The 55461-nt window shown below is 68.3% G+C and carries 56 protein-coding genes and 1 pseudogene (2 of these 57 only partly in view); 21 read left to right on the top strand and 36 right to left on the bottom strand.

Annotated features, from left to right (window positions below):
- Positions 1–266 carry the end of a TetR/AcrR family transcriptional regulator gene (locus ACYVN4_RS30375; RefSeq protein ID WP_460725429.1) on the top strand. Its footprint begins 379 nt before the window's first position, so 266 of the gene's 645 nt are visible here — the last part of the coding sequence; its start codon lies off the left edge, out of view; the stop codon is at positions 264–266.
- 2 nt (positions 267–268) lie between these two features.
- Here ACYVN4_RS30375 and ACYVN4_RS30370 read toward each other — a convergent pair whose 3' ends face one another.
- The gene (locus tag ACYVN4_RS30370; protein ID WP_460726866.1) at positions 269–433 is read right to left on the bottom strand and encodes a hypothetical protein; all 165 of its coding nucleotides are present in this window, start codon (positions 431–433) and stop codon (positions 269–271) included.
- A 140-nt stretch (positions 434–573) separates the two neighbouring features.
- Positions 574–1020, bottom strand: a pseudogene (locus ACYVN4_RS30365) (LLM class flavin-dependent oxidoreductase); the annotation flags it as partial.
- Positions 1021–1231: 211 nt separating this feature from the next.
- On the opposite strand from ACYVN4_RS30365, the gene ACYVN4_RS30360 reads away from it, so the two are divergent.
- Together ACYVN4_RS30360 and ACYVN4_RS30355 are read left to right on the top strand one after the other, a co-directional pair.
- Complete coding sequence (locus tag ACYVN4_RS30360) at positions 1232–1642, top strand: thiol-disulfide oxidoreductase DCC family protein (RefSeq protein ID WP_460725428.1); 411 nt, start codon at positions 1232–1234, stop codon at positions 1640–1642.
- Between the two features lie 46 nt (positions 1643–1688).
- The gene (locus ACYVN4_RS30355) at positions 1689–2468 is read left to right on the top strand and encodes a phosphotransferase (RefSeq protein WP_460725427.1); all 780 of its coding nucleotides are present in this window, start codon (positions 1689–1691) and stop codon (positions 2466–2468) included.
- A 9-nt stretch (positions 2469–2477) separates the two neighbouring features.
- Here ACYVN4_RS30355 and ACYVN4_RS30350 read toward each other — a convergent pair whose 3' ends face one another.
- From ACYVN4_RS30350 to moaA, 3 genes are read right to left on the bottom strand one after another with little or no spacing between them, the layout of a single operon-like run.
- On the bottom strand, positions 2478–2882 hold the full coding sequence (locus ACYVN4_RS30350; RefSeq protein WP_460725426.1) for a DUF1003 domain-containing protein: 405 nt from the start codon (positions 2880–2882) through the stop codon (positions 2478–2480).
- 35 nt (positions 2883–2917) lie between these two features.
- Positions 2918–3160: a MoaD/ThiS family protein gene (locus ACYVN4_RS30345; RefSeq protein ID WP_460725425.1), complete on the bottom strand. Its 243-nt coding sequence runs from the start codon at positions 3158–3160 to the stop codon at positions 2918–2920.
- The gene (gene moaA, locus ACYVN4_RS30340; protein ID WP_460725424.1) at positions 3153–4211 is read right to left on the bottom strand and encodes a GTP 3',8-cyclase MoaA; all 1059 of its coding nucleotides are present in this window, start codon (positions 4209–4211) and stop codon (positions 3153–3155) included. The genes ACYVN4_RS30345 and moaA overlap by 8 nt, the downstream gene beginning before the upstream one ends.
- 107 nt (positions 4212–4318) lie before the next feature.
- Between moaA and ACYVN4_RS30335 the strand changes: the two genes are divergently transcribed.
- The 3 genes from ACYVN4_RS30335 to ACYVN4_RS30325 are packed head-to-tail and all read left to right on the top strand — an operon-like array spanning position 4319 to position 7001.
- Positions 4319–5524 (top strand): molybdopterin molybdotransferase MoeA, encoded by a 1206-nt coding sequence (locus ACYVN4_RS30335; protein ID WP_460725423.1) that lies wholly within the window; start codon positions 4319–4321, stop codon positions 5522–5524.
- 45 nt (positions 5525–5569) lie between these two features.
- The gene (gene moaCB / locus ACYVN4_RS30330) at positions 5570–6589 is read left to right on the top strand and encodes a bifunctional molybdenum cofactor biosynthesis protein MoaC/MoaB (RefSeq protein WP_460725422.1); all 1020 of its coding nucleotides are present in this window, start codon (positions 5570–5572) and stop codon (positions 6587–6589) included.
- Positions 6582–7001, top strand: coding sequence for a molybdenum cofactor biosynthesis protein MoaE (locus ACYVN4_RS30325; RefSeq protein WP_460725421.1), 420 nt, complete (start codon positions 6582–6584; stop codon positions 6999–7001). Before moaCB ends, ACYVN4_RS30325 begins: the two co-directional genes overlap by 8 nt.
- A gap of 35 nt (positions 7002–7036) precedes the next feature.
- Here the strand turns inward: ACYVN4_RS30325 and ACYVN4_RS30320 are convergent, their stop codons facing one another.
- The gene (locus tag ACYVN4_RS30320; RefSeq protein ID WP_460725420.1) at positions 7037–8167 is read right to left on the bottom strand and encodes an FAD-dependent oxidoreductase; all 1131 of its coding nucleotides are present in this window, start codon (positions 8165–8167) and stop codon (positions 7037–7039) included.
- Between the two features lie 87 nt (positions 8168–8254).
- Here ACYVN4_RS30320 and ACYVN4_RS30315 point away from each other — a divergent pair, with 87 nt between their 5' ends.
- Entirely contained in the window at positions 8255–8926 is a 672-nt protein-coding gene (locus ACYVN4_RS30315; RefSeq protein WP_460725419.1) for a TetR family transcriptional regulator, read from the top strand.
- Positions 8927–8992: 66 nt separating this feature from the next.
- On the opposite strand, the gene ACYVN4_RS30310 is transcribed toward ACYVN4_RS30315, so the two are convergent.
- On the bottom strand, positions 8993–10360 hold the full coding sequence (locus ACYVN4_RS30310; RefSeq protein ID WP_460725418.1) for a uracil-xanthine permease family protein: 1368 nt from the start codon (positions 10358–10360) through the stop codon (positions 8993–8995).
- Between the two features lie 129 nt (positions 10361–10489).
- Between ACYVN4_RS30310 and pucL the strand changes: the two genes are divergently transcribed.
- A complete protein-coding gene (gene pucL, locus ACYVN4_RS30305; RefSeq protein ID WP_460725417.1) occupies positions 10490–11410 on the top strand; it encodes a factor-independent urate hydroxylase in 921 nt (306 codons plus the stop codon).
- Here pucL and ACYVN4_RS30300 read toward each other — a convergent pair.
- Complete coding sequence (locus ACYVN4_RS30300; RefSeq protein WP_460725416.1) at positions 11392–13047, bottom strand: helix-turn-helix domain-containing protein; 1656 nt, start codon at positions 13045–13047, stop codon at positions 11392–11394. The two genes, pucL and ACYVN4_RS30300, sit on opposite strands and share 19 nt — an antisense overlap.
- Before the next feature lie 92 nt (positions 13048–13139).
- Between ACYVN4_RS30300 and ACYVN4_RS30295 the strand changes: the two genes are divergently transcribed.
- Both ACYVN4_RS30295 and ACYVN4_RS30290 read left to right on the top strand, forming a co-directional pair.
- Positions 13140–14228 carry a CobW family GTP-binding protein gene (locus ACYVN4_RS30295; RefSeq protein WP_460725415.1) on the top strand — a complete coding sequence of 363 codons (1089 nt, stop codon included), beginning with the start codon at positions 13140–13142 and terminating at the stop codon, positions 14226–14228.
- A 223-nt stretch (positions 14229–14451) separates the two neighbouring features.
- Complete coding sequence (locus tag ACYVN4_RS30290; protein WP_460725414.1) at positions 14452–14772, top strand: hypothetical protein; 321 nt, start codon at positions 14452–14454, stop codon at positions 14770–14772.
- 91 nt (positions 14773–14863) lie between these two features.
- Here the strand turns inward: ACYVN4_RS30290 and ACYVN4_RS30285 are convergent, their stop codons facing one another.
- Positions 14864–15088, bottom strand: a complete 225-nt coding sequence (locus ACYVN4_RS30285) for a hypothetical protein (RefSeq protein WP_460725413.1) — start codon at positions 15086–15088, stop codon at positions 14864–14866.
- Positions 15085–15405: an Rpn family recombination-promoting nuclease/putative transposase gene (locus ACYVN4_RS30280; protein ID WP_460725412.1), complete on the bottom strand. Its 321-nt coding sequence runs from the start codon at positions 15403–15405 to the stop codon at positions 15085–15087. The genes ACYVN4_RS30285 and ACYVN4_RS30280 overlap by 4 nt, the downstream gene beginning before the upstream one ends.
- A gap of 153 nt (positions 15406–15558) precedes the next feature.
- On the opposite strand from ACYVN4_RS30280, the gene ACYVN4_RS30275 reads away from it, so the two are divergent.
- Complete coding sequence (locus ACYVN4_RS30275; protein WP_460725411.1) at positions 15559–18738, top strand: acetyl-CoA carboxylase family protein; 3180 nt, start codon at positions 15559–15561, stop codon at positions 18736–18738.
- Positions 18739–18855: 117 nt separating this feature from the next.
- On the opposite strand, the gene ACYVN4_RS30270 is transcribed toward ACYVN4_RS30275, so the two are convergent.
- The 6 genes from ACYVN4_RS30270 to ACYVN4_RS30245 all read right to left on the bottom strand — a co-directional run bounded on the left by ACYVN4_RS30270 (position 18856) and on the right by ACYVN4_RS30245 (position 24636).
- Positions 18856–20418 carry a flavin-containing monooxygenase gene (locus ACYVN4_RS30270; protein WP_460725410.1) on the bottom strand — a complete coding sequence of 521 codons (1563 nt, stop codon included), beginning with the start codon at positions 20416–20418 and terminating at the stop codon, positions 18856–18858.
- Between the two features lie 168 nt (positions 20419–20586).
- On the bottom strand, positions 20587–21582 hold the full coding sequence (locus tag ACYVN4_RS30265; RefSeq protein ID WP_460725409.1) for a sulfate/molybdate ABC transporter ATP-binding protein: 996 nt from the start codon (positions 21580–21582) through the stop codon (positions 20587–20589).
- Positions 21579–22388: a sulfate ABC transporter permease subunit CysW gene (cysW, locus tag ACYVN4_RS30260; protein ID WP_460725408.1), complete on the bottom strand. Its 810-nt coding sequence runs from the start codon at positions 22386–22388 to the stop codon at positions 21579–21581. The genes ACYVN4_RS30265 and cysW overlap by 4 nt, the downstream gene beginning before the upstream one ends.
- Positions 22389–23288 carry a sulfate ABC transporter permease subunit CysT gene (gene cysT, locus ACYVN4_RS30255; protein ID WP_460725407.1) on the bottom strand — a complete coding sequence of 300 codons (900 nt, stop codon included), beginning with the start codon at positions 23286–23288 and terminating at the stop codon, positions 22389–22391. It lies immediately after the preceding gene.
- A gap of 35 nt (positions 23289–23323) precedes the next feature.
- Positions 23324–24361: a sulfate ABC transporter substrate-binding protein gene (locus ACYVN4_RS30250; RefSeq protein ID WP_460725406.1), complete on the bottom strand. Its 1038-nt coding sequence runs from the start codon at positions 24359–24361 to the stop codon at positions 23324–23326.
- 185 nt (positions 24362–24546) lie between these two features.
- Entirely contained in the window at positions 24547–24636 is a 90-nt protein-coding gene (locus ACYVN4_RS30245) for an Ms4533A family Cys-rich leader peptide (protein ID WP_328601465.1), read from the bottom strand.
- Positions 24637–24798: 162 nt separating this feature from the next.
- Here ACYVN4_RS30245 and ACYVN4_RS30240 point away from each other — a divergent pair, with 162 nt between their 5' ends.
- Complete coding sequence (locus tag ACYVN4_RS30240; protein WP_460725405.1) at positions 24799–25839, top strand: M48 family metallopeptidase; 1041 nt, start codon at positions 24799–24801, stop codon at positions 25837–25839.
- On the opposite strand, the gene ACYVN4_RS30235 is transcribed toward ACYVN4_RS30240, so the two are convergent.
- Positions 25836–26087 carry a hypothetical protein gene (locus ACYVN4_RS30235; protein ID WP_460725404.1) on the bottom strand — a complete coding sequence of 84 codons (252 nt, stop codon included), beginning with the start codon at positions 26085–26087 and terminating at the stop codon, positions 25836–25838. The two genes, ACYVN4_RS30240 and ACYVN4_RS30235, sit on opposite strands and share 4 nt — an antisense overlap.
- Before the next feature lie 128 nt (positions 26088–26215).
- Positions 26216–26446 carry a hypothetical protein gene (locus ACYVN4_RS30230; protein WP_460726748.1) on the bottom strand — a complete coding sequence of 77 codons (231 nt, stop codon included), beginning with the start codon at positions 26444–26446 and terminating at the stop codon, positions 26216–26218.
- Between the two features lie 246 nt (positions 26447–26692).
- Here ACYVN4_RS30230 and ACYVN4_RS30225 point away from each other — a divergent pair, with 246 nt between their 5' ends.
- Positions 26693–28591 (top strand): glycoside hydrolase family 15 protein, encoded by a 1899-nt coding sequence (locus ACYVN4_RS30225; RefSeq protein WP_460726746.1) that lies wholly within the window; start codon positions 26693–26695, stop codon positions 28589–28591.
- A gap of 93 nt (positions 28592–28684) precedes the next feature.
- Here the strand turns inward: ACYVN4_RS30225 and ACYVN4_RS30220 are convergent, their stop codons facing one another.
- The 3 genes from ACYVN4_RS30220 to lepA form a co-directional block, all read right to left on the bottom strand.
- The gene (locus ACYVN4_RS30220; protein ID WP_460725403.1) at positions 28685–30499 is read right to left on the bottom strand and encodes a dynamin family protein; all 1815 of its coding nucleotides are present in this window, start codon (positions 30497–30499) and stop codon (positions 28685–28687) included.
- A complete protein-coding gene (locus ACYVN4_RS30215) occupies positions 30496–32625 on the bottom strand; it encodes a hypothetical protein (protein WP_460725402.1) in 2130 nt (709 codons plus the stop codon). Before ACYVN4_RS30215 ends, ACYVN4_RS30220 begins: the two co-directional genes overlap by 4 nt.
- A gap of 275 nt (positions 32626–32900) precedes the next feature.
- Positions 32901–34751: a translation elongation factor 4 gene (gene lepA / locus ACYVN4_RS30210; protein WP_460725401.1), complete on the bottom strand. Its 1851-nt coding sequence runs from the start codon at positions 34749–34751 to the stop codon at positions 32901–32903.
- 156 nt (positions 34752–34907) lie between these two features.
- Between lepA and ACYVN4_RS30205 the strand changes: the two genes are divergently transcribed.
- The gene (locus ACYVN4_RS30205; protein WP_460725400.1) at positions 34908–35489 is read left to right on the top strand and encodes a type II toxin-antitoxin system PemK/MazF family toxin; all 582 of its coding nucleotides are present in this window, start codon (positions 34908–34910) and stop codon (positions 35487–35489) included.
- Between the two features lie 6 nt (positions 35490–35495).
- Here the strand turns inward: ACYVN4_RS30205 and ACYVN4_RS30200 are convergent, their stop codons facing one another.
- From ACYVN4_RS30200 to ACYVN4_RS30185, 4 genes are all read right to left on the bottom strand, one after another.
- Entirely contained in the window at positions 35496–36275 is a 780-nt protein-coding gene (locus tag ACYVN4_RS30200; protein ID WP_460725399.1) for an aquaporin, read from the bottom strand.
- A 43-nt stretch (positions 36276–36318) separates the two neighbouring features.
- Entirely contained in the window at positions 36319–37161 is an 843-nt protein-coding gene (locus ACYVN4_RS30195; RefSeq protein WP_460725398.1) for a transglutaminase family protein, read from the bottom strand.
- Complete coding sequence (locus ACYVN4_RS30190) at positions 37158–38129, bottom strand: alpha-E domain-containing protein (protein ID WP_460725397.1); 972 nt, start codon at positions 38127–38129, stop codon at positions 37158–37160. The genes ACYVN4_RS30195 and ACYVN4_RS30190 overlap by 4 nt, the downstream gene beginning before the upstream one ends.
- A 79-nt stretch (positions 38130–38208) precedes the next feature.
- Positions 38209–39876, bottom strand: a complete 1668-nt coding sequence (locus ACYVN4_RS30185) for a circularly permuted type 2 ATP-grasp protein (protein WP_460725396.1) — start codon at positions 39874–39876, stop codon at positions 38209–38211.
- A gap of 210 nt (positions 39877–40086) precedes the next feature.
- Between ACYVN4_RS30185 and rpsT the strand changes: the two genes are divergently transcribed.
- Both rpsT and ACYVN4_RS30175 read left to right on the top strand, forming a co-directional pair.
- Positions 40087–40350: a 30S ribosomal protein S20 gene (rpsT, locus tag ACYVN4_RS30180; RefSeq protein WP_379356956.1), complete on the top strand. Its 264-nt coding sequence runs from the start codon at positions 40087–40089 to the stop codon at positions 40348–40350.
- 208 nt (positions 40351–40558) lie between these two features.
- On the top strand, positions 40559–41281 hold the full coding sequence (locus tag ACYVN4_RS30175) for an LGFP repeat-containing protein (RefSeq protein WP_460725395.1): 723 nt from the start codon (positions 40559–40561) through the stop codon (positions 41279–41281).
- An 18-nt stretch (positions 41282–41299) separates the two neighbouring features.
- Here the strand turns inward: ACYVN4_RS30175 and holA are convergent, their stop codons facing one another.
- From holA to ACYVN4_RS30155, 4 genes are read right to left on the bottom strand one after another with little or no spacing between them, the layout of a single operon-like run.
- Complete coding sequence (gene holA / locus ACYVN4_RS30170; protein WP_460725394.1) at positions 41300–42274, bottom strand: DNA polymerase III subunit delta; 975 nt, start codon at positions 42272–42274, stop codon at positions 41300–41302.
- Positions 42275–42283: 9 nt separating this feature from the next.
- The gene (locus tag ACYVN4_RS30165; protein ID WP_460725393.1) at positions 42284–43906 is read right to left on the bottom strand and encodes a ComEC/Rec2 family competence protein; all 1623 of its coding nucleotides are present in this window, start codon (positions 43904–43906) and stop codon (positions 42284–42286) included.
- Positions 43903–44166, bottom strand: a complete 264-nt coding sequence (locus tag ACYVN4_RS30160; protein WP_460725392.1) for a hypothetical protein — start codon at positions 44164–44166, stop codon at positions 43903–43905. The genes ACYVN4_RS30165 and ACYVN4_RS30160 overlap by 4 nt, the downstream gene beginning before the upstream one ends.
- The gene (locus tag ACYVN4_RS30155; RefSeq protein ID WP_460725391.1) at positions 44163–45245 is read right to left on the bottom strand and encodes a ComEA family DNA-binding protein; all 1083 of its coding nucleotides are present in this window, start codon (positions 45243–45245) and stop codon (positions 44163–44165) included. Before ACYVN4_RS30155 ends, ACYVN4_RS30160 begins: the two co-directional genes overlap by 4 nt.
- Positions 45246–45433: 188 nt before the next feature.
- Between ACYVN4_RS30155 and ACYVN4_RS30150 the strand changes: the two genes are divergently transcribed.
- Positions 45434–47092, top strand: coding sequence for a hypothetical protein (locus tag ACYVN4_RS30150; RefSeq protein WP_460725390.1), 1659 nt, complete (start codon positions 45434–45436; stop codon positions 47090–47092).
- Between the two features lie 19 nt (positions 47093–47111).
- Here ACYVN4_RS30150 and ACYVN4_RS30145 read toward each other — a convergent pair whose 3' ends face one another.
- The 5 genes from ACYVN4_RS30145 to nadD are packed head-to-tail and all read right to left on the bottom strand — an operon-like array spanning position 47112 to position 50474.
- Complete coding sequence (locus ACYVN4_RS30145) at positions 47112–47954, bottom strand: DegV family protein (RefSeq protein ID WP_460725389.1); 843 nt, start codon at positions 47952–47954, stop codon at positions 47112–47114.
- The gene (gene octT, locus ACYVN4_RS30140; protein ID WP_460725388.1) at positions 47951–48745 is read right to left on the bottom strand and encodes a diglucosylglycerate octanoyltransferase; all 795 of its coding nucleotides are present in this window, start codon (positions 48743–48745) and stop codon (positions 47951–47953) included. Before octT ends, ACYVN4_RS30145 begins: the two co-directional genes overlap by 4 nt.
- Positions 48735–49385: a histidine phosphatase family protein gene (locus tag ACYVN4_RS30135; protein WP_460726744.1), complete on the bottom strand. Its 651-nt coding sequence runs from the start codon at positions 49383–49385 to the stop codon at positions 48735–48737. The genes octT and ACYVN4_RS30135 overlap by 11 nt, the downstream gene beginning before the upstream one ends.
- Before the next feature lie 5 nt (positions 49386–49390).
- Complete coding sequence (gene rsfS / locus ACYVN4_RS30130; protein ID WP_460725387.1) at positions 49391–49816, bottom strand: ribosome silencing factor; 426 nt, start codon at positions 49814–49816, stop codon at positions 49391–49393.
- Between the two features lie 25 nt (positions 49817–49841).
- A complete protein-coding gene (gene nadD / locus ACYVN4_RS30125) occupies positions 49842–50474 on the bottom strand; it encodes a nicotinate-nucleotide adenylyltransferase (RefSeq protein ID WP_460725386.1) in 633 nt (210 codons plus the stop codon).
- A 179-nt stretch (positions 50475–50653) separates the two neighbouring features.
- Here nadD and ACYVN4_RS30120 point away from each other — a divergent pair, with 179 nt between their 5' ends.
- The 4 genes from ACYVN4_RS30120 to ACYVN4_RS30105 all read left to right on the top strand — a co-directional run bounded on the left by ACYVN4_RS30120 (position 50654) and on the right by ACYVN4_RS30105 (position 54629).
- The gene (locus ACYVN4_RS30120) at positions 50654–51658 is read left to right on the top strand and encodes a hypothetical protein (protein ID WP_460725385.1); all 1005 of its coding nucleotides are present in this window, start codon (positions 50654–50656) and stop codon (positions 51656–51658) included.
- On the top strand, positions 51655–52692 hold the full coding sequence (locus ACYVN4_RS30115; protein ID WP_460725384.1) for a hypothetical protein: 1038 nt from the start codon (positions 51655–51657) through the stop codon (positions 52690–52692). The genes ACYVN4_RS30120 and ACYVN4_RS30115 overlap by 4 nt, the downstream gene beginning before the upstream one ends.
- Positions 52689–53591, top strand: coding sequence for a hypothetical protein (locus tag ACYVN4_RS30110; RefSeq protein WP_460725383.1), 903 nt, complete (start codon positions 52689–52691; stop codon positions 53589–53591). The genes ACYVN4_RS30115 and ACYVN4_RS30110 overlap by 4 nt, the downstream gene beginning before the upstream one ends.
- Before the next feature lie 93 nt (positions 53592–53684).
- Positions 53685–54629: a hypothetical protein gene (locus tag ACYVN4_RS30105; protein ID WP_460725382.1), complete on the top strand. Its 945-nt coding sequence runs from the start codon at positions 53685–53687 to the stop codon at positions 54627–54629.
- Here ACYVN4_RS30105 and ACYVN4_RS30100 read toward each other — a convergent pair whose 3' ends face one another.
- The gene (locus ACYVN4_RS30100; RefSeq protein ID WP_460725381.1) at positions 54630–54965 is read right to left on the bottom strand and encodes an MmcQ/YjbR family DNA-binding protein; all 336 of its coding nucleotides are present in this window, start codon (positions 54963–54965) and stop codon (positions 54630–54632) included. It abuts the gene before it with no gap.
- Positions 54966–54973: 8 nt separating this feature from the next.
- Positions 54974–55461 carry the 3' portion of a vWA domain-containing protein gene (locus ACYVN4_RS30095; RefSeq protein ID WP_460726742.1) on the bottom strand. 976 nt of this gene lie beyond the right edge of the window, so the window shows 488 of its 1464 coding nt (coding positions 977–1464); its start codon lies off the right edge, out of view; its stop codon occupies positions 54974–54976.

The raw sequence follows: 55461 nt of genomic DNA, 5'->3' as shown, positions 1-55461 counted from the left end.
CCGCGCGATCTCGCCCGGAGTTGGCGCCGCTGGCCGCCCAGCCCTTGGCGGGCGTGCGGACACTGGTGCACCGCGTGCTGTCCGCGATGGTCACGGCGGGCGCGTTGCACGCGGTCGACCTCGACCTGGAAGCCGACCGGCTGGCCGCCGTCCTGGACGGCCTGACCCTCGCCGCGCTGGTGGATCCGGCCCGTCGTGATCCGACGGCCATGCGCGCGGTCCTGCACTGCCACCTGGCAAGTCTGTGTGCCGAGAGCGGCGAGTAGCCCTATCGCAGGACCGGGAGGATCTCGGCCAGTGCGTCGAGTTGCCGGTCCGCGTCGAGTGAGCCGATCCGCAGGATCAGATGTTCGGCGCCCGCGTCGACATAGCGGCCGAGCCAGTCGACGCACTGCTCGGCGGAGCCGCCACAGAATGCTTGCACCGTGGACATCTCGGTGAGGGAGCGCCGATAGTACTGGCGGACATAGCCATCGATCTCCGTGCGCGCCTTCGTCGCATCCGGGTCGATATTGATAGTCGCCGGGGAGTATCACTGCCCGCCAACCAAACCGGCGGCCCCACCGGACTCGCCGCCGGCAAGGTCCCCGACAGATCCTCGAAATTCCAGTACCGCCCCTCGAATCGCCCACCCCCGGCCCAACTCTGCCGCCAAATCGCCACCGTCTCATCCAACCGCCCCACCCGCTCCTCGAACGAAACCCCGAGCGCCGCGAACTCCTCCCGACTCTCCGGAATAGGAAACCCCGCACCAACACCCAGCACCAACCGCCCCGCACTGAGCGCATCCACGGTCGCCGCAGTATGAGCACCCAGCAGCGGCTGCCGCAGCGTCGCAGTAAACGCCGCCGTCCCCACCCGAATTCGCGACGTCGTCGCCGCAACAGCCGCCAACAACGGCAACGGATCCACCCGAGTCCGCGCCAACGGCGAATCCCCAACCCACACCGAATCGAATCCGGCGCTCTCCGCCGTGCTCGCGAACCGCACCAGCCCCGCCGCGTCATGGCTGCCGGTCATCGCGATTTCCCGGCTGGGCAGCATTACTCCGACTCGAGTCATACCAAGATCCTCGCCGCCCAGAAACCGACCGGCAATTACCTCGCAGGTAATTGAACGTGGCTCCCCCGCGGATCCGGGCAGGTGACTTCGCTCTCGGTGGGCCGTCACGGGATTCCTTGTGCGCCACGGGAAATCTACGATCGAGGGAGAGATCGAGGGAAGGTCAACGATGACTGGATCGGTAGCTTTCACGGGAGCGGCGGGGCGGCCTTTGGTGGTGTTCGATGGTGACTGTGCGTTCTGCACGGCCAGTGTCGATCGCATTCGGGAGCGGATTCGGCCTGATGTGGATTTCGTTGCCTGGCAACGGCTCGACCTGGCCGCGCTGGGGCTGACGGAACAACAGGTCGAGAGCGCCGTGCAATGGATCGACGGGGACGACGGGCGAGCGGCGGGGGCGCGAGCGGGCGCGCTGTTGTTGCGACGGGCCACACTGCCTTGGCGGGTGCTCGGCACGATCATGTTGATTCCGCCGGTCAGCTGGCTTGCCGCCGGGGTTTACCGCCTGATCGCGAAGAACCGGCATCGGCTGCCCGGTGGGACGGCCGCCTGCGCCTTCCCGGGTCCGCAGCAGGGTTGATCGAAATCGGTTTGCGGGAAGTGCGCGAGGTTCCTACGGTCGGGGCGTGAAATTCGACGGCGAGAACGGGTGGGACAGTTCGGCCACGTTGGTCGATGAGCGGTGGGTGGAGCGGCGGCCGCGGCGGGTGGAGGTGGAGGCGCAGTTGGTGCGGGAGACTCGGTTGTTGCCGTGGCTGGCACCGAGATTGCCGCTGCCCGTGCCGATTCCCACGGTAGTCAGCGAATCGCCGCTGGTTGTTCGGCATCCGTTGATTCCTGGGGAGCCGATCGAGGACTACACGCCGGACAACGGCGGAGCGATCGGGCGCTTTCTGCGCGCACTGCACGACACTCCGGTGGCAGGGGCTTTGGAGCTCGGGCTGCCCAGTGCCGAGGACACTCGTCGGGAGCGGGGGTGGGCTGTCGAACGGTGTCGCCGGGAAGTTGTTCCGCTGCTTCCGGATTCGCTGACCGCGGCCGCTGACGCCCTGCTCGAACAGATTCTGACGGCTCCCGTCGACACCGTCGTGCATGCGGATCTCGGTCCCGAGCACGTGCTCGCCGAGGCGGGTCGGGTGAGCGGGATCATCGATTTCGGCGACGCCCAACTCGGTGACCCGGCGATCGATTTCGCCTGGGTGTTGTTCGGCACGACAACGGAATTCGGGGAGGCTGCCGCTCGCGCCTATGGCGTGCTCACGCCCGAATTGCGGGCCCGCGCCGAGAGCTGGCACCGGCTCGGACCCTGGTACGAGGTGCTGCGCGGCCACGATGTCGAAGACCCGGCGATGACGGACGCGGGCTTCACCGCGGTGATCGAGCGACTGCGTCGGTCGTCGATCTGATCGAGGACCTCAGTTCTTGTTCTTGTCCGGGTCGTCGATGAGGCGGCGGTGGAGTTCTTCGGTCATGGCGTGGATGGCGCGGGTGAGTTCCGTGTTGGTTTTCAGTTCGAGTTCCTGCTCGCGGAAGTCGTGGTCGGCCTTGGCCTGCTGGAAATCGGCCTGCCGGTTCTGGCCGATCATGACGAAGGTCGACAGGAAGATGGCTTCCAGGGAGACCACCAGGGTCAAGGTGGGCCAGGGGCTCTTTTCGATCCAGATCATCCAGACGGCGAAGACCACCGCGTGGATGTAGACGAAGAGCATCGAGCCCGCGAACTTGGTGATCCAGTCCGCGATGCGCAACTGGAGGCTGGCGGCGCGCTGCTCGCGAACCTTCGTGAGCGCGGGGTGCTGCGGTTTCGGGGCGTGTGTCACCGGCGAATGCTAGCGCCCGCGAGCGATGTTCGCGGTTAACCGCCCGCGAAGGGTGGGAGGACATCCACCCGCGCCGGCAGGGTCACGGAGGCGTCGCGGGTGAGTTCGTCGCCGATGAGGTAGGCGCAGACCTTCAGCATCGGTTCGAGTTTCGGGCCGTAGGTGGTGGCGAGGGTGCTGCGCAGGTCGCCGACGGTCGCCCCGGACGGCAGGTCGAGGGTCTCCTTCTCCTTGCCGACCGCATCGGCGATCGCGGCGAAATAGCGAACCTCAACCACCGATGGCTCCCATCGTTCGTTCGGGCGGGACGAAACCGGCCATATCGATGCCGTGGCCGGCCGACTTGTTCCACATGGCGCCACGCCACAGCTGCGCGATATCGCCGTCGGTCGCGCCGGTGCGCAGCGCGGCGCGAATGTCGTATTCCTGATCGCTGAACAGGCAGGAGCGAATCCGGCCGTCGGCGGTCAGGCGGGTGCGGTCGCAGTCGCCGCAGAACTTGCGGGTCACCGAGGCGATGATGCCGACGGTGGCCGGGCCGCCGTCGACCTTCCAACGTTCGGCCGGGGCCGACGGGTCCTCGCGGCCGTCCGCGGTGAGGGTGAACCGCTCACCGAGCACGTCCAGCAGTTCGGCGGCGGTGATCATATTGGCGCGCGCCCACTCGTGGTCGGCGTCGAGCGGCATCTCCTCGATGAACCGCAGTTCGGCACGGTGATCCAGGCACCACTGCAGCAGATCCGTTGCACCGGCCAAGGTTTCACGCATGAGCACCGCGTTCACCTTGATCGGGGTGAGCCCGGCCGCCGCGGCGGCCTTGATCCCGGCCAGCACCGAATCCAGCCGATCACGCCGGGTGAGCCGATGGAAGCCGTCACGATCCACGGTATCGAGCGAGACATTGATGCGGCTGAGCCCGGCCGCCGCCAGCGCCCGCGCCCGATGCTCGAGCCCGACGCCATTGGTGGTCATGGCCAGCGGCGTATCCGGCAGGGCCGCATGGCAACCGGCGATGATCTGTTCCAGATCGCGGCGCATGAGCGGTTCGCCGCCGGTGAATCGCACCTCGTGGACGCCGAGTTCCCGCACCGCCAGCACGACCAGCCGCACGATCTCGTCGGTGGTGAGCAGCTCTTCGACCGGAATCGCGGGCAGCCCCTCCTCCGGCATGCAATACGTGCAGCGCAGCGAGCATTTCTCGGTGATGGACACCCGCAGATCCCGCCCGACCCGGCCGAAGCGGTCCACAAGGAACGGCGTGTCCGGGCGCCCATCCAGCGCGGGTCGCCCGGTTCGCACAGCGGGCATGCCCATCGCGACCACGGTCATTCGACCATTATTGCCCTTTGCACAAGCGTTCGTAGATTCGCACGAGCCGGGGCGGTCGATCGGCCGGTCACCAATCGGAGGAATCACCCGCGTATAGGCTCACGGACATGAGTTCCCGGCACGCGCTGATCCCGGCCCGGCCCGTCGACGACCACCGTCGCCGCATCGAGGATGCGCTGCGGTCGCTCGCCGACCGGGTCGCGGAAACCGTTCCCATGGCCGCCGCGCTGGGCCGCCGCCTGGCCGCCGACGTGTATTCACCCCTGGACCTGCCGGTCTTCCGGAATTCGGCAATGGACGGGTATGCCGTGCAGGCCGATTCGGTCGCCATCGTCCCCGCCACGCTGCCGCTGCTCGGCGTGGTCGCCGCGGGCAATACCGAGGCGATCACGCTGGCCCCGGGCACCGCACTGAAGGTCATGACCGGAGCGCCGGTGCCGCCCGGCGCGGACTGCGTGGTCCCGGTGGAGCACACCGAATCCGACGGCGTCACCGTGACGGTTCGAACCAGCCGCGCCACCGGCGACTTCGTGCGCGAGCCCGGCACCGATGTGCGCGTCGGACAGTTGCTGGCGGCCGCGGGCACGCTGCTGCGACCCCGGCACATCGCGGCGCTGGCCGCGGTCGGCCTCGGTGAGCTGTCGGTACTGCGCCGGGTGCGGGCCGCGGTCCTCACCACCGGCGATGAACTGCGGCCGGCGGGCGCGACCCTGCTGCCCGGTCAGATCTTCAATTCCAATGGCATCGCGCTGGCCGCGGCACTGGCCGACAACGGCGTCGAGGTGGTGTCGGTCGCGCATTCGACCGATGAGCACGCGGAATTCCGGCAACGCCTGGCCGAGGCCGTCGCGCAGGCCGATGTGGTGTTCACCTCCGGCGGCGTGTCCATGGGCGACTTCGAGGTCGTCAAGGAGGTGCTCGGCGCGCAGGGCGGCGAATTCGGCCCGGTCGCAATGCAACCCGGCGGCCCGCAGGGACTCACCATCGTCGACGGGGTGCCGGTGCTGAGCTTCCCCGGCAATCCGGTCAGCACGATGGTGTCCTTCGAGGTCTTCGCCCGCCCCCTGCTGCGGGAACTGGCCGGACTGCCCGCACTGACGATCTCCGAACTGCCGCTGCTGGAACCGGTCCGCTCCCCCGCCGGAAAGCGCCAGTTCCTGCGGGGCAAGCTGGCCGACGGCGGGGTGACGCTGGCCACGGGTCAGGGCTCGCATCTGATCGCGGCCATGGCCCACGCCGAGGTGCTGATCGACATCCCGGCCGCCGCGACCGAGCTGCCCGCGGGCACGATCGTCGAGGTCCGGCCGCTGTGAACGCCTCGATTCCCGGTTTCCGCGCGCTGTGCCAAGGTGGTTTTCATGAGTGAGTTGTCGCATGTGGACGGTGAGGGCCGCGCCCGCATGGTCGACGTGAGCGCGAAGGCCGACACCGCGCGCATCGCGGTCGCCGCGGGCGAACTGCACACCACCGCCGAGGTGATCGCGTTGGTGCGGGCCGACGACATGCCCAAGGCGGATGTGCTCAGCACCGCGCGCATCGCCGGCATCAACGGCGCAAAGAAGACCTCCGAGCTCATCCCGCTGTGTCATCAGCTGGCGCTGTCGTCGGTCAATGTGTCGTTCGGGTTCACCGACACCACCATCACCATCGAGGCGACCGCGAAGACCAAGGGCCCCACCGGAGTCGAGATGGAGGCGTTGACCGCCGTCGCGGTGGCCGGGCTGACGCTGCACGACATGGTGAAGGCGGTGGATCCGGCGGCGACCCTCAACGGGGTGCGGCTGGTCACCAAAGAGGGTGGCAAGCACGGACATTGGGTGCGACCCGAAGCCGAGCAGCACCACAAGCACGAGCACCACAAGCACGAAACCACCACTGCTGCAACGGCTCCCCTCGCAGGCGTGGGCCGGTCGGCCGCTGTCGTCGTCGCGTCCACCGGCGCCGCCGCGGGCACCCGCACCGACACCACCGGCCCAGCCCTCGCGAAATGGCTTGCCGAGCAGGGCTTCTCGGTGCGCGGGCCGCTGGTCTTCGCCGATTCCGATATCGCCTACGCGCTCTCGGAGACCCTCGCCACCGAGCCGGACCTGATCATCACCACCGGCGGCACCGGGGCCTCCCCCACCGACGCCACCCCCGAGGCGACCCGCGCCGTGATCGACCGGGAACTGCCCGGAGTCGCCGACGCCATCCGCCAGGCGGGCACCGCGAAGTTCCCGCTCGCGGCGTTGAGCCGGGGCGTGGCCGGACTGTCGGGCCGCACGGTGATCATCAATCTGCCCGGTTCGCCGGGCGGGGTGAAGGACGGCATCGCCGTGCTCACCCCGATTCTCGAACATCTGCTGGCCCAGGTGGCCGGAGGAGGCAATCATGAGTGAGCTGCTGGCCCGGATCAGCGATCAGCCGCTCGACCCGACCGAGGTGGAGAAGGCCGTCAGCGGCCCCGAACACGGCGGCATCGTGGTGTTCACCGGCAAGGTGCGCGATCACGATGGCGGACAATCTGTTTCGGCCCTGGAGTACTCGGCCCACCCGCAGGCCGAGCAGTTCCTGCGCAAGGTGTGCGAGGAGGTGGCACAGTCCTCCGGCCTCCCGGTCGCGGCCGTCCACCGCATCGGCGACCTCACCATCGGCGACCTCGCGATCGTCGTCGCCGTAGCGGCCCCCCACCGCGGCGAAGCCTTCACCACCTGCGCGCTGCTGGTCGACCGCATCAAACACGAAGTCCCGATCTGGAAGCGCCAACTCTTCGCCGACGGCCTCTCCGAATGGGTCAACGCCTGCGGCTGAGCCGCCGAACCGGCCTGAACTTCGTCATTCAGCAGTCAGCCGACCGCCACTCCCGAGAACATTTCGACGAGTCCGAGTGGAGCGCGCTCGCCGAGGCAGAGGTCGAGCACCTCGTCGGCGTCGGCGTAGGCGGCCGTGCTGCGCCGGAAGAGTTCCGCCTCGTAGGCCCGTAGGGCCGCTTCGGGGTTGTCGGGGTGTGCCGCAATCGCCCGGCCCAGTTCGGCGGCGTCGAGCATGGCCAGGTTCGCGCCGTCGCCGGAGGGCGGCATCAGGTGTGCGGCGTCGCCGAGGAGTGTCACGCCGGGCACCCGGTCCCAGCGGTGGCCGTGCGGGAGGGTGTGGATCATGCGCGCGACGGGTGGGGTGTCGGAGTCGATGATCAGTGCGGTGAGTTCCGGTGCCCAGCCCTCGAATTCGGCCGCGATCAGGGCGGTGGCGGCAGCCGGATCGGTGAAGTCGATGCCCGAAATCCATTCGGCGGAGCGCCGCAACTGGACGTAGGTGTGCAGGGTCGCGCCCGCTTCGCGGTGAACGGTGATGCCCTGACCCGGGGTGAGCGCGTACATCGCGCCCGCGCCGACCAGTGCGGCCGTGGCGGGATGACGTTCGTCGGCGTCGCGGAGGTAGGTCTCGACGAAGGTCGCGCCCACGTATTCGGGGCAGGCGTCCGACAGCAGGGGCCGGATCTTCGACCAGGCGCCGTCGGCTCCGACGAGCAAGCCGGTGATCACCGTCGTTCCGTCGGTGAAGGTCAATTCGTGACGACCGTCGCCGAGTGGCCGCACGGCGGCGACCTTGTGACCCCACTGCACGGTCCCGACGGGCAGGGAGTCGAGCAGGATGCGGCGTAGATCGCCGCGCAGCACCTCCGGCCGTGTGTCGGTGCCGTCGTCGGGCTCGTCGAGCAGGACGCTGCCCTGCGGATCGAGGATGCGGACTGCCGCACCACCGGCATGGATGATCGCGCGGAACTCGGCGGTGAGACCGGCTGCCGCCAAAGCGAATTGGCCGTCGTGTTCGTGAATGTCGAGCTGGCCGCCCTGGACGCGGAACTCGGGCGAGGGGTCCGCCTCGTAGACCGTCGCGGGGATGCCGTGGACGTGCAGGACGCGCGCGAGGGTGAGGCCACCCAGGCCCGCGCCGACGATGGTGATGGGGTTCTTCATGGTCGTTCTCCCTTCCGAAAGCCGATTGGAACGCTGTTCCATAATTCGAGTTTGGAACAACGTTCCAACTCTGTCAAGATGGGATGCATGACAACCGGGACCCGGCGGACCGCACGACGCGGCGACGCACTGTCCAAGCGGCTGATCGTCGACGCGGCGATCGAGATTCTCGACACCGGCGGCGAACACGCGCTGACCTTCCGTGCCCTCGCCGCACGTTTGGCGACCGGCAGCGGAGCGATCTACCACCACCTCGCCAACAAGGACGATCTGCTCGCGGCGGCCACCGATGAGGTGATCGCCCGGGTGATGACCGAGGTCACCGCAGGTGAGTCGCCGCGGGCCGCGATTCGTGCCATCGCGCTCGGCATCTTCGACGCCATCGACGCCCACCCGTGGATAGGCGCCCAGCTCTCGCAGCAGCCCTGGCAGCCGGCGGTGGTCGAGATCCTCGAGGCGATGGGCAGCCGACTGGACGCGCTCGGCGTTCCCGAACCGGCCCAATTCGATTGCGCCTCAGCGCTGGTGAACTACGTCCTGGGCCTCGCCGGCCAATACGCGGCGGGCGCGCGCCTGGTGACCCCGGAGGTCGACCGCTCGGCCTTTCTCGCCACGATCGCATCCCGCTGGACCAGCCTGGACCCCGAGCGGTATCCGTTCGTGCGACGCATCGCGGCAGATCTCCCCGCCCACGACGACCGCGATCAATTCCTCGCGGGCATCGACCTCATCCTCAACGGGATGCCGACCCTTCACTGAATACAGACCGAAGCCGTGGATTCGGACGGAATCCACGGCTTCGATCTCCCCGATGAGGAGGGGGGCTCAGGCGGCGGCCACCGCGGTGTCGGGATCCGGCGTCGCCGGAGTGGGATGCCCTACACCCCGGGCGATTTCACCGAGGCGCGTGTGATTGAAGAGCAGGTTCAGCGTGAAAGCCGTTGCGGCAGCGAGGCTGATGCCGCTGTTGAGCAGAATCTGCGCGGAGGACGGGAACTTGTCGAACATGCCCTTGGTGAGAACCGGGACCAGGCCGACGCCGATCGAGACGGCGATCAGGGTGAGGTTCACGCGATCGGTCAGGTCGGCCTTGCGCAGGGTATCGACGCCGATCACCGTGATGGTCGCGAACAACACCAGGCCGACACCGCCGACAACGGGCTGCGGGACCGCGGCGACCAGTGCGCCGAAGCGCGGCACCAGCCCCAGGACCACGAGGATCGCGCCGCTCACCGCCGTCACATAACGGCTGTACACGCGGGTGTTGGCAACCGCGCCGACATTTTGGTTGAAGATGGTGTCCACGAACGAGTTCAGGACACCGGCGAGCACCGCGGACAGTCCGTCGCCGACCAAACCGCGCGCCAGATCGGCTCGGGTCAGCGGCTTTCCGGTGATCTCGCCGATGGCGAGCATGCTGGCGGTGGATTCGGCAAAGACGACCAGCATCACGATGGTCATGGCCACCACGGCGGTCACCGGGAAGTGCGGTGCGCCGAAATGGAAGGGGTGGGGTGCGCCGAACCAGGCCGCTTTCGAGACCCCGTCGAGCTTGATCAGGCCCATCGGAATGGCGATGACGATGCCGACGACGAGCGCGATCAGCACCCCCAGTTGCGACCACACACCCCGCCCGAGGATCGTGCACACCAGCGCGACAACCAGAACCGCTGCAGCCAGCGCGATATGGGAGGGCGCGGCGAAACCTGCCGCCTTCGGGTCGGGGCCGACGATCAGTCCGCCCGCCACCCCGATCAAGGAAATGCCGACCACCGTCAACACGGTCCCGCTCACCAGCGGCGGGAAGAACCGCACGATCGAAGCGAACGGCCACGCCAACGCGATGCCGATCACGCCGCCCAGCAGCATGGACCCGTACATCCCCTGCAGCCCGTAGTCCTTGGTGATCAGGATCATCGGGCTCATGGCCACGAAGGTGGCGCCGGTGACGATCGGCAGCCGCGCACCCGCGAACTTTCCCAGCCCGAGGCTCTGCACCACGGTGATAATGCCCGCGACCAGCAGGTCGGCGCTGATGAGCAGGGCGACGGTGGCCTTGTCGAGTCCCGCGGCCGCACCGAAAACCAAAGGCACGGTGACGCATCCGGTGTACATGATCAGCACATGCTGGATGCCGAAGGCCAGCAGCCGCTGCCACGCGGGCCGGATGTCGACGGGGTGAGGCGAGGTCATGTGGCCACCCTAGGCAAGTCTGGTCAAGCGACCGTTTGTCCGCTGTGCCCAAACGCCGGGGCGTTTCCCGTCGGCGTTTTGTCTCCCGAACCAGCCTGCACCGCACCGCCCGTGCGCGACAGTGATGCCATGACTGAATCCCTCGGCCGGATCGTGCTCGGCCCGCACCGGTACGGGAAGGCCGAGAACCGGGTGGTGCGCGTCTACCGCGATACCGCCCGGCACGAGATCCGGGATCTGAACGTCTCCTCGTGTCTGCTCGGCGCGTTCGACGACGCGCACACGGTCGGCGATCAGGGCGCGGTGCTGCCGACGGATTCACAGAAGCAGACCATCTTCACCTACGCCAAGAGTCACGGCGACGGCAGCATCGAGGACTACGGGCTGGCGCTGGCCCGGCACTTCGTCGACGACATCGCGCCGGTGGAGTCGGCGCGCATCGAGATCGAAGAGTATGCGTGGCAACGGGTTCCGGTCGGCGGGCGCGAACACGATCACACCTGGACGCGGGTCGGACCGGAGGTGCGGATCGCGGCGGTCACCGTCGCGGGCGTCGGCGACGAACGCCGCGAATGGGTGATCGGCGGGGTCAAGGATCTGGTGATCCTCAAATCCACCGGTTCGGAGTTCGCGGGGTTCCTCACCGACGAGTTCACGGTGCTCGAGCCCGCCTACGACCGGATCCTGGCCACCAGCCTGATCGCCCGCTGGCGCTTCGCCACCGCGCCCGACGACTGGGATGCCACCTACGACGGGATCCGCGCCGTACTGATCGAGACGTTCGCGACCCTGCACTCGAAAGCGTTGCAGCAGACGCTCTTCGAGATGGGCCGCGCGGCGCTGGACGCGTACCCGTGTTTGGCGGAGATCCGGTTCTCGGCCCCCAACAAGCACCACTTCGCCTATGACACCGAACGTTTCGGCGTCCCGAACAAGGGCGAGGTCTTCCACGCCGACGACCGCCCGTACGGCCTGATCCAGGCGAGCGTGGTGAGAGAAGGCGCACCCGACGCCGGAATCGCCTGGGACGCCTACACCGGAGCGGTCTGACCCGACAATGTCCGCACCGCCAGATACAGATCCAGCCGGTCGTCGATGCGCCCGAGATCACGCCCGGTCAGCTCCTCGATCCGACCGATGCGGTAGCGAACGGTATTGAGGTGCAGATGCATTCGATCCGCCGCCTGCCGCCAGGAACCCTCGCAGCCGAGGTAGACCGCCAGCGTCTCCAGCAGTCCGGCCCCGTGTCGACGGTCGTAATCGAGCACCGGGCCCAGGACCCGTTCGGCAAAACGCCGCTGCAGTCCACCCGGCACGGCGGTGAGCAGGCCGACGGCCGAATCGATATCGGCCACGCGCACGCAGACGGGTGCCGTGTCGTCGCGGGCCGCGGTGGAAGCCGCGGCGGCCGCGCCGATCGCACTCGCCAGGGTCTCTTCCGGCTGCCGCGCGCCGATCCCGATCGCGAGCCGAATCTCCCGCAGCGCCGGGGCGACTCGGCCGAGGCGCCGATTCACCACGGCGGCGATCTGGTCCTGCGTCCCGGCCGTCACACCGACCAGCCTGCCCTCGTGGTCGATCGAGGTCGCGATCCCCGGCAGGGCATCGTGCAGCGCCGACCGCACGGCCATCATCCCGGCCGCCGAATCCACCAAGCCCGACAAACGGTGTCCAGCACCAGATTTCGCATCGGCGATCGGTGCACCCGCGCGTTCTATCGCGCCTGCTACCCCGCCACGTGGTTCGCTCGTCATCCCGGCGGGCTCTTGGCCGGGATCCACCCGGCCGCGTTGGATTCCGGCCACAAGCGTGCCGGAATGACGGGGTGCGCTTTCTGCGGCATGCACTTCACAGACCAGGGCCACCTCGGAGGTGTCGGCCTGTTCGGCGAACGGCACCGGGAAGCGGTCGGCCAGTTCCCAATCCAGGTGCTGGCGGTCGGCGCGGCGCTGGCGATACAGTTCCGCCACCGCCGCCAGATCTGCGCCGAACGGGTCGAGTTCGGGGGCCGAGGGGCGGATCGCCAGGTACCAGGCAGTGATTCGATCACCCGCGCCGACCTGCAGCACGCGCATCGCACCGGTCGTGACGGCGGGCAGGCGCGGCGCGGTCAGCGCGGTGGCGACGATGCGGTCGATATCGTCGTCCAGCAACTCGGCGGTGCCGGTGATGATCGATCCCGTCGAGGTCAGCAGCCACGCCGAAACATGCTGTTCCGCAGCGAATTCCGCGACCAGGGTCTCGATATCGGCCCCCGCCGCGACCGCGGCCAGCAGCTTGCGCTGCCGGTCGGCGCGCGATTGCACCCGCCGCCAGCGCACCTCGGCCGCCTGCTCGGCCAGATATTCGATGATCCGGCTGAACGGGACACTCTGCGGGGCCGACAGCAGCGGCAGGCCGTGTCGCTCGCAGGCGGCGACCACGTCCTCGGGCACATGCCCGTGCAGCGCCTGCCCGGCCACCACCCCGGCGACCCCGGCACCGGCCAGCAGCCCCACATAGCGGTCGGAGTCGACGGCCTCGTGCCGCCACACCAGGCCGGTGCAGACCAGCGCGCCCGGCGTCACGAACGGCCGGGGATCCGGCATATCGGTGGCACAGACCCGGGCGACCGGCCGATCCAATTCCCCGTCGTCCCCGTACAGCAACCGCATTCGCAGTTGCGGTGCATCGAGAATGTCGCGCACGCGCACGGCGCACCTCCCGTGGTCGGTCCGAATAGGCAGTGACGGTAGGCCGCGGTTATTTCCGGATGGTTTCTGCTGGGTAAGGTGGCCACGTGAGCCGGCGCATCCCAGTCCTGATCGTGGCCGGGTTCCTCGGTGCCGGGAAGACGACGCTGCTCAACCGGTTGCTGCGGACCCGGAACCTGCGGATCGGCGTGGTGGTCAACGACTTCGGGGCGGTCAATATCGACGCCATGCTGGTGGCCGGGCAGGTCGACGCCATGGTCTCGCTGGGCAACGGGTGCGTGTGCTGCGCGGTGGACGTGAGCGAACTGGACGATCTGTTCGACCGGCTGGCGCATCCGCGGCAGAAGATCGACGTGATCGTGGTGGAGGCCAGCGGGCTGGCCGAGCCGCGCAATCTCATTCGGATGGTGGTCAACAGCGACAATCCGCGCATTCGGTACGGCGGGCTGGTCGAACTCGTCGACGCCGAGCACTTTCCCGAAAGCAGTGCTCAGCACCCGGAACTCGTCACCCATCTGCGCATGGCGGATCTGGTGGTGCTCAACAAGGCCGACCGGGTCGAGCCGGCCGAACTGGAGCGGCTGCGCTCGGAGATCAGCGAACTGGTCGGGCAGGTGCCCGTGTATCCGACCAGCCACGGGCGCATCGATCCGGGACTGCTGTTCGATGTGCCCACTCGCGATCCGCAGCAGCCTCGCGTCGGTGAACAGCTCAGCTTCGACGAGCTACTGCACGACGAGCCCATGCCGCACGAGCACGGCGAGCACTGCCACGACGGCGGCTGTGATCACCGGCACCTGCACGACGCCTACGACAGCGTCTCCTTCACCTCCGACACGGACCTGAATCCGCGCGAACTCATTGCGCTGCTGGAGGATCCGCCGTCAGGACTGTTCCGCGCCAAGGGCGTGCTGGGGTTCGCCGTGCCCGACGACCGGCGAAAGTTCGTGCTGCACATGGTCGGCCGCCACATCACCCTCGAACCCACCGCCTGGTCCCGGCACGAGCCCCGGGTCAGCACTCTGGTCCTCATCGGCTCCGGCCTCGACGAGCACGACATCCGCGCCCGCCTCGACGCCACCGTCCACCGCGCCGACGACCCCCTCGACGACCACGCCCTGCTCCCCGTCTGGCGCTACGTCCCGGCCGACGACGCGCTTGTCGGCGAGGGCTGACTCCGCCTCGAATTCCGCGCGTAGCTCGGCCACCTCGGCGGCCAGCTCATCGCGCATCTGCTCGCGCTCGGCCAGCGCGACCCGCATGGTCTCGACACTGTCGTTCATCGCGGCCAACCGCTGATCGGCCGCCTTGAGCTGCCACTCCACCACATCGCGCCGCCCCACCTCGGCACTCGCGTACTTCACCCACCCGACCACATAGTCGACCCACTCCTGCGGCTTGGGCACATCCTTCGGATTGTCGAACCCCTTGCGCTGCGCGGCCTTGGTCGACAACACCAACTCCGACCGCTTCCCCCGCCCCGGCGAATTCATCTCCGCCATCGACAACTTCCCCATGCTGGTCACCACCGCGGTGAACCGATACTTCCCCGCCAAATGCATCCGCAACTCAGCGGTCCCCCGCCCATCCGAATCCATCGCCCCCAGCCAAGGCCCCTCCGCGGCCTCGATGATCGCCGCCAGAATCTCCAACTGCCCCACCCCGCGCCGCAACCGCGCCGCCGCCGTCCGCAGCGCCCCGGGCGTAGCCGTCATCTGATCCCAATGCATCCACCGAACATACTTCCGGTGCGTCCGCGATCAGCGACCGCCGTGCAAGCGCGTCGCATCAATCGACCGATCTTCGACGATTACGGCTGAAAGACCTCGTCAAGCGTGTCCGCAGTCAGCACCCGCGCGGTCCACACCTGCAGCAGGTCTGAATCTGCCCCATGCACCGTCGCCGCAACCTCTGCGGACAAGTCACCAAATTTCAGAGTCAATATGTCGATCAGCGCCAAGACCCGCCCACGAATCTCACCGCGAGCTTCTCCCCTGGCCTCCCCCTCGGCGCGCAAGCGGTCCGCAGTTGTCATGATGACCTCCTTGGCCTGAGGGCCGAGCTGTCCGATGAAGGCGTCGAGATCAGCTTCAATGGGCGACTCTGGTGCTCGATCAGCATGTAGATCAGGGCTTCGCGGCTGTCGAGTCGAGTGCTGAACAACAAGTCACTGAAGCGGGACCGTAGCTGTGGGGAGACGAAGCTGCACGGCTCCAGTGTCAGTTCGTCCCACCGCACCCGTGGAACAAGGGCCGGAGGCATATTGGCTCGCAACTCTCCAGCGGCATCAATAGGGCGACCGAGAACACGCCGGAAGTAGGCGTCATGCGGATTGCTCGGCGTCTCAGCCATAGTCGGGCAACCTACGCTGTCGTCCTGCCTCGCAATCGATTTCACGCAGACATGCGATCCCGACACGCGCAACGCCCGGTACCAGCTGCGGAACTACGACTGCTATGCGACCAAGTTCTGACCCGTTGGTGATTCTTGCCATAGCCTGGCGGCGTGCGAGTTGTGGTGGCTAATCGTGGTGAGGTGGCGGTCCGGGTCGTGCGGACGGCTCGGGAGCTCGGGTACGAGACGGTGGTGTTGCATACCGCCGAGGACTCGGGGAGTTTGGCCGTGCGGTTGGCGGACGTGCCGATTGTGATGGCGGGGAGCGGGGTCGCCGGGTATCTCGACATCGATTCGGTGGTGCGGGCGGCTGCAGCCTGTGGGACTGGCGCGCTGGTGCATCCGGGGTACGGGTTTCTCAGTGAGAGTGCGGAGTTCGCGACCGCCTGCGCGGCGGCGGGGCTGATCTATATCGGGCCTTCGCCGGAGGTGCTGCGGGTTTTCGGGGACAAGGTGGCGGCGCGGGAGGCGGCCGCCCAGGCGGGGGCGACGTTGCTGCCTGCGACCAAGTCGGGGGTTTCGGCCGATGAGGTGGCGGCGTTCCTGGCCGATCATCCGGGCGGGGTGATGGTGAAGGCTGCCGCGGGCGGCGGCGGGCGCGGGATGCGGCCGGTCGTGGACCCGACGCTGGTGGCCGAGGCCGTCGAGCGGTGCCGGGCCGAGGCGCTGGCCGGATTCGGCGACGACAGGGTGTACGCCGAAGCGCTGGTGACCCGGGCCCGGCATATCGAGGTGCAGGTGGTGGCCGACGGGGTTGCGGCGGTGGCGTTGGGCGATCGGGATTGCAGTGTGCAGCGGCGGCGGCAGAAGCTCGTCGAGGTTGCGCCCGCACCGGAACTGCCGGTGGGAGTGCGTGATCGGGTGCATCGAGAGGCGGTGCTGATTGCGGAGGCGGTGGGCTGCCGCGGCGTGATCACCGTGGAGTTCCTGGTCGAGGGCCCGAATGTGTGGTTCCTGGAGGTGAATCCGCGACTGCAGGTGGAGCACACCGTCACCGAGGCGGTGATGGGCGTGGATCTGGTTGCGGTGCAACTGGACCTGGCGCGCGGCAAGACCTTGGCGGAGCTGGATCTGCCCAAACACGAGCCGCGCGGCTGGGCGGTGCAAGCCCGGGTGAATGCCGAACTGCTGGCCGCCGACGGGGCGATCCTGCCGAGCGCCGGGGTGATCGCGCGGTTCGACGCGCCCACCGGTTTCGGGGTCCGCGTCGACACGGCCGCGCAGGTGGGCATGCGGCAGGGGGTGCGATTCGATTCCCTGCTGGCGAAGATCATCGCGCACGCCTCGTCGTATCCGGCTGCACTGCAACGCTGTTCGGATGCGCTGGCGGAGACGGTGATCGGCGGGGTCGATACCAACCTGCCGCTGCTGCGTGCGGTGCTGGCCGAATTGAGCGCGGGCGGACCGGTGACTACGGACTGGTTCGAAGAGCAGCTCGACGAATTGCGCACGCGGGCAGAGGGTTACGAGGCCCCGACACCACCACAATCCCAGGAGCAGGCGAACGCCACCGCGTTCGAGCTCACCGAGGAAGAACAGGCCCTGCGCTCCCCCATGGGCGCCACCGTCGTATCGCTCGCCGAGCCGGGCACCGTCCTCGCCACCGGCGCGGAAGTCGCCGTGCTGGAAGCGATGAAGATGCAGCACGTGCTGCGCGCCACCGAACCCCTGCGGGTGCTGCGGCACGCGGTCGCGCCGGGCGACGTGGTCGATCCGCACGCCGTGCTGGTGACCTGGGTGGCGGCCGATCACGACGGCCCGGCGACGGAATCGACCGTGGTGGACCTGGACTCGGTGCGCGCCGATCTCGCCGAGGTGCGCGCCCGCCACGAGACGACCCTCGACGCCGAGCGCTCGACCGCGGTCGCCAAGCGGCATCGCCTGGGCCGCCGCACCGCCCGCGAGAACATCACCGATCTGGTCGACGCGGACAGCTTCGTGGAGTACGGCGCGCTCGCGGTCGCCGCGCAGCGCAGCCGCCGCAGCCTCGAGGACCTGATCGCCAACACCCCCGCCGACGGCCTGATCGCCGGGGTCGCCACGGTCAATGCCGATCGCTTCGGCCCCGACCATTCCCGGGCGCTGATCATGTCCTACGACTACACCGTGCTGGCGGGCACCCAGGGCATGCGCAATCACGTCAAGACCGACCGCATGCTGGAACTGGCTCGCGAGCAACGCCTTCCGGTGGTGTTCTTCACCGAGGGCGGCGGCGGACGGCCCGGCGACACCGACCACGGCGGCATCTCCGGACTCGACGTCACCACCTTTCGCGCCATGGGCGCGCTGTCGGGCAAGGTGCCGTTGATCGGCATCGTGTCGGGCCGCTGCTTCGCCGGGAACGCGGCCCTGCTGGGCATGTGCGATGTCGTGATCGCCACCCCCGACGCCAATATCGGCATGGGCGGACCGGCCATGATCGAGGGCGGTGGGCTGGGCGTGTACGCGCCCGAGGACATCGGGCCGGTATCGGTGCAGCGCCGCAACGGAGTCATCCACGTGGTGGCCGCCGACGAGGCCGAGGCAGTGGCGGTCGCTCGTCGGTACCTGTCGTATTTCCGAGGGGCCCTGGAAGATTGGGAAGCCCCCGATCCGCGCTTGGCCCGGCATGTGGTGCCGGAGAATCGGCTGCACGCCTTCGACATCCGCGCCGCCATCGAGTCGGTGGTGGATGTCGGCTCCGTCCTCGAAGTGCGCCGCGACTGGGGTGTCGGGGTTGTGACCGCGCTGGTCCGTGTCGAAGGCCGCCCGTTCGGGCTCATCGCCAATGACTGCCACCACCTCGGCGGCGCGATCGACGCACCCGCCGCCGACAAGCTCAGCGCCTTCCTGCAACTGTGCGGCGCGCACGGCCTGCCCATCGTCTCACTCTGTGACACACCGGGTTTCATGGTCGGCCCGGAAGCCGAGGAACACGCCACCGTCACCAAGTTCAGCCGCCTGTTCATCGACGCCGCCGCCCTCGAGGTCCCCTTCGGCACCGTCATCCTGCGCAAGGGCTACGGCCTGGGCGCGCAGGCCATGGCGGCGGGCTCCTTCCGCGCACCCCGCTTCGTGATCGCCTGGCCCACCGGCGAAATCGGCGGCATGGGTCTGGAAGGCGCGGTCCGGCTGGGCTTCGCGAAAGAACTCGCGGCGCTCGAGGACCCGGTGCAACGCCAGGCAGCCTTCGACGCCCTGGTCAAGGCCGCCTACGATGCGGGCAAAGCCCTCACCGCGGCAACGGTTCTCGAACTCGACGACGTCATCGATCCCGCCGACACCCGCCGCTGGATCCGCACGCTGCGCTGAGATTCCCCGCCCTTCATCCCAGGACCCCTCGTCATCCCGGCATGCTTTTGGCCGGGATCCACACCAATCGCGTTGGATTCCGGCCAAGAGCACGCCGGAATGACAGGTGGGGCGGGATTAGGTTGACGTTCCGCGCAGGCGGCGAAGGATCGCATAGGCCAGCGTGATCGCCGCGACTCCGCCCAAGGATTGGCGCGCACTCAAATACCTCCGCCGCCGCAACCCGCTGGCCCGAACCCGCAGCCGCTCCTCGGTGAGGTCGGCGTAGCGGCCGGGCAGCAGAGTGTCGAAGTATTCGGCGATGAAGTTGTCGGTGCGCCGCACGGGCAGCCCCATGTCGCGCATCAGCTCGTCGATGTGGTGGGTGAGGTAAGGCCCGAGGTAGTAGCCCTCCGGCCGCGCGGGCATGACCTCGGCCAGCCAACGGCCGACCCGCGTGATCTCACTGTGCATGTCGTCGACCTTCGGCACCGCCAGCTCACCCAGGAAATGCTGGGACAGCCAGTGCGCGGACACCTCCGCGGTCAGCTGGCAGGCGTCGGAGGATCCGTAACCGACAAAACCCAGCCGGGGCAACGTCGGCGGCAGGATGTGGCGGTAGAGCCGGAAGCGGCCCTCTTCGCGGACGACCTTCTCCAGTTCGGGCGCAAGGAATTCCAGTTCCTGCCGCCACCCGGTGGCGAAGACGACGATATCGGCGTCGAGCCGGTCACCCCCGGCCAACTCGACCGCGGTACTGCCGGGGAAGGCGGCAATGGTGTCGCGCCGCATGGTGATTCGCCCGCGTCGCGCCATCCGGAAGAACTCGTCGCTGATGCCCAGATTCTCGATCCCGGCGGGCAGCGGCGCGTCGGGAATCATGGCCTTGGGACAGCGCAGCGCCAACCGCGTGAACGCCGACACCGAACGCCAATACCGTTCCGTGAGCCCCTTGCCCGGCCCGTGCAGGAACCGTTCGATCCGGTTCTGCCGGTGATACCGGAAGAACGCTTCGGCGAAGCGGTTCAACACGATTCGATCCGACGGTGTGCCCCCGGGCAGGAATCGCGGCAGCATCGGATGCGCCTTGCGGAACACCAGCGTGGTGTCGCGCGCGTGCTCCCCCGCCCAGGCGGCGCAGTCCAGCGCCGACTTCCCGGCCCCGACCACCAGCACCCGCTTGCCCTTGACCAGCGCCGGATCGACGGCCTGGCTGGAGTGCAGCAGCAGTCCCCCGAACTCGTTGCCGCCCTCGATGACCGGAACCTGCGGGGTCGAGAACACGCCCGCGCATACCACCACGAAATCGAAGCGCAGGTCCTCGACCCCGTCGGGGCCGCACACCTTCAGCTCGAAGCCGTCCTCGAGCTCCGCCACCCGGATCACTTCGGTGGACAGCCGCAGCAGCGGCGCCAGCCCGAAGCGCTCCACGAAGGAGGCGAGATAGTCACGCACCTGCGGCGCGGTCGGGAACACGTCGGCCGATTCCGGGTACGGGTGCTCGGAGTAGGCGTAGGTGTCCCGGGAGTTGTTGGTGCGCAGTCCCGGATACGTTCTCGCCTCGATCCAGACACCGCCCGCGGCGTCCTCCTTGTCGAAGACGACGACCTCGAATCCGTCGTCCCGCATCACCTTCGCGGTCACCAGCCCCGCGATGCCCGCGCCGATGATCCCGACACGTTTGCCGCCCGCACTCGCCACGTCCGATGTCCCCTCTGGACCTGCACGCCCGCTGGACCCATGATCACAGCCCGGGCACACGCTACGGCAGCGCGGGGCGCGGTGTGCACGCGTCGAGGCGACTCGCCAACTGTGTCAACGGATCGGCGTGTCGCGACTTTCGGCCGAAATCGCCTGAACGGGACGAATTTACGAGATCGGGAGCTCCGGAATCCGGGTGGCACGGGCATAGACGGTCTCGCCCTCGGCCAGGTGCAACGCCTCGGCGTCACCCCGGGTGACCTGCGCGGTGAACAGGTCACCGGTGGCCGCGTTGCGCAGTTCGACGCGCACCTCGAAGCCCAGGTGCACGACCCGCTCCACCGTCGCGCGAGTGACGCCCGCGGACTGCGCGGTGCCCTCGTGCGCGGCCAGCGCCATGCTCGGATCCCGGCCGACGCGAATATCGTGCGGCCGCACCAGGTGTCCGTTGAGCTTGGCCACCGCACCCAGGAACGACATGACGAATTCGTTGGCGGGCCGGTCGTACACGTCCTCGGGGCTGCCGACCTGTTCGATGCGGCCCTTGTTCATGACCGCGATCCGGTCGGCCACATCCAGGGCCTCCTCCTGGTCGTGGGTGACCAGGACGGTGGTGACGTGGACTTCCTCGTGCAGGCGGCGCAGCCAGGTGCGCAGGTCCGCACGGACTTTCGCGTCCAGCGCGCCGAACGGCTCGTCGAGCAGCAGCACCTGCGGGTCCACCGCGAGCGCGCGGGCCAGGGCCATGCGCTGGCGCTGACCACCCGAGAGTTGCGCCGGATAGCGGTGCTGGAAGCCGTCCAGGCCGACGATCTCCAGGAGGTCGTCGACCTTCTTCTTGATCTCGGCCTTGGGCCGTTTGCGGATCTTGAGCCCGAAGGCCACATTGTCGCGCACGGTCATGTGCTTGAACGCCGCGTAATGCTGGAACACGAAACCGATGTCGCGCTTCTGCGGGGACACATTGGTGACGTCCTTGCCCGCGATGGTGACGACGCCGTTGTCCAGATTCTCGAGCCCGGCGATCGACCGCAGCAGCGTCGACTTGCCCGAACCCGACGGCCCGAGCAGTGCGGTCAGCTCGCCGGAGGGGATGTCGATGCTCACGTCGTTCAACGCGGCGAAGGTGCCGTAGCGCTTGTTCGCATTGGTCACGGTGATCATTTGGCAGTGCCCCGCTTGCGTTCTAGGAGGGTCATGAGCAGAAGGACAACAAGGGCGATGCCCATCAGCAGGGTCGCCGCGCAGTACGCGCCGAAGGTGTTGTGGTCGTTCACGTAGCGCCCGTTCACCAGCAGGGTGAGCGTCTGCGACTTACCCGGCAGACCGGTCGACACCATGATCACCGCGCCGAATTCGCCCAGCGCGCGGGCCACGGTCAGCACGATGCCGTAGGTCAGGCCCCAGCGGATCGCGGGCAGCGTGATGCGCCAGAACGTCTGCCAGCCCGACGCGCCCAGGGTGGCCGCGGCCTGCTCCTGATCGTCGCCGATCTCGTGCAGCACCGGCTCCACCTCGCGCACCACGAACGGCAGCGTCACGAAGATGGTGGCGATGACCATGCCCGGCAGATTGAAGATGATCTTCAACCCGTGGTGGTCCAGCCCACCGAACCAGCCGTTGGCACCCCACAGCAGGATCAGCGAAACACCCACCACGACAGGCGAGGTCGCCATCGGCAGATCCACCACGGCCTGCAGCAGATTGCGGCCGGGGAACTTCCCGCGCACCAGGGCGAGCGCGATGATCACCCCGAAGATCACGTTCACCGGCACCGTGATCGCCACGATCGTGATGGTCAGGTTGAACGCCGAGATGGCGGCCGGGGTCGAGATCGAGTCGTAGAACGCGCCGAGACCGTCCCCGAAGGTGCGCCACAGGATGATGCCCAGCGGCACCACCAGCAGCACGAACAGATACGCCAGCGCGACCGTGCGCAGCGAGATCTTGGTCCAGAAGCCGAGTCTCATCTACGCCGCCTCCCTTTCCTTGCGCGCCAACCGGTCCGAGGTGACCCGCAGCACGAACAGGGTGAGCAGCGAGATCGCCAGCAGCGCGACCGAGACCGCGGCGGCGTTTACCGGCCGATCCACCTCGATCTGCTGCTGGATGTACTGCGAGGCCATCTGCGTCTTCTTCGGGATGCCGCCGCCGATCAGCACCACCGACCCGTACTCGCCGATGGCACGCGCGAAGGCCAGCCCCGAACCGCTCACGATCGCGGGGGCGAGCGTCGGCAGCACGATGGTCCGGAAGGTGGTCCAGTTGTCCGCGCCCAGCGACGCGGCCGCCTGCTCCACATCCCGATCCGCCTCGATGAGCACCGGCTGCACCGAACGCACCACGAATGGCAGCGTCACGAAAGCCAGCGCCACAACGAGACCCGGCTGGGTGGCATTGAGGTGGATGTCGAACGGCGACTGCGGCCCGTACAGGGCCAGCAGCACGATGCTGGCGACGATGGTGGGCAGCGCGAACGGCAGGTCGATGAGACCGTTCACAATCGCCTTGCCCGGGAATTCGTCACGCACCAGCACCCAGGCGATGAGCGTGCCCATCACCACATTGATCAACGTCACGATGATCGAGACGAAGACGGTGACCTTCAGGGCATCCAGCGCACCCGGTGCCGTGACCGCGTCCCAGAACCCGGACCAGCCGTTCTCGAAGGACTTGACGGTCAATGCGGCCAGCGGCAGCAGCACGATGATGCTGAGCCACAGCACGGAGGTGCCGATGCCGAGCGGACCGACCGATCCACTCACCCGCAGCCAGGAACGGACCCGATTCGGGCGCGTGCCGCGCGGCTTGTCGTCTACCGAAACGCCGGAACCGAGATCGGCTCCGGCGCTCGAACTGCTGTCACTCACGGTGTCGAGTATCGCTTGTGTCGCAGGTCACCCGGTTACTTGGTCGCCTTGTCGTACAACTGGGCCACCGAACCGGTGTTCGGCGTGAACAGGTCCTTGTCCACGGTCTTCCAGCCGCCCAGGTCGTCGATGGTGTACAGCTTGGCCGGGGTCGGGAAGTCCTTGGCGTGATCCGCGCGCACCTGCGGATCGACCGGACGGAAGCCCGCCTCGGCGAACGCCTGCTGCGCATCCTTGGTGTAGAGGAAGTCGCGGAAGGCGGTGGCCTGCTTCAGGTTCTTGGCGTTCTTGAGCACCGCGACCGGGTTGTCGATGCGGAAGGTGGTGTCGGGCACGAAGTGCTCGATCGGGTCACCCTTGCTCTCGGAGAAGATGGCCTCGTTCTCGTAGCTGATCAGCACATCGCCGGTGCCCTGCAGGAAGGCGTCGGTGGCCTCACGACCCGACTTCGGCTGCACGTGCACGTGTCCCAGCAGCTGGCCCAGGTAGTCCAGACCGGCCTGCGGGTTCTTGCCGCCCTCGCTCTTGGCGGCGTAGGGGGCCAGCAGGTTCCACTTGGCCGAGCCCGAGCTGAACGGGTTGGGGGTGACCACCTCGATGCCCGGCTTGAGCAGGTCGTCCCAGGTGTGAATGCCCTTCGGGTTGCCCTTGCGCACCGCGATCGCCACCACCGAACCGAACGGGACGCCCTTGTTGGCGTCGGCATTCCAGCTCGCGTCGATCTGACCGGAGTCCACCAGGCGGGTGATGTCGGGCTCGACGGAGAAGCTCACCACGTCGGCGTCGGCCCCGTCCTTCACCTTGCGGGACTGATCACCGGAGGGACCGTAGGAGGCCTGGAACTGGGTGCCCTTGCCCGCATCGGTCTTGTTGTAGACCGGAATCACCTTGTCGTAGGCGGCCTTCGCCACCGAGTAGGCGTACAGGTTGATATTGCCGCCGCCTCCGGCCTGCGTGCCGCTGTCCTTCGAGTCGCTGGCGCCGCCGCTGCACGCGGTGAGCACGGTGGCCGCGACCGCGGTGAGAGCGACGGCGAAGGTAGATCGGCGGGAGAGACGAATATTGCGGGACATCGGCGTGGACCTTTCGAGCGATCCGCCGGGGGGACCTGGCCGGCGGAGATGACGTTGCCGTAGACCCGTCAGGAACACAGTCGTGACGGTGGCGCTCGGCCCGAAGGCCGCCGGAGACGAACACGAACTGCGAAAAGAATGCGCGCCAAGTCTACTCAGACGTGCAGCAGTGCCCGATCGGTTGATCAGCGACAGTGAATGTCGGCAACCGCGAGGCAGCCCACCGCGATCAACGCCAATTCATGGCGGACCTGGGGCACAACACTCGAAGACACGCCGCGACTTTAGCAGAGCTCCACGTCAGGCGGCCAATCCCGGACGGGGGTTGAAATCGCCTCGAGCGCAACTCTGGCCGGAATCTCGACGGCAACTCCGGCGAGAATTCGGCAGACTGGTACGCGACTCACCGCACCGGCCGACAACACGGGGGAATTCCGATGACCACACCCGCTCGCCTCCGCCGGGAGTTCCCCGGCATCTCCACCCGCGCCTGGGAACATCCCGCCGACCGCACCGCCCTGGTCGGCCTGCGCCAGCTCAGCGGATTCGACACGCTGTTGCGCACGCTGTCGGGGTTGTTGCAGGAGCGGCAGCATCGGCTCATGTACTTGGCGACCGCGGTACGGGTCGACGAGCGGCAGTTCAAGAACATCCATCAGTTGCGCGAGGACGCCGTCAAGATCCTGGACGCGCAGCGCACGCCCGAGATGTTCATCCTGCAGCACCCGAGCGCCAATGCCTTCACCATCGGCATGGACCGGCCCTTCATCGTGCTCACCACAGGGCTGCTGGATCTGCTGGATCCCGAGGAGTTGCGCTTCACCGTCGGGCACGAACTCGGGCACGCACTGTCGGGCCACGCGGTCTACCGGACCATGCTCATGCACCTGATGCGGCTGGCGGGCAGTATCGGCTGGATGCCGGTGGGCGGCTGGGCCTTGCGGGCCATCGTGGCCGCGCTGCTGGAGTGGAGCCGCAAGTCCGAACTGTCGGGCGACCGGGCGGGGCTGCTGGTCGGGCAGGACGTCGAGGCCTCGGTGCGGGTGCACATGAAGCTGGCGGGCGGCTCGCGAGTCGACGAGATGAGCCACGCCGCGTTCCTGGCCCAGGCCGACGACTACGACCGCGCGGGCGACCTGCGCGACGGCGTGCTCAAACTGCTGAACCTGGAACTACAGACGCACCCGTTCTCGGTGCTGCGGGCGGCCGAGCTGCGGCGCTGGATCGCCAGCGGTGACTACGACCGCATCCTCGACGGCCAGTACCCGCGCCGGGATCAGGACAAGGACGCCCGCATCAGCGAGGAGATCAAACACGCTGCGCGGGCGTACCGGGAGAATTTCGAACAGTCCGAGGACCCCCTGATCCGCACCGTGCGCAACCTGGGCCGGGATGTCGGCGAGACGGTGAGCACGGTGGGTCAGGAAGTCAGCGAGACGCTGTCGAAGCTGGGGAAGCGAATCCGCGGGTCGGATTAATCCTCCGCGTCGACCACGGGCGGGGTTTCGAAGATGTCGAGCATCCACTCTTCGGTGGCACTCTCGGCATCTTCCTCGTCCGGGCGGATGCGGTTGCTGAGGCGAACGCCCAGACCCAACAGCTGGGCGGCCTTCACCATCTCGATGGCCTCTTCGGGGCCGGTGTAGTGGGTGGCGATCAGACGGGGCTCGTCGTCGAAGTCCTCGTCGGACAGCACGAGTTCCAGACCTTCATCGGTTGTCGACATGGGTCAGCACAGTACGCGGAGAATTCGCCCCGGCGGTACCGAAACTCGCTCAGCGAGTGAACAACCAGGCGACTACCACAAGAACAAGCAGTGCGATCAGGGCAAGCTGGACACGGGAACGCGGCATCTCAGGCAGCTTCCTTCCGAATGCGGCGCGGCTGCGCAGCGGCGGGGACCGTGGCCTCGCGGGCGGCGATCCGATCGCGGCCGAGCACGTGCAGCACCACCCGCAGCGTTCGGTCCAGCACGTAGGCAATGGCCAGGCAGACCGGCACCATGGCGGCCAGCACCACCGCGAACTGGGGAACGAAGGGCAGCCCGGCCACCCACAGTTCGACGCTGTCCCACCAACTTGCCATCGCATGCACGACCCCAGCCTAGGCCGAAGCGGCAATGGTGGACGATTCGGGCCGGACAGGCCGATCATGTCTGTTATGGAGTCGTATGACGAACCCGAATCCTCGGACCGCCCGCTCGGCAGTGAGATCGGTATCGATCCAGTCCTGGACTTCGACGATCCTGCCTCGGTAGACGCCCCGCGCGAGGGCATCGACCGCAATGATCCGGCCCTGTCGGACAACTATCTGCCGTCCGCGACGGGTGGTATGCATCACTCCGTGTTTCCCCCCATCGACGATTACGCCTTCCTGTCGGACTGCGAGACCAACTGCCTCATCGCCCGCAACGGCTCGGTGGAGTGGATGTGCGTGCCGCGACCGGACTCCCCCAGCATCTTCGGGGCCATGCTCGACCGCAGCGCCGGGCATTTCCGCCTCGGCCCCTACGGCCGCAATGTGCCCGCCGCACGCCGCTATCTGCCCGGCGGGCTGATCGTGGAGACCACCTGGCAGACCGAGACCGGCTGGCTCATCGTGCGCGACGCGCTGGTGCTGGGTCCCTGGCACAACAATCGCTCGCGCAGCCGCACCCACAAGCGGACACCCATGGACTGGGATGCCGAGCACATCCTGCTGCGCACCGTGAAATGCGTGAACGGCGTGGTCGAGCTGGAGATGAGCTGCGAGCCCGCCTTCGACTATCACAATGGCCCGGCCAGCTGGGAGTACAGCGGCACCGTCTACGAACAGGCCAGCGCCAGGTCTCAGATCGAGGGCTGCCCGCCCTTGACGCTCACCACCGATCTGCGGCTGGGCATCGAGGGCCGGGAGGCGCGGGCCCGCACCCGCATGAAGGAGGGCGACGAGGTCTTCGTCGCCCTGTCCTGGTCGGATCTGGAACCGCCGCACACCTTCGCCGAGGCGGCGGAGAAGATGTGGCAGACCACCGAATACTGGCGGCAGTGGATCACGCAGGGCCGCTTCCCCGATCATCCGTGGCGCGGATTCCTGCAGCGCAGCGCGCTGACCCTCAAGGGCCTCACCTACGCGCCGACCGGCGCGCTGCTGGCCGCCGCGACCACCTCGCTGCCGGAAACCCCGGGCGGCGAACGCAATTGGGACTACCGCTACACCTGGGTGCGCGACTCCTCGTTCGCCCTGTGGGGCCTGTACACGCTCGGACTGGATCGCGAGGCCGACGATTTCTTCGCCTTCCTGCACGACGTGACCACCGACGAGAACGGCAAACCCACTCCACTGCAGGTGCTCTACGGCATCGGCGGGGAACGGGAGATCACCGAATCCGAGGTACCGCAGCTGTCGGGCTACGACGGTGCGCGACCGGTGCGCATCGGCAACGGGGCCTACAACCAGGACCAGCACGATATCTGGGGCACCATCCTGGATTCTGTTTACCTGCATGTGAAGTCGCGTCAGCAGGTGCCGGAGACGTTGTGGCCCATGCTGGAACGGCAGGTGCAGGCGGCGATCGAGAACTGGCGCAACCCCGATCGCGGCATCTGGGAGGTGCGCGGGGAACCGCAGCACTTCACCTCCTCCAAAGTGATGTGCTGGGTGGCCCTGGATCGCGGCGCGAAACTGGCCGAGCTGCACGGGGAAATGGACTACGCCAAGAAGTGGCACGACATCGCCGACGAGATCCGGGCCGACATCCTCGACAACGGCGTCAATGCCGCGGGCGTGTTCACCCAGAGCTACGGCAGCGACAGCCTGGACGCCTCGCTGTTGCTGGTGGTGCTGACCCGCTTCCTGCCGCCCAGTGATCACCGGGTGCGGGCCACCGTGCTCGCCATCGCCGACGAGCTCACCGAGCACGGTCTCGTCCTGCGCTATCGCACCGAGACCACCGACGACGGCCTGTCCGGCGCGGAGGGCTCCTTCACCATCTGCTCGTTCTGGCTGGTGTCGGCTCTGGTGGAGATCGGCGAGCTGGCCCGGGCCCGGCACCTGTGCGAGCGGCTGCTCGGGTACGCCAGCCCGCTCAAGCTGTACGCGGAGGAGATCGACCCCCGCAACGGGCGGCACCTGGGCAACTTCCCGCAGGCGTTCACCCACCTGGCGTTGATCAATGCCGTCATGCACGTGATCCGGGCGGAGGATTCCCGCACCGCGAGCACCTTCAACCCGGCGCACCCGGGACGCTGAGCACCCTCGTCATCCCGGCATGCTTTTGGCCGGGATCCACACCTACGGGCGTTGGATTCCGGCCAAAAGCGCGCCGGAATGACGGGGTGCGACTCAGTAGGAGGAGTTCTCGCCGATCATGTCGGCGCTCTCGCGGATCTCACGCAATCGCACCAGCGAGCGTTCGATCTCGGTGAGCCTGGCCTCACGGCCCGCGCCGGAGCCGATCGTGGCCGCCTCCTCGGCGGCCCGCAGCGAGGCGTCCACCGAACGCAGTGTCGCCGAGGCGATCTCGGTGAAGTGATCGCGCAGGCTGCGCTGCACCGACCGCAGCCGGTAGCGCGATTCCTTGCTCACCTGGAAGATCACATCGTCCATCAGCCGCGCCACCGCCACCTTGGCCTCGGCCTGGCGGCGCTGGCGGCGGGCCTTGCGGTCGTCCCACAGCGCGTTCACACCCAGCAGCACGGCCGCACCGCCGGAGTACCAGTTCACCAGCGACATGTGCAGCAGGCTGGTGATCAGGCCGACCATCAGCAGGCCGCCGTAGGAACCACGCAGCGCGGTCAAAATCTGTTGCGTGATGCCGTGTTTGGCGCTGTCGAGCTTGTCCAGCGCGGCCACCGGTTCCAGCACCGCGCCGACATCGCCCGGGTTGTCGAGCTTGAGATCCGGGGTGGGGATGCCGCTTTCGGGGAACTTGGCCGCCACCTGCTCGGCCAGCTCCACCGAGCGGTAGTGGGCGATGACGAAGTTCTCCTCCACCGCCTCGCAGATCTTGGCGTCCAGGTCCGCGCCGAAGTCGGCCCAGCCCTTGGCCGGGTTGCCCTTCATGATGTCGGCCTCGGCATCACGGATCAGGCTCCGAAGTCGGTGCCGCAGATCGTGTTCGGTGTCGGCCATCAGCTCGCCGGCCCCGTCGGCCAGGGTCACCTGCCAGTTGGCGGTGCGCTGGCGCAGCTGCTCGGCCTCCTCGCGGGTGCGGCGCAGCTGCTCGGTGATGACGGTGAGGCGGCGTGGATCGCGCAGCGTCTCGGCCTCGCTGCGCAACGCCAGCGCGAGATGGTCGGTGATGAGCGCGATATCGCGCACCGCGGCCTGCACCGCCACCGCGTCCGCGCGACCCAGCACATACGAGCGCAGATGGTCGAGCAGTTGCGGCACACCGGATTCCAGATCCAGCTGCTCGTCACCGTTGGTCGCGGCGTGCTCGTGCAGCCGGGCCGAGGCCGGGGCGACCGCGAAGGCCAGCCCGGCGGCGTCGAGCAGCTGCCGGTCGTGCTGCTGCACCTGCGGCCACTGCGGGTACTGATCGATCTTGTTGAGCACGCAGACGACCGTCGGGCACACCTGCTGAATGCGCTGCAGCTGCTCGATCTGGGCCGGGGTGAACGGCACCCCCGCGTCCGCGACATAGAGCACCGCGTCCGCGGCGGCGATGAGCGACCAGGTGGCCGGGGTCTCCCCCGGCGAGCCGGGCGCGTCCAGCACCACGAAGCCCTCCGCCAACAGCGGGCTGGGCTGGGTGAATTCGGCCCGGATCACATCACCGGAGGCCACTTCCGCCAGCGCCGCCCGCGGATCCACCGCGGTGCGCTGCGCGCTGCCGCCGGGGCCCATGGTCACCAGGGTGGCCGCGGACTGCTGCCCGTACTCGGCGATGACCGGCACGCTGGGCTGGCCCTCGGTGGCGCTCACCTGCGCCCCGACCAGGCTGTTGACCAGGGTGCTCATGCCGCTGCTGGACTCGCCCACCACGACCAGGCGCACCCGCGGGTCCGACAGGCGGGCACGGGCCATGCTCAGTCGGCCGGTGAGGTCCATCCGGCCGGAGGCGTGGGTCAGCTCGAGCAGCCGGTCGACCAGTTCGACCAGCGGACCCAGCGCATCGGGATTCTTCACCGCGACTTGACGATCGGCGCGGCTCACAGCAGCAGCATGTGATGGTCACCCGGACCGACCACGGGCGAGTGGGCATCCACGACGGTGGCGTCGGGCAGCAGCGGCGTGAACAGCCCGCCGTCGTGCGCCAGCAGGCCGCCGTCGTGGTAGCCCAGCAGGTGGTCGCCCGAATCGTAGTGATCCGCAATGGGTTTCACCGGTTGGACATCGACGTGCGGCGGCGTGGTGATCGGCTGCTGGATGGTCGGGACCGGCGCGGCGGTCGGCGCGGGCGCGACCGACACGGTCGGCTGATGCGTCGGCACCTCCGGCGTCGGCGCGACCGTCGGCACCGGCACGTCCGGGGTCGGGTGCACCGGGACGGTGGCGGTCGGCTGATGCGTCGGCACCGTGACATCGGTCGGCAGGGTCGGCGTGCCGCCGTCCGGCTTGGTGGCGTCCGGGTCCGGGATCTTGGTCGTCGGCACCGTGGGCGCGGGCGTGGTCACCGGAGTGCCGCCGCCCGGCTTGGTGATATCCGAATCGAGACCGGGGAACTTGGTGCCCGGCACCGTGGGCGCGGGGGTCAGCACCGGCAGGGGATCGATCGTGATCGGGGTGCTCACGTGCGGAGCGGGCGTCGGCACGGCGGCCGACGGGACCGGCTGCGCGACCGGCGCGATCGGGTGACCGGGCGCGGACGGCTCACCGGAAGCCAGCACCGGCAGCTTGCCGTGATCGAAGAGCGCGGGCGCGACCGCGGCGGGCGCGGTCAGCGGCGACGGGCCACCGTGGGTCGAGAGCAGGTTCGCGATCGGCTGATTCGCGGCGTCGGGCTGAATGGTGGTCTGCAACGGCGTCACCGCGACCGGCTGGGCGACCGCCACCGGGGCGACGGCGACCGGCGCGACGGCCACGGGCACCACCGGCGCGGCGGCCGGGGTCGACACCGGGGTGAAGGCCACCGGCGCGGCCGGGGCCGTCGGGGCCACGAACGGGTTCGTACCGATCGACCCCGGACTCGGCTGCGCGGCAACCGGACTCGTCACACCGGGCACCGCGCCCGGCGAAGTCGTGCCCGGCACAACGGAAGTCGGTGCGACGCCGGCCGGAGACCCGGCCGTGCCCTGACCGGGCAGACCCGAGGCACCCTGACCCGGCAACGGAGCGGCGGCCTGACCTGGGAGCTGGGCCGCGCCCTGACCGGAGACCGGCGAGGTCGCCTGCCCCGGAACGGAATTCGCGGCAGCGGGGTGCGCGGGCGTCCCGGCCTGCTGGCCGGAGCCGCCGGGCGCGACAGTGCTCAGGTCCGCGCCCGCCGGATGCGAAAGCCCCTGGCTCACATGCTGAGTGAACTGGTTGTACTGGTCCATGACGTGACCGACACCCAGATCGACCTTCAGATCGGAGTGGAACCACACGCCGTCCAGACCGACGTGCGCGTCCACAGTCCACTGCGTACCCAGGAACGCACCGACACCCTGGCCGTCGGTCGCGCCCACACCGTCGAACGGACCGGTGCCACCGGACATGTCGGGCACATGCGCGCCATCGGTGCCGGGCAGGTGCATGCCGGGGGTGTTGGGCAGCGCGAAGCCGGGCAGGCTCTGCAGGAAATTGGGCTGCAGCGGGTCGAGCGTGGGCGTCACCGGCTGCGTGGGGGTGGGCACCAGGTCGGTGGCCGGATTGTCCAGCGGCACACCCCAGTGCCCGCCGGAGCCGGGCAGGCCGGACTCGTTGTCGGGCAGGCCGATCCCGTGGAAACCGGAGAGGGAGGTGTCGGGCTGCAGCGAGTTGAACGAGGCCGGGAACAGGCCGGCGTCGGTGCCGTGGTGGTAGTCGTCGAGCGGGCCGAAGGGCCCGCTCACCGGGGCGGCCGTCGCGGGCCCGAGGTGCTGCGCGGGGACCTGATCCGCGGTCAGATCCGGGAAGGTGACCGTCGGGCTGGGCACGTTCGACTGCGGATCGTTGGCCTGCGACCAGCCCACCGACTTGCTGTCGTGGGTGATCGCCGCGTTGCTGCCGCGGTTGCCGCTGGCGGCGACGAGCGCACCGCCGGTCACGTACGCGCCTGCCCTGGCTACGCGCGCGACACCGTTGGCAATGCGATAGGCGGCGTCGCCCCCGTTGTCATCGGCGGCGTCATCGTCGGCGAAGGGCAGATCACGTGTCATACAGGCTCCGCTCTCAGGGCTCCGGCAAGGCCGTCACGCGGCCTGCCGGACCAAACTCATTTCACACCCTATTTCCGGATAACCGGTCTGTCACATCCACCAGGTAGGCGGCGGTGTGCCCATAGGGGTGCCACACAGCTTGTCACCCTGCATATCAGTACGGAAGACCCATTTTCAGGGTGCATACCGGACCTTGCGGACAAAACACTGTCCGATTTGCACTGTGCCCCGCTCCCGAGGGGGAGCGGGGCACCAGAGTTCGAGAGTCGATCTCGCTACTTCTTCTTGGCGTCCGCGGCCGAGTCGGTGCTCAGCGCCGCCACGAAGGCTTCCTGCGGCACCTCGACGCGGCCGATCGTCTTCATGCGCTTCTTGCCTTCCTTCTGCTTCTCGAGCAGCTTGCGCTTACGGCTGATGTCACCGCCGTAGCACTTGGCGAGCACGTCCTTGCGGATCGCCCGAATGTTCTCGCGCGCAATGACTCTGGAGCCGATGGCGGCCTGGATCGGCACCTCGAACTGCTGACGCGGGATGAGCTCGCGCAGCTTGACGGTCATCTTGTTGCCGTAGGCCTGGGCGGCGTCCTTGTGCACGATGGCCGAGAACGCGTCGACGGCCTCGCCCTGCAGCAGGATGTCGACCTTCACCAGCGCGGCGGACTGCTCGCCGACCTCCTCGTAGTCGAGGGAGGCGTAGCCGCGGGTGCGCGACTTCAGCGAGTCGAAGAAGTCGAAGATGATCTCCGCCATCGGCAGCGTGTACCGCATCTCGACGCGGGTCTCCGACAGGTAGTCCATGCCGAGCAGTTCACCGCGGCGGGCCTGGCACAGCTCCATGATGGTGCCGATGAATTCGCTCGGCGCGATCACGGTGCAGCGGGTGATCGGCTCGTAGATGTCGCGCACCTTGCCCTCGGGCCAGTACGACGGGTTGGTGACGACGTGCTCGGCGCCGTCCTCCATGACCACGCGGTAGATCACGTTGGGGGCGGTGGAGATCAGGTCGAGGCCGAATTCGCGCTCGAGCCGCTCGCGGGTGATCTCCATGTGCAGCAGGCCCAGGAAGCCGCAGCGGAAGCCGAAGCCCAGGGCCACCGAGGTCTCCGGCACGTAGGTCAGCGCGGCATCGTTGAGCTGCAGCTTGTCCAGGGCGTCGCGCAGGTTCGGATAGTCCGAGCCGTCGACCGGGTACAGGCCGGAGTAGACCATCGGCCGCGGTTCGCGGTAGCCGGTCAGCGCCTCGGTCGCGCCGTCGCGCTGCGAGGTGATGGTGTCACCGACCTTGGACTGCCGCACGTCCTTCACACCGGTGATGAGGTAGCCGACCTCGCCGACGCCCAAACCCTGGGTGGGCTTGGGTTCGGGTGAGACGACGCCGATTTCGAGCAGTTCGTGCGTCGCACCGGTCGACATCATCTTGATCTTCTGGCGCGGGGTGAGCTTGCCGTCCACCACACGCACGTAGGTGACGACGCCGCGGTAGGTGTCGTAGACCGAGTCGAAGATCATGGCGCGGGCCGGGGCGTCGGCCTCGCCGACGGGCGGCGGCACCACGCGCACGGCCTCGTTGAGCAGTTCGGCCACACCGACACCGGTCTTGCCGGACACCCGCAGCACGTCCTCGGGCTCGCAGCCCACGATGTGGGCGAGCTCGGCGGCGTAGCGGTCCGGGTCGGCCGCCGGAAGGTCGATCTTGTTGAGGACCGGGATGATCGTCAGGTCCTTGTCCATGGCCAGGTACAGGTTGGCCAGGGTCTGCGCCTCGATGCCCTGCGCGGCGTCGACCAGCAGGATCGCGCCCTCACACGCTTCGAGCGCACGCGACACCTCGTAGGTGAAGTCGACGTGGCCGGGGGTGTCGATCAGGTGCAGGACGTACTCCTCACCGTCGACCTTCCACGGCAGCCGCACGTTCTGGGCCTTGATGGTGATGCCGCGCTCACGCTCGATATCCATGCGGTCCAGGTACTGGGCGCGCATGGCGCGCTCCTCGACCACACCGGTGAGTTGCAGCATTCGATCGGCCAGGGTCGATTTCCCGTGGTCGATGTGCGCAATGATGCAGAAGTTCCTGATCTTGGAAGGATCGGTGAACGTCTTGTCGGCGAAGCTGCTAATCGGAGTCACTCCTCGGCATGGCGAAACAGCGGCATGTCAACCAGCAAGTCTACGGTGCACGAACCGATGTCCTCGCCCCGGCGTTCCGCTGGCCCGAACCGCGCGTTCCCGCAGGCGAATCCGGCCCGGATGAGAATCCGCTCCCCCACGGTTAGGCTGCCGTTCATGGCGGGTAGGTGGAACGCTCTGGGGAAGCAGTTGGGGATCGTTGCCAAGGAGCAGGGGACCCACCTGGTGACGGAGCAGGGTCCGAAGTTGATCGGACGGGTACGGCAGTCGACGATGTGGGATCGCGCGCTGCGCGCGATCGGCACGCCGCGGCAGGGGCCGGGGGTCTCGGTGCGGCCGACGTCCTCGGCGGGCGTGCCCGCGAAGGAACGCGCGCGGCAGATCGTCTACAGCCCGCAGTTGGACGGGCGAGCCGATCCGGGTGAGATCGTCTGGACCTGGGTGCCCTACGAGGAGGACCCGAACAACGGCAAGGACCGTCCCGTCCTGGTGGTGGGCCGCGAGGGCAAGACACTGCTCGGGCTCATGTTGTCCTCGAACGAGGAACACGCGCACCACCACAACTGGGTGGGCATCGGCTCCGGCGCGTGGGATCACGCGGGTCGCGACAGCTGGGTGCGGTTGGATCGCGTCCTCGATGTGCCCGAGATGGGCATCCGCCGGGAGGGCGCGATCCTGCCCCGCAAGATCTTCGATCGGGTGGCGCACCGGCTGTGCGCCGAATACCACTGGTACTGAGTCGAATCAGCTGACCATATTGCGCGAGCGACCGTAGATCATCCCGTAGACGAGGGACCCCAGCACGCCGCCGATCAGCGGGAAGACGATGAACACCCACAGCTGCGCGGGCGCGCCGTCCTGGAAGAACGCGACCGCGATGCTGCGGGCCGGGTTCACCGAGGTGTTGTCGACCGGGATCGAGATCAGGTGGACCACCGTGTAGGTGAAGCCGATCGACAGGCCCGCGAGCGGGATGTCGGAGAGCTGATCGGTGGAGGCCAGCACCACGAACACCAGCAGCGCGGTCAGGATGACCTCGACGGCGATGGCCGCCGCCAAGCCGTAACCGTTGGTGGTGACCTCACCGAGCACCACCTTGGACGGACTGTGCTCGCCCCAGCCGTTCGCTCCCAGACCGTCTTTGGCGCGGTCGTAGGAGGGCAGGTTCTTGGCGATGGCGTAGATGACCGCGCCCGCCGCCAGCCCACCGATCACCTGGGCGACCCAATAGCCCGCGGCGACCACGATATTCACGCGGCCCAGCAGCAGCTGCCCGACGGTGACAGCGGGGTTGACGTGGCAGCCGGAGATCGGGCTGATGGAATACACCAGGAACAGCACGGTGAGACCGAAGGCCAGCGCCACGCCGAGCGCGCCGACCCGTTCGCCCGCCAGCACGGCGGTGCCGACACCGGCCAGCACCAGCACGAAGGTGCCCAGGCCCTCGGCGAACAGCTTGCGCCCCAGGGTGGGCGGCTGCAGGTCGGTCAGATCTTCGGCGACTTCCTGAGCTGTGGGAGACATCGGTTACCTTCCGCTGGCATGGGGTACCGCACCGACAAGCGCCTCAGGCCAGGCGGGTTATCTCCACCACGACCTCGAGATCGGTCGAGCCGCTCCCGCTGAAGATACCTTTGAGGGGCGGCACATCCGCGTAATCACGTCCGACACCGACGGATACGTGTTGCTCGGTGATCGGGATGTTGTTGGTCGGGTCGTAACCCCACCACTCCCCCGTCCACGCCTCCACCCAGGCGTGCATCTGACCCGCCACGGTGTCGCCGACCTCGGCCGCGGGATCGGGGTGCAGGTAGCCGGAGACGTAGCGGCAGGGAATCCCCATGCCGCGCAACAGCAGCAGCGTGAGGTGCGCGTAATCCTGGCACACGCCCCTTCTTTCGGCGAAGGCCTGCACGGCCGAGGTGTGCACCGAGGTGGTTCCGGCCAGGTATTCCATCTCCCGGTGCACCCATTCCGCCGCGCCGACAACCGCTTTGGCGGGCGGGACGCCGCGGGCGAGCTGACGCACCACCGAGGCCAGCCGTTTCTCGCGCGGGACGTAGTCGGTGGCCTGCAGCAGTTCGTCGAAGCGGTCGGCGATGGTGTCGGCGCGCAACTCCTCCCAGGACAGCTCCTCGGCGGGCACGGTGAACGGTTCGGTCTCCACCACCGAGGCGCTGGTGACCTCCAATTCGGTGTGCGGGGCGTGCAGGTCGAAGGCGGTCACCGCGGTGCCCCAGTAGTCGGTGTAGCGGTAGGAGCGCGTGGAGGGCACGGTGTCGACGCGGCTCAGGATGACGTTCTGTCTGCTGTCGGCGCGCGGCGTGAGCCGGGCCTCGTTGAACGACCGGGTGACCGGCGCTTCGTAGACATATCCGGTGGTGTGCACCACCCGCATGCGCCAGCTCATGCCAGTTCCTCCACCCGCTCCGAGATGCGGCCGTGCAGTCCGGTCCACGCCACCCACGATTCGGCGTGGAAGTACTGCAGCGCCACCGCCTCTCCGACCTCGCGGCAGGTCTGCTGCAGCCACAGCAGGCGGGCGGGCAGATCCTCGAGCAGCACGGCCGACGGGATGAACTCGAGTTCGCTGCGCGCCCGCCCGAGCAGCCGGTGTGCCTCGTGGCGGGCCGCGAATCTGCTGTTGGGTCGTTGATCCAATTCCTGCAGGCAGGTCTCGGCCACTCGCAGCGAATGGAATACCGAACGCGGGAAAAGCCGGTCCAGCAGGATGAATTCCGCGATCTGATTGGCGTCGAGCACGCCGCGATGGGTGCGCAGGTACGGATCGTGCGCACCGGCGGAACGCAGCACCGTCACCCAGGCGGGAGACGACGTGCGGTCACCGGCGCGTGAATGCAACAGGCGCACGGTCATATCCACGCGTTCGATGGATCGGCCCAGTAGTAGGAAGCGATAACCGTCGTCGCGGCTCAAAGTCGAATCCGAGAGTCCGGCGAACATGGCCGCCCGATCGGTGATGTAGTGGCAGAACTCGTGCGGCCCCAGCGCCCGTGCCGCCCGCTCGGCCGCCGCCAGCCCGTTGAAGGTGGCATTGAGGCACTCCCACATTTCGGTGGAGGTGACTTCCCGTGCGCCCCGGGCATTCTCGCGGGCCCGACTGATGGAATCGACGATGGAGCCGCCGTCGCGGCCGAAGGCCACCAGTTCGGTCACCGACCAGACATCCAATTCGTGGTCTTCGTCGGGCGATTCGATGCCCAGTACCCGCAGCAGCACCCGCGATGTTCGGTCCGGATCCACGGTGGCGTCCTCGAGTAGCTGATGGACCGTCACATCGAGAATGCGGGCCGTATATTCGGCACGCTCGACGTAGCGCCCGATCCAGAACAGGGATTCGGCATTGCGCGCCAACATGATCCGACCACCTAACGCTGTAACCACCTGCCGAGCGCCATTGCTGCTGATGTTCTCGAATTGAACTGTTGTTGTGCTTCTACTGTTGTTGCTGATTGGTGCGCGCGGCGGAGGGTTCCCGCGACTGGTCCAGTTCCGGAGCGCCCAGATGCAGTTCGCTGACCAATTGCGATCCCGCCAATTCCCGTTGCGCCACAGAAGTTCTGGGGGCCAGTACCCAGGTGTCCTTGCTGCCGCCACCCTGACTGGAATTCACCACCAGTGAGTTCTCCGGCAGTGCCACCCGGGTCAATCCGCCGGGCAGCACCCAGATGTCGTCGCCGTCGTTGACCGCGAAGGGCCGCAGATCCACATGCCGGGGCGCGAGCAGGCCCTCGATCTTGCTGGGCACCGTGGACAGCTGCACCACCGGTTGCGCGATCCAGCCGCGCGGATTGGCGCGCACCTTGCGTCGGGTGGCCTCCAGCTCGCGGGCGCTGGCGGCCGGGCCGATCACGATGCCGTACCCGCCGGAACCTTCCACCGGCTTGATCACCAGTTCGGCGACCCGGTCGAGCACCTCGTCGCGTTCGGCGGGCTCCCAGCAGCGGTAGGAGTCGACATTGGGCAGGATCGGCTTCTCGCCCAGGTAGTACTCGATGAAGGCGGGCACATAGGTATAGATGAGCTTGTCGTCGCCGACCCCGTTGCCGACCGCGTTGGCCAGCACCACCGTGCCCGCGCGGGCCGCGTTGAGGATCCCGGCCACGCCCAGCATGGAATCCGGGTGGAACTGCATGGGATCGAGGAAGGTGTCGTCGATGCGCTTGTAGATGACATCCACCTGCCGCTCCCCGGCGGTGGTGCGCATATAGACGACATTGTCGCGACAGAACAGGTCACGACCCTCGACCAGTTCCACACCCATCTGCCGGGCCAGCAGCGAATGCTCGAAGTAGGCGGAGTTGTAGACGCCGGGGGTGAGCACGACCACGGTCGGGTCGGCCTCGTTGGGGGCGGCGGCCGCGCGCAGGGCACGCAGCAGATGCGTGGGATAGTCGCCGACGGCGCGGACCCGATGCGAGGCGAACAGGTCCGGGAACACCCGTGCCATGGTGCGGCGGTTCTCCATGACGTAGGACACACCCGACGGGGAACGCAGATTGTCTTCCAGCACACGGAAATCCCCGTGTTCGTCACGCACCAGGTCGATCCCGGCGACGTGAATGCGCACGCCGTTGGGCGGCACCAGGCCGGTGGCCTCGCGATGAAAGTGGTCGCAGGAGGTGACGAGTCGTTTCGGGATCACCCGGTCGCGCAGGATGGTCTGCTCGCCGTAGACATCGGCGAGGAACGCCTCGAGTGCGCGCACCCGCTGTTTGATGCCGCGTTCGAGCTTGGTCCATTCCGAGGCGGCGATCACCCGCGGCACCAGGTCGAGTGGAAAGGGGCGTTCCTGCCCGGATAGCGAGAAGGTGATGCCCTGATCCACGAACGCACGGTCCAGGGCCTCGGCGCGGGCGGCCAGATCTGCGGCGTCGATGGTGGCCAGCGCGTTGAATATGCCCCGGTAGGGGGCGCGCGGGCGACCGGCGGCATCGAACATTTCGTCGTAGGCACGGTCATAGCGGCCGGGGCGATAGCCGGCGAATACGCCCGTTTTCTCCCGTTTCTCACGCTCGATACCGGCAGGAGTGGGCACGATCGTGGCGGGCGCTGCAGATCTGTTGGTCTTCGAAAGACCCGGTGCGGGCGCGGCGGGGGTCATGCAAGAATCGTCCATCACGCAGGGGCAACACGCAGTTGGACGCGGATAAATTTCTGGTTTCAGCCACGTAGCGGACAGGCCCGATTTCATACCTGGCCGCGTCGCCTGGTAATCTCGACGATCGGTGCTGCGACTACCCCTCTCGTAGTGCGCGCACGAAGACTTTGCATCCCGCATACCCACCAAACGAAGGAACACGAGGAAACAGGCGTGGCCAACATCAAGTCCCAGATGAAGCGGATCCGCACCAACGAGCTTGCGCGTCAGCGTAACCAGTCGGTGAAGTCCGCGCTGCGCACCTCGATCCGCAAGTTCCGCGAGGCCGCTGCGGCGGGCGAGAAGGACAAGGCGCTCGAGCTGATGCAGACCGCGAGCAAGAGCCTGGACAAGGCCGCCTCCAAGGGTGTCATCCACTCCAACCAGGCCGCCAACAAGAAGTCGGCCCTGTCGCTGGCTTTCAACAAGCTCGGCTGATCAACCCGGTACCCATACCGGAACAATGCTTCTACACAGCCGCCGTGGCCACGATGACCACGGCGGCTTTTGTCGTGCCCAGGAAACTGCTGACTTGCCGAAGCGGGCGGTTGGCAGCAGTATGGCTGCGAAAACGTCGGGGGCTTACCGAAGAAACCGCACTGGGAGAGATCTCTTGGCAACGCTGCGTCGTGACAACCGTTCGTCCGTGACCCGGGGCACGCTGGCCATCAGCGTGGCCGCGGTCGCGCTGACCGCCGGAATGGGTGTGGCCACGGCGCGTCCCATTGGCCCGTTCGATGTGGGCGGGGCGATCGAGGTGGAGTACGACGCGGCCGGTGGGCCGGACTTCTTCGGCGATCCGGCCGGGCCCGAGGCCGATGCGGCCGGTGGCGGCCGCAAGCAGGACTTCGTCAACAACGTCTCCATCTACTGGACCCCGGCGACCAACGCGCACGCCATCGGCGGATCGATCCGCGACAAGTGGCGCGGCGCCGGCTCGGAGTCCGGCCTGCTGAAGTACCCGGTCACCGATGAGGGCGCAACCGGCAAACCCGGTCGCTTCCAGCACTTCCAGGGCGGATCGATCTACTGGTCGGTGGGCGCGGGCACGCATGTGCTCAGCGGCGTCGTCCGCGACAAGTACTCCGCGGTGGGCTGGGAGATGAGCCCCCTGGGCTTCCCCATCGCCGATGAGAACAAGACCGGCAGCACCACCACCCACGAGCAGCTGTTCGAGGGCGGGGCCATCTACTCCACGCAGAAGACCGGCACCCACGTGGTGTGGGGTTGGATTCGCGACGAGTGGGTGCGCAACGGCGCGGAGAACGGGCGCTACGGCTACCCGACCGGCGACGAGTACGACTACCAGGGCGGTAAGGCCCAGGACTTCCAGGGCGGCAAGATCGTCTGGAAGCCTTCGGACTCCTAGTCCGCAGCGGTTACGCGGTTACGAGGCACTCTCGCGCAGGTCCAGAATGCGTGAGAGTGCGTGCTCGAGAGCGTAATTGGCGTCCGCGGCCTGGCCCTTGACGTCACCGTTGAGCGTGGCCACCACCTGCAGGGCCGCCCCGATGGTGGCGCCGGTCCAGCCGCGCACCTGGCCCTGGGCCTTCTTCACCTTCCACGGCGGCATGCCCAGATCCCCGGCCATCTTGAACGGGTCGCCGCGTCCGGCCGAGCCGACGCGGGCGATGGTGTGCACCGAATCCGCGAGGGCGTCGGCCAATAGCACCGCCGGGACGCCGCGATCGATGGCCCAGCGCAGCGCCTCCATGGCCGCCGGGCGATCCCCGGACACGGCCAGGTCGGCGACCTCGAATCCGGTCACCTCGGCCTTGCCCGAGTAGTACTGCCGCACCGCCGCGAGATCGACCTTGCCGCCGGTATCGGCCGCCAACTGTGAACTGGCGGCGGCCAATTCCCGCAGGTCCGAGCCGATGGCCTCGAGCAGGGCCTGCACCACGTCGGCGGACACCTTCACGTTGGCGGCGCGGAACTCGTTGCGCACGAACTCGACCCGCTCGCCCGCCTTGGTCAGCTTGGCGGCATTGTGCACGACCGCGCCGAGCTTCTGCAGGGCCGGGGCGAGCGCCTTGGCCCGGCCGCCGCCGGTGTGCAGGATGACCAGCACGACGCCCTCGGGCGGGGAGGACGCGGCATCCTGGATCACCGCGACCGCGTCCTTGCCCGCCTCGGCGGCGGACTCCAGCACGATCACCCGATCCTCCGCGAACAGTGAAGGACTCAGCAGTTCGGCCAGCTCCGCCGTGGTGGCGTCGCCCGCCCGCCGTCGATCCACCGGCAGCGAGGCCGCGTCCGGGGAGGCGGCACGGGCTTGCGCGGTAATCTCCGCCACCGCCCGCTCGATCAGCAGTTCCTCTTCACCGAGCACGAGATGCAGGGGCGCGGGTCGCTGGTTCACGCGTCGATCCTACGAGTCCGCCCCGACAGGTCCTCCGGCAGCGCCTCCGGGGTCGGCACTCTCCGCCGAGTCGATGCCCGGGCGGGGGCGTAGGGCGACGAGCACGAGCGTGCACGCCACGGCGGCCACCAGACCCGAACGCGGGCCGGTGGGCACCGCGACCGAGGCTCCGAGGGCGGCGGCGCGGTCGGAGACGGTGAGCAGCCACCACATCGGCGGTGCGCTGCAGTACATGAGCGGCGTCGCGAGCGGTGACCACAGGCAGGCGAGCAGCGCACCGATCGCGCCGAGAATGGTGATCGGCGCGATCACCGGTTCGACCAGCATGTTCACCACGATCGCCACCAGGCTCAGATGCCCGCTCATGGAAACCACCAGCGGCGTGGTGACCACGAAGGCCGCGGCGGCCACCGCGAAGGAATCCGCGGGGATGCGCCACCACCCCTGGGCCCGAAGCCAATCCGACCAGCCCGGGGCGATCACGATCAGACCGGCCGTGGCCAGCACCGAGAGGGCGAACCCGGCATCCAGCGCGAGACCGGGTGACCAGGCCAGCAATCCGATGATCGCGGTGCACAGCGCGGGTAGCGCCTGCTTGCGCCGTCCCGTGCACAACGCCAGCAGCGCAACGGCACCCATCACGGCGGCCCGCAGCACGCTGGGTGAGGGTCTGGCCAGGATCACGAACATGACCAGTGCGAGCGCCGCCGCCAGCGCACCGATGCGCGGATCGACCGTCAGCGTGCGCATCGAAACCAGCACGGCGCCCAGCAGAATCGTGACGTTCGCGCCGCTGACCGCCGTCAGGTGAGTCAGGTCCGTCTCCCGGAAGTTCTCCTGCACATGCTCGGTGAGTGTGGAGATGTCACCGATCACCAAGCCGGGCAACAACCCCGCGGCATCGGCGGACAGGGCACGATGAGCAGCCGCGGTGAAGTTGCCACGCACCCGCCCCGCCGTCCGCTGCCACCACGGCGGATCACTCGCCGACAGCGGCGCCGCATCCGCCCGCAACACCGCCACCGTCAGATCCGTGCGCCACGGACGGCCCACCCGCGCACGGAATTCCACCCGTTGCCCCGGCAACAACGTCTGCCACCCGACCGCCGGAGCAAGCACCACCACACTGCCACCCGACCGAACGATCCGCCCGCCCACCCGATACTCGACCAGGCTCGCCTTCATCATCACCTTGGGCCCGCCGAACGGCTTGCCCGCCACCCGCTTCGGATCGTCCGTCGGCTCCACCACGGCAACCAGCCGCTGCCCCACCCGCACCGCCCGCAACGGATGCCCCTCCACCCGATGCGCATGCCACGCCCCCGCCACCCCGAACCCGCCCCCGATCAGCAAGGCCGCCAAAACCACCCACGCCGCCCCGGCTCGCCGCCCCGCCGCCGCCCGCCGAATCATCCAGGCCGCCACACACATTCCGCCCAGCACACACCCCACCGCCACCGCCACACCGACCCGCCACCCCACCAACACCGCCGCGACGGTCGCACCCCAACAGCACACGGTCGCCGGAACCAACCGCGCATCCAACACCTCCGGCACCTCGACCGAACCCCGGTCCCGCTCTGCCCCGACCGCCTCATCGGAAGCGCCGGAGGCGGATTCAGCCCCCGTCATCGCCACCCCTTCCCGCCGGTCGCGGCCAGATCGGCGACGATGCCGAAGCCGCATCCGGGCGGCGTCATGACTGCGCCCTTCTCGCATACGCCCAGATCCGCCTCGCTGGCACGGGCCACCGATGCTCGATTCGCGGTCCAGGCCGGGCGACAGTGCTGCGATGCAGCGGTAGCCGACGGCGGCTGCGGGCTCACCGGTGCGCGAGTTGCGCGGCCGGTAGCGGGCTTGTCCACCGGCGCAGCGTCTTTGGCCGCGGTCATATCGTCACCCGGTCGCGGAGGCGGTTGAGGCGGGAGTGGCCGATGCCTTCTATTTCGGCGAGTTGGTCGACGGAGGTGAAGCGGCCGTGGCGGGTGCGCCAGGTGAGGATGGCTTTGGCGGTGACGGGGCCGACGCCGGGGAGGGTGTCGAGGTCGGATTCGGTGGCGGTGTTGAGGTTGATCTTGGCGGGGGTGCCGGTGGGGCGGGGTGGGCCGGAGGTGGGGGGTGAATTCGCCGCCGGGTGGGCGGAATTCACGATGGTGGTGCCGAGTTGCGGGGTGGTCGGGCGGGTGGCGGAGCGGGCGACGATGATCTGGTCGCCGTCGGTGAGGAGTTGGGCGAGGTTGAGGGTGGTGAGGTCGGCTTCGGGGCGTGGGGTGGCGACGCGGAGGGCGTCGGCGACGCGAGCGCCGGGCGGGAAGCGGCGCAGGCCACCGTGTTCGACGAGACCTACGACGCTGACGACCAGTTCTCCGGGCACGGTCGACGGGGTCGGTGCTCCGGCCACGGTGGGCGCGAGCGGGTTTCGGCCCGGCTGCGGGGCCTGGGGCCGCACCGTCAGCGGTGGGAACGCGCCGGAGGCGGACGGCTGGACCGGACCGGCAACGGGCATGGGTGTGCCAGGTGCTGCCGTGGCGGCTGCGGCGTCGGGGGCGGGGGCGGGCGAATCCTGGTCGGCGGGGACGATTTCGCCGACGGCGGCCAGCGGTGGGACGGGTTGGGTGACCGGCTCTTCGCGCAGTGCGACGTAACCCGCGATGAGGATGGCGAGCAGGCCGAGGGCGGCGATGACGAGTGCGCCGCGCGGGCCGGGGTCCCAGCGGGTGCCGCGGAAGCGTTCGGGGACAAGGCGTTCGTGCCAGAGGGAGACGCTGCCGCAAGGTTCCGACAGCCAGCCGGGTGTGGCGGGGATCGGAGGCTCGGCCGCGGCTTCGGGTGGCTTCGCGCCGACCCCACGATCGGCCGACTGGCCGACCGCATATTCCAGGGATTCCTCATCCCAGCGGGCCGCGTGTGCTTCGGCCTTGGCGCGGGCGGAGAGGCGTTGCAGAGGGGTGCGTTCGTCGAGTTGTGGCATGTGGCTCACGGTAGAAGCGGCGGGCGTCGAAGCCGCCTGCGCGACCAGGGCTTTCGCCGGACCTGTGGATAGCTGTTCACGTTGTGGACAAGGCTGTTTCCGCTGGTTGTCGGGCTGGAAAACGGGCAGGCGCGGCCGAGGCCGGCGGGGCTATAGTGCGAATCAGCTACGGGGAGACGAGGGTCGGCATGTCACGCGTGCGCACGATATTCACGCTGTGGGCGCTGCCACCGGCCGTGATCGGGCTGTTCTGGTTGTTCTGGGCCACCATCGCACCCGGCTTCGGCACCCAGAACGGTTTCCGGGCCTGGTATTTCAATGTGATCCAGCACGGCGGCGGCCTGTGGTGGCTGCTGGCCTACGCGTTCACCGTGGCACTGATCGTCGTCGCGACCTGGGGCGGGCTGGACTATCGCGGCGTCTGGTCCACGATCGTGGCGCTACTGCTGGTGGTGTCGATCGTCATGATCGGCCGCTTCGCGATCAATCTCGACAAGAATGTCGGCCGCTTCTACGCGGGCGCGACCACCCTGTATGTCCATGACCCGAACCAGGTTCCGGAGTCCCTGCACCTGCTCACCGACGGCGGCATGAAGAACACCGACGGCTGCGCCATCCGCGGCCGCCACGACGTCTTCGGCTGCGTGAAGCAGGGCGATCTCCCGACCGCCGGATGGGAGCCGCGCGTCGGTTCCCTCGACGGCGCGCAGATCGCCCTCACCCGCGCGACCGGAGCCCAGCAGTCGGTCAGCCTGCGCACCGAGACCATCACCTACCTCAACGGCAAGGGCGACGCCCCCGGCTCCTGGAGCGGGGTGCTCGACGGCACCGGCATCAATGTCCCGCTCGGCGGCGTGGCCATGTGGTCGGGCCAGGGCAATGCCACCCAGTGCACCTTCACCGGCGACTACGGCATCGACCGCGCCTTCGGCGGCTCCCGCATGAACAGCCTCAACAACTTGCTGCGGGAACGTTTTCCACTGATCGGCTTCGATCCGAGCGATGTCTGGGGCTACTGCGACGACAAGGAACCGATCGTGGTCATCCCGGTGACCGCGCCGATGCCCTGGACGCACGGCACCGTGACCGCCCCGGCGGGCGTGATCCTGGTGCGCGGCGATCACGGGCACGTCCGGCTCGACTACCGGCCCAACGTAGACGCTGGAACCCTGCCGGGGCCGGTGTATCCGAAGTCGCTGAGCCGGTTCCAGCGGGACGAGATCAAGTGGGTGGCGGGACGAGAGAACATGAACCGCAACCACTTCGGCTTCGACACCACGGCGGCCGGTGAGGAGAGCGGTCATCCGTCGGGCTACCTGCTGCGTGACAAGACGACCGGCCGCCTGGTCTGGGTCACCCCGATGACGTTGCGCGGCAGCACTTCCCAGTTGATCGTGGCCTACGCGGTGACCCCGGCCGACGTGGTGCACCGCGGGAATCTCAATCCGCAGGCGGTTTACGCGCTCGACGACACCGATCCGCGCCGCATCAATATCGACAATCTGGACGCCGATGCCCGGTCCTGGCTGGCGAGCAATGCGGGCACCGTCATGTCCAACGGTGGCAAGCTGGTCGATTTCACGCCGATCGACGGTGACACCTGGCGCGGCTTCGTGGAATTCAACGGTCGCGTGGCCTACCGCCTGGACATCAGCGCCAGCCGCACGGTACCCACCCAGCTGGTGAAACTGGACGATCTCGCGCCGGGCGCGAATACCCCGAACGCCCCGGCCAATGCCGACTGCGGCAAGGACATCGCGAGCTTGAGCCCCGCCCAATTGGCCCAGTGCGCCAAGGTTTTCGTGGACGAACTGGCCAACCGCCAGGGACAGCAGGGCCCGCACTAGCCGCAGCCGGCGGGGACGGCTAGCCGCAGCCGCCCGGCACCACCAGCGCGCCGACGGCTCCCATGCCCAGGTGCACGCCCAAGGTGGGCCCGAACTCGGCGATGATGACCTCGCGGATACCCGGAATCAGATCCCGCAGCTGACCGGCGATGGTGTTGGCCGCCTCCGCCGCCCCGAGATGCTGGACGGCCACCGCGGCCCCATCCTCACCGGCCGCATCCACCGCCGCTGCAACGAGTTTGGTGAACGCCTTGGATCGGGTCCGGGCCTTCTCCCGCAGTTCCAGCCGCCCGTCGACGATCTGCAGGATCGGCTTGGTGACCAGTTCGGTGCCGAAAAAGGCGGCGGCCGTGCTCAATCGGCCGCCCCGGCGCAGTTGCTCGGTGCGGTTGACCACGATGAAGGCGCGGCCCCGGCTGGCGGCGGCCACGGCGGAGTCGTAGACGACGTCCAGGGGCTCCCCGGCCCGGGCGCGCCGGGCGGCGGCCAGCACCGGCAGCCCGGTTCCCAGTCCCGCGCTCAGCGAATCGACCAGGCGGATACGGTCGGCGGCGTCCATATCGCGAACGGCTTGCCGACCGGCCTCCCAGGTGCCGGAGAGCTGTCGTGAAATGTGCACGGCGACAACGCCGTCGCCGTCACTGAGTTCGAGCGCGCGTTCGTAGGCCGCGCGCAGGTCGCCCGGGGAGGCGGCCGAGGTGGTGACCTGGGAGTTGCCGTAGTCGATATCGCATTCGTCGATACCTTCCCGGATCTCCCGGTCGTCGACCAGCACGTGCAGGGGCACGGCCAGCACACCAAGATCAGTTACCAGCTCGGCCGGCACGCTGGCCGACGAATCGGTCACCACCACCACGGTCATGCAGTGTGAACCCCATCAGGCGATGTAGTACGAACCTGATCCGAAGTCGCCTCGGTCAGCACCTTCACCATTGCCCGCGCGACCGCACTGTGGCCTTCCCAGCCCCAGTGGATGCCGTCCGGGTTGGCGGGGCCGTTGAACACGTTGTCGCGCACGGCCTCTCCGAGATCCACCAGCGGCACGTCGTGCTCCGTGGCCCAGGCCGTCACGGCCCGCACCATGGGTTCGCGACCGGTGTGCACCTCGGCGTACGCCTCGCACTTGTGCACCGACGGCAGCACCGCCACGATCGGCAGCTCGGGCCGCAACTGCACCAGCGAATTCCGCGACTGCTCGAGATAGTCGACACTGACCGACGGCGGCAGCGCCACCGGCCAGCCCAGCGGCGACAGTCGCGGCTGCAGCCAGCCGTAGGCGTCGCGCACCCGGCGGCGCATGGCGGCCGGTCGGACATAACGAATGAGCTCGCGCAGCGCGGTCGGCAGCGGCGAGGGCAGCGAGTCCATGCCGCCGGTGGCGAACACCACCGCGCCCGCGCGCGGCACCGCCGCCCAGATGCGCGGGTCGCCGATCAGCGCCCAGTAGGCGTCGCGGCAGGTCCAGCCGATGCGCGCCACCAGCTCGACGTCCCAGTCCAGTTCCGCGGCAACCAGATTGGGCCAGATGCGCGGATGGTCGGCGGGCAGCCCGCCCTTGGGTCCGAAGTAGGACAGCGAATCGGCGACCACCACGAGCACCTTGCGCGGCGGATTCTCCTGCGCCGCTTCGGTGTTCGAATCCTCAGAGGACATCGGGGGCTACCTTCGCGAGTGCGTTCCACACATCCAGTCGCCAGCCGGGCTTGTCGGCGCTGGGGCCGTGGCTGGTCAGCTGCACCCAGCTGGTGTTGGCCAGCCCGCCCAGTACCGGCCAGTTCGCTTCGGGCAGTTCGAGCAGGGCCGCGGTCAGCGCCGCAATCAGCCCGCCGTGCGCGACCAGCACGATGGTCCGGCCCGGCCAGTCCTCGCGCGTGGCGTACAGCTCGCGCACCACCGGCAGCGCCCGCGCGCCGACCTCGAGCTTGGATTCGCCGCCGGGCGGGGCGAAGGTGGGGTCCAGCCGCCAGCCCTTGCGGGCGCCCGGGAACTGCGCGTCCACCTCGCGGTGGTCCATGCCTTCCCACTGGCCGAGGTTGGTCTCGCGCAGCCGCGGGTCGAGGACGACCGGCATGGCCGCGCATTCGGCGACGGCGAGCGCGGTGTCGTGGGCGCGCTTGAGATCCGAGGAGACGATGGCGATCAGGTCGCTGCACGCCATATCGGGCGCGCAGTCCTTGGCCTGGCGTCTGCCGACGTCACTGAGTTCGGTGTCGATCTGGCCCTGCATGCGGTCGGTGGCATTCCATTCGGTCTGCCCGTGCCGCAAGAGAATCAACCGGCGGACGCCGGCCATCTTGCTCACTCGTCGTCCCCAGCCTTGTCTTCACCGTCGGTCTCGCCCGCGGCCGCCTTGGCGCGCGGATCACCCAGTCCGTCGATCTGGATCTGCGGGCAGTCCTTCCACAGGCGCTCGAGGCCGTAGAAGTCACGCTCGTCCTCGTGCTGCACGTGCACCACGATCTCGACGTAGTCCAGCAGCGCCCAGCGGCCCTCGCGGGTGCCCTCGCGGCGCACCGGCTTGTGCCCGGCCTCGCGCAGCTTGTCCTCGATGTTGTCGACGATCGCGTTGACCTGGCGCTCATTGGGCGCGGACGCGATGACGAAGCAGTCGGTGATGACCAGCTGCTCGGAGACATCCAGCACGACCACGTCGGCGGCCAGCTTCTCGTCGGCGGCCAGCGCGGCCACCGTCGACATCGTCACTGCTTCTGCCGATGCTGTCACCCTGTTACCTCTTCCCTGCGCACTTTCACCATGCACTGTCGTTCGGCACATACAGGTGCCGTTTCGATATGTATTGGACGACCCCGTCCGGGACGAGGTACCACACCGGCCGCCCCTCCCCCGCTCGTCGCCGGCATTCGCTCGACGAGATGGCCAGGGCCGGAATTTCCACCATCGTGACCGTGCCCTCCGGATAGTCGCGGAGGAAGTCGGCGAGATGGTCGATGTTCAATTCGTAGCCGGGACGGGTTACGCCGACGAATTTCGCCAGCTCGAACAGTTCGGACCAATCCTGCCACGTCAGGATGCTGGCCAGCGCGTCCGCACCGGTGATGAAGTACAGATCCGCGTCGGGATGCAGTTCGGCGAGGTCGCGCAGGGTGTCGACGGTGTAGGTCTCCTTGCCGCGGTCCACGTCGACCCGGCTGACGGAGAAGCGCGGGTTGGAGGCGGTGGCGATGACCGTCATGAGGTACCGGTCCTCGGCGGCGCTGACCGACCGGTCGCCCTTCTGCCAGGGCTGACCCGTGGGGACGAAGATCACTTCATCCAGATCGAACCGGTTGGCGACCTCACTGGCCGCGACCAGGTGCCCGTGGTGGATGGGGTCGAAGGTGCCGCCCATCACGCCCAGCTTGCGGCGGCCGTTCGTATGCACGAAAAGCGAGCTTACCGGGGGCAATGCCGGCGGGCGCGCACCGGCGGCCCGATCCCGGACGGTCGCCTTCTGATCAGGCTGACCGCAACTCGGGACTTTCCCTCGGACTCGAGTTGCCATGGATGTGCTGTCGACGCGTCTCGGTACCTCAGTCTTCCAATCAATCAAGGGAACCCGTCATGGGACGTATTTCTTATCGGTTTGCCGCGAGCGTGGCCGCGGTCGGCGTTTCCCTGCTTGCCACGCCGCAAGCGACGGCGGAACCGGCTGCCCTCAACGGGCTTTTCGGACTCGCCCCGGGCGTGTGCGCGAACGGGGTGGTGACCGGAAGCTTCTTCCGGATGCTCCTGCCCACCGGCGATGCGGGCGGGCCGTTCCTGCAGAACAGTGATTCCCGGTGCAGCGATCAGACGGTGACGCCGCTGTCGGCCGGGACCGACGGCGGGCTGGTGAGCGGGAGCTATCAGCCGCAACCGGCCGCGGCGTTCGACGGGGCGGGCAATGCGCAGTCGGGGCGGGTGACCACGCCGGTGCGGTTCTACGGCGTGGATTTCGCGACCGCCACCAATCCGACCGATCCGCAGACCGGCTCGGGAACCGGTCTGCCGCAGCTGTTCAGCGACGGCGGGCGGTTGTCGGGCGACCTGAGCAGCCTGGGTGTCACCTGGAACAACCAAGTGTTCAACCAAGGTTCGCCCAAGCCCGGCGGCGGGCTGCCGGGCAAGACCAGCCAGATCAGCGGAAGCATCGACGCGGCAGGCAATTTCGTCATCGAATGGACCAGTCAGATCGTCGGCGGGCCGTTCAACAACTTCACCGGGCTGTGGCATCTGGCCGGGCAGTATCGCGGCAGCCTGCCGCAGGCCGCGCCCGCGGCGGCTCCGTTCGCCACACCGCCCGCCGCTGAAACACCTGGACAGCCTGGCTCTCCCGCACAGCCCGGTTCCCCGGCTCAGGCCGGCTCCCCCGGACAGCCTGGTTCCGCAGTACAGCCGGACGCGGTGGCAGCTGCCGCCCCGACTTCCGCGCCGCAGGTGCAGGCCGCGCCGGTGCTGGCGACCAAGACCGTGGAAATCCCCCGTGGGCAACGGTATCCATGGTTGGTCCCGGTGCTGATCACTGTCGCGGTGGCCGGTACCGCCGTGTTCTTCAGTGCCGACCGTTTGATCCGGATTCGGCGATGACCACCGTGTCGGCCGCTTCGGAACTGCCCGCGTATTCCGAATTCGTCTCGCAGATCGAGCGCGCACCCGAGCGGGTGGTGGCGCGATGGCCGTTCGCGGTGTTGGCGGCGCTCGGCGTCCTGCTGGTGGCCGCGCCGATCGCGACCGGCATGTTCCAGCGTTCGGTGCAGGGCGAGGCGATGATCGACAACTTCGCGCCGTATGTGACCGGTCAGAGCATCGACGGGTATCGTTCGGATCTGCAGGTCCTCGACAATGCCCGCACGAATATCGTTGCGGTACAGAGCACTTCACCGCCGTCTGGCGAGTATCCCCGAGTGGACCAATTCGTCCGGGACTACCCGGGCATCCGATCCGACATCTCCGGCATGCTCGATGCGATCGACACCAACCGCGGCAACTACCAGAAGCTCTCCAGCACAGTATCTTTCGGCGCGTTGCCCTGGCTGCTCGCCTTGCCGGGTGTCGTGTTGATCGGTGCGGGAGTGTTCGGATTCCGTGCAGTCGCGAAGGGCTCACGGGCCAAGACATGGCGCGCGGTCGCAGCCCTGGCGGGCCTCGCATTGGTCGTCACCCCGTTCGCCGCGGGGTTGTTCGCGGCCGGTCCGGCGGCGCAACCGGTCCTCGACGGGTTCGCGCCGATCCTCACCACCGAGCACGTGCGCCAGGTCCAGGGCTACTTCGTCACCTTGGTCGCGGCGGACGGTGAATTGAACAGCCGCTACGCCGGGGCGGTCCGCGCCGCGCACCCGGAGGCCGATTTATCGGGCATCACCGCGCTCGAGAACCGCTGGCAGCCCATGACTTCCCGGTTCGCAGGGCTGGTCGGCACCATGAACGACAATGTGGGCAATTTCCACGCGGTCGAGGCCTTGAACGACGTCACCCGCCCGCTCGGATTCACCGCGTTCCGCGGATTGGCCTGGGGCTTCCTGATTCCCGGCGCGCTCATCATCGGCTTGGCCCTGATCGGCCTGCGCCCATCCCGAACCGGCTCCGGCCGAAGCGATTCCACCGGAGGCGAATCGGCATGAGAAAGCCACTTCCCCGGGTCCGCGCGACTGCGGCGGTGCTGACCGCCACCGCACTGCTGGCGGCAGGCTGCGGTAGCACCGATTCGCCGAAGACCTCCAGCGGCCCGGAGCAACTGGTCGGCCTGCTGAAATTCACGGCAGGCGCGGTGGATGGAAACGCGGTGCGCGGCACCTGGTTCCGCATGGTGCAGCCCGGCGGCACACCCGAGAACGGGCCCTACATGCCCAACGGCGACTCCCCCGCCCAGGGCGGATCCACCACTCTCCTGGAACCCGGCACCGCGGGCGGTCTCCGGGTGGGCGGCTACCAGAGCGAGCCCAAACCCGGTTTCGCGCAGGGCAACTCCCTGTCCGCCTCGGTCACCAAGCCGACGAAGTTCTTCGCCGTCGAGTTCGGCGTCTCCACCAACCCGGTCGACCCCCAAACCCAACGTGAAGTCCCACCCCCGACCATCGTCAACAACGACGGCAAACTCACCGCCGACCTCTCCGCCTGGGCCGCCTCCTGGAACGACCAGGAATTCAACCAGGGCGCCCCCAAACCCCCTGAGAAGCAAGGTGCCCAGGTAGCCGGTTCCGAGCAGGTTCAAAAAGTCTGGGACTGGGTCGCCCACCAATGGTTCAACCGCCCGAACCCCGATGCCGCCCAAGGCCCCTCGGCCACCGGCACCTACGACCCCAAAACCCACGCCATCACCTTGCAATGGACCAGCCTCATAGTCGGCGGCCCCTTCAACGGCTTCACCGGCGTCTGGCACCTCGAGGGCACCTTCGACCCCGACACCGCCACGCCAGCCTCTCCTACCCCGCCCCAACCAGTCTCTCCGGCCGCACCGCCCGCCCCCACCACGCCGACCGCGCTGCGCTCCGACACCACATCGCCGTCCCCCGCCGCGTAACCCTTCCGAGCCGCACCACCGCCACCGCCCAATTCCCCCCAGCACAGCCGAATTCGCCTCGCGCCCGAAGATTCGCCACCAGGAGCCGCTCTCATGTCCAATGCCGATCCGACCCGGCGTCCTGCCGTGGTCAACGCTATTCGCGCCATCGCCGCGCTCACCGTGGTCGGTAGCGCCGCCGCGGCCACCACCTTGACCGTGCGTGCCGACGAGCGCGTGCCGACCATTGTGGTGACGGGTGAACAGGCCGCCGCCGCAGCGCAATCCAAGCCCGGCAGCGCTATCCCCGCGCCCGGCAGTGTGACCGTTGCACCTGCCCCGACTCCGGCCGGACCGACGGCGGGCCAGGTTCCGGCCGGACCTACGGCGGGCACTCCCGCCGCGGTGCCGCTGGGTACCGCGCCCGCGGCCGCCGTGCCCTTGGGGACCGCCCCCGGGAGCACCGTGGCGTTGAATCCCGGCGGGCAAGCGCCTGCGGGCAGCGTCCCGCTCGGGCCGGGAGCGACCTCCGACAAAGCCGTACCGCTCGGGGCGGGGAGTCCGTTCGCGACGCCGACGGTGAATACGCAGCCTGCCTGCCCGCTGGGCTGGCCCGCGCCGAAGCAGCAGGGCGGCTTGGCTTCTCTGATCGGGCTGGCTCCGTTGGCGGGGCCGTTCTCGTCGGAGGCGTTCGCGCTGGGGTCGGTGTACCAGCCGATTCTGCAACTGGCCGGGCCGGTGTTGGCGCAGATCGCCCCGGTTATCACGCAATACCAGCCGTTGATCGACCCGCTGATCACGCAGGTGCAGGGTGTGGAAGCGGTTGTGCTGCAGGCGATTCTGCCGTACTACGGCCCCTACCGGAGTCAGCTCATCGCTGCGGAGGGTGACTTCGCAAAGGCGCTCGCACCGGTGCTGAACAATGTCTACAACAGCGAGATCGCCTCGTGCTTCGTCGCCTGGCAGGGGCAGATCATCGACCAGGCGCAGGGCGGACGCATCACCGTCGCCTCGCTGGCGCATCCGGGCACGGTGGTGGAGTTGGGGCCGGAGAGCTGATCAGGGCTGCGGCCGTTTGGATTTCGGTAGCTTGCTGACGATGGCGTCGTAGGAGAGGTCGATGAGTTCGCGGAGTTCGTCGTCGGGGACTTTGCCGCCGACCTTCACCCGGTTCCAGCCGAATCGGCCGATGTAGGAAGAGGCTTCGACATCGCCGGGGTACACGTGGACGAGTTCGTCGGCCTCGGCGCGGTCGCGACCGCACTTCAGGCCGACGGACTCGCCGCTGCCGATGAAGGCGAAGATCTTGTCGCCGACCTTGGCGACGACGTCGCCCTCCCACGGTTCGTCTTCCCGGGCACCGGGTTTGGACAGGCAGTAGGCGAGCACGTCCATGGGGTCTCCTAGACCGGGAGCAGGCGGCCGACGACGGTCGTGAGCTGGCGGGCTGAACGGCATTCGTGCATTTCGATGATGTCGGCGTAGCGGTCGGCGGCGGAATCGCCGGTGCCCCACATCTTCTCGGCCTCGGGGTTGAGCCAGTAGGCGTGTTTGGCGGTGTCGACCAGTTGACGCAGGGTCGCCAACGCCGGGTCACGGTAGTTGGTGCGGGCGTCGCCGAGGATGAGCAGCGACGTGCGGCTGGTCACGGCGTCGGGGAACTTCTCGGCGAGACCTTCCAGCGCCGAACCGTAGTCGGAGTGGCCCTCGATGCCGACCACCTTGGATTCGGTGAAGATGCGCCGGGTCAGCTGATCCAAAGGCGTCTTCGAGTCGAAAAGCTGGGTGACCTCGTCGGTCTGATCCACGAAGGCAAAGATGCGGACCCGGGAGAACTGCTCGCGCAAAGCATTCACCAGCAGCATGGTGAAGCTGGAGAACCCCGCCACCG

The sequence above is a fragment of the Nocardia heshunensis genome (genome assembly GCF_054782115.1).
This window is presented reverse-complemented; position numbering and strand designations above follow the sequence as displayed.

Bases quoted from the DNA above. Each gene is read 5' to 3' on its own strand.
- ACYVN4_RS30370 (WP_460726866.1), bottom strand. From the start codon at position 433: ATGTCCACGGTGCAAGCATTCTGTGGCGGCTCCGCCGAGCAGTGCGTC.
- ACYVN4_RS30360 (WP_460725428.1), top strand. From the start codon at position 1,232: ATGACTGGATCGGTAGCTTTCACGGGAGCGGCGGGGCGGCCTTTGGTG.
- moaA (WP_460725424.1), bottom strand. From the start codon at position 4,211: ATGACCGTGGTCGCGATGGGCATGCCCGCTGTGCGAACCGGGCGACCC.
- ACYVN4_RS30335 (WP_460725423.1), top strand. From the start codon at position 4,319: ATGAGTTCCCGGCACGCGCTGATCCCGGCCCGGCCCGTCGACGACCAC.
- moaCB (WP_460725422.1), top strand. From the start codon at position 5,570: ATGAGTGAGTTGTCGCATGTGGACGGTGAGGGCCGCGCCCGCATGGTC.
- ACYVN4_RS30325 (WP_460725421.1), top strand. From the start codon at position 6,582: ATGAGTGAGCTGCTGGCCCGGATCAGCGATCAGCCGCTCGACCCGACC.
- ACYVN4_RS30320 (WP_460725420.1), bottom strand. From the start codon at position 8,167: ATGAAGAACCCCATCACCATCGTCGGCGCGGGCCTGGGTGGCCTCACC.
- ACYVN4_RS30315 (WP_460725419.1), top strand. From the start codon at position 8,255: ATGACAACCGGGACCCGGCGGACCGCACGACGCGGCGACGCACTGTCC.
- ACYVN4_RS30310 (WP_460725418.1), bottom strand. From the start codon at position 10,360: ATGACCTCGCCTCACCCCGTCGACATCCGGCCCGCGTGGCAGCGGCTG.
- pucL (WP_460725417.1), top strand. From the start codon at position 10,490: ATGACTGAATCCCTCGGCCGGATCGTGCTCGGCCCGCACCGGTACGGG.
- ACYVN4_RS30285 (WP_460725413.1), bottom strand. From the start codon at position 15,088: ATGACAACTGCGGACCGCTTGCGCGCCGAGGGGGAGGCCAGGGGAGAA.
- ACYVN4_RS30280 (WP_460725412.1), bottom strand. From the start codon at position 15,405: ATGGCTGAGACGCCGAGCAATCCGCATGACGCCTACTTCCGGCGTGTT.
- ACYVN4_RS30265 (WP_460725409.1), bottom strand. From the start codon at position 21,582: ATGATCACCGTGACCAATGCGAACAAGCGCTACGGCACCTTCGCCGCG.
- cysW (WP_460725408.1), bottom strand. From the start codon at position 22,388: ATGAGACTCGGCTTCTGGACCAAGATCTCGCTGCGCACGGTCGCGCTG.
- ACYVN4_RS30250 (WP_460725406.1), bottom strand. From the start codon at position 24,361: ATGTCCCGCAATATTCGTCTCTCCCGCCGATCTACCTTCGCCGTCGCT.
- ACYVN4_RS30240 (WP_460725405.1), top strand. From the start codon at position 24,799: ATGACCACACCCGCTCGCCTCCGCCGGGAGTTCCCCGGCATCTCCACC.
- ACYVN4_RS30235 (WP_460725404.1), bottom strand. From the start codon at position 26,087: ATGTCGACAACCGATGAAGGTCTGGAACTCGTGCTGTCCGACGAGGAC.
- ACYVN4_RS30230 (WP_460726748.1), bottom strand. From the start codon at position 26,446: ATGGCAAGTTGGTGGGACAGCGTCGAACTGTGGGTGGCCGGGCTGCCC.
- ACYVN4_RS30225 (WP_460726746.1), top strand. From the start codon at position 26,693: ATGCATCACTCCGTGTTTCCCCCCATCGACGATTACGCCTTCCTGTCG.
- ACYVN4_RS30215 (WP_460725402.1), bottom strand. From the start codon at position 32,625: ATGACACGTGATCTGCCCTTCGCCGACGATGACGCCGCCGATGACAAC.
- ACYVN4_RS30205 (WP_460725400.1), top strand. From the start codon at position 34,908: ATGGCGGGTAGGTGGAACGCTCTGGGGAAGCAGTTGGGGATCGTTGCC.
- ACYVN4_RS30200 (WP_460725399.1), bottom strand. From the start codon at position 36,275: ATGTCTCCCACAGCTCAGGAAGTCGCCGAAGATCTGACCGACCTGCAG.
- ACYVN4_RS30195 (WP_460725398.1), bottom strand. From the start codon at position 37,161: ATGAGCTGGCGCATGCGGGTGGTGCACACCACCGGATATGTCTACGAA.
- ACYVN4_RS30190 (WP_460725397.1), bottom strand. From the start codon at position 38,129: ATGTTGGCGCGCAATGCCGAATCCCTGTTCTGGATCGGGCGCTACGTC.
- ACYVN4_RS30185 (WP_460725396.1), bottom strand. From the start codon at position 39,876: ATGACCCCCGCCGCGCCCGCACCGGGTCTTTCGAAGACCAACAGATCT.
- ACYVN4_RS30165 (WP_460725393.1), bottom strand. From the start codon at position 43,906: ATGACGGGGGCTGAATCCGCCTCCGGCGCTTCCGATGAGGCGGTCGGG.
- ACYVN4_RS30160 (WP_460725392.1), bottom strand. From the start codon at position 44,166: ATGACCGCGGCCAAAGACGCTGCGCCGGTGGACAAGCCCGCTACCGGC.
- ACYVN4_RS30155 (WP_460725391.1), bottom strand. From the start codon at position 45,245: ATGCCACAACTCGACGAACGCACCCCTCTGCAACGCCTCTCCGCCCGC.
- ACYVN4_RS30150 (WP_460725390.1), top strand. From the start codon at position 45,434: ATGTCACGCGTGCGCACGATATTCACGCTGTGGGCGCTGCCACCGGCC.
- ACYVN4_RS30145 (WP_460725389.1), bottom strand. From the start codon at position 47,954: ATGACCGTGGTGGTGGTGACCGATTCGTCGGCCAGCGTGCCGGCCGAG.
- octT (WP_460725388.1), bottom strand. From the start codon at position 48,745: ATGTCCTCTGAGGATTCGAACACCGAAGCGGCGCAGGAGAATCCGCCG.
- ACYVN4_RS30135 (WP_460726744.1), bottom strand. From the start codon at position 49,385: ATGGCCGGCGTCCGCCGGTTGATTCTCTTGCGGCACGGGCAGACCGAA.
- ACYVN4_RS30120 (WP_460725385.1), top strand. From the start codon at position 50,654: ATGGGACGTATTTCTTATCGGTTTGCCGCGAGCGTGGCCGCGGTCGGC.
- ACYVN4_RS30115 (WP_460725384.1), top strand. From the start codon at position 51,655: ATGACCACCGTGTCGGCCGCTTCGGAACTGCCCGCGTATTCCGAATTC.
- ACYVN4_RS30110 (WP_460725383.1), top strand. From the start codon at position 52,689: ATGAGAAAGCCACTTCCCCGGGTCCGCGCGACTGCGGCGGTGCTGACC.
- ACYVN4_RS30105 (WP_460725382.1), top strand. From the start codon at position 53,685: ATGTCCAATGCCGATCCGACCCGGCGTCCTGCCGTGGTCAACGCTATT.
- ACYVN4_RS30100 (WP_460725381.1), bottom strand. From the start codon at position 54,965: ATGGACGTGCTCGCCTACTGCCTGTCCAAACCCGGTGCCCGGGAAGAC.